Source organism: Cryomorphaceae bacterium 1068, from assembly GCA_027214385.1.
Classification (GTDB): domain Bacteria; phylum Bacteroidota; class Bacteroidia; order Flavobacteriales_D; family Cryomorphaceae; genus JAKVAV01.
The window spans coordinates 57,672-115,342 of sequence record JAPVXR010000007.1; the positions used below are offsets into that span (position 1 = coordinate 57,672).

At 44.0% G+C, this 57,671-nt stretch carries 53 protein-coding genes and 1 riboswitch (2 of these 54 cut by a window edge); of the genes, 36 read left to right on the forward strand and 17 right to left on the reverse strand.

The features are described 5' to 3' along the window. The 4 genes in view from O3Q51_10330 to O3Q51_10345 are tightly spaced (at most 1 nt apart) and all read left to right on the forward strand, a layout consistent with a single transcriptional unit that may run on beyond the window. Positions 1-816 carry the 3' portion of a LysR substrate-binding domain-containing protein gene (locus tag O3Q51_10330; GenBank protein MCZ4409209.1) on the forward strand. It extends 150 nt beyond the left edge of the window, so 816 of the gene's 966 nt are visible here — the last part of the coding sequence; the start codon falls outside the window, past its left edge; its stop codon occupies positions 814-816. A 1-nt stretch (position 817) separates the two neighbouring features. Then, positions 818-1,123, forward strand: coding sequence for a hypothetical protein (locus O3Q51_10335; protein ID MCZ4409210.1), 306 nt, complete (start codon positions 818-820; stop codon positions 1,121-1,123). Beyond that, complete coding sequence (locus tag O3Q51_10340; GenBank protein MCZ4409211.1) at positions 1,096-1,500, forward strand: hypothetical protein; 405 nt, start codon at positions 1,096-1,098, stop codon at positions 1,498-1,500. The genes O3Q51_10335 and O3Q51_10340 overlap by 28 nt, the downstream gene beginning before the upstream one ends. Before the next feature lies 1 nt (position 1,501). Beyond that, complete coding sequence (locus tag O3Q51_10345) at positions 1,502-2,266, forward strand: hypothetical protein (GenBank protein MCZ4409212.1); 765 nt, start codon at positions 1,502-1,504, stop codon at positions 2,264-2,266. Positions 2,267-2,271: 5 nt separating this feature from the next. Here O3Q51_10345 and O3Q51_10350 read toward each other — a convergent pair whose 3' ends face one another. Beyond that, positions 2,272-2,868 (reverse strand): DUF1684 domain-containing protein, encoded by a 597-nt coding sequence (locus O3Q51_10350; GenBank protein MCZ4409213.1) that lies wholly within the window; start codon positions 2,866-2,868, stop codon positions 2,272-2,274. A 70-nt stretch (positions 2,869-2,938) separates the two neighbouring features. On the opposite strand from O3Q51_10350, the gene O3Q51_10355 reads away from it, so the two are divergent. From O3Q51_10355 to O3Q51_10375, 5 genes are all read left to right on the forward strand, one after another. Next, positions 2,939-3,709 (forward strand): hypothetical protein, encoded by a 771-nt coding sequence (locus O3Q51_10355; GenBank protein ID MCZ4409214.1) that lies wholly within the window; start codon positions 2,939-2,941, stop codon positions 3,707-3,709. A gap of 223 nt (positions 3,710-3,932) precedes the next feature. Beyond that, positions 3,933-4,280 carry a DUF1883 domain-containing protein gene (locus O3Q51_10360; protein MCZ4409215.1) on the forward strand — a complete coding sequence of 116 codons (348 nt, stop codon included), beginning with the start codon at positions 3,933-3,935 and terminating at the stop codon, positions 4,278-4,280. Continuing rightward, positions 4,280-5,098 carry a peptidylprolyl isomerase gene (locus tag O3Q51_10365; GenBank protein ID MCZ4409216.1) on the forward strand — a complete coding sequence of 273 codons (819 nt, stop codon included), beginning with the start codon at positions 4,280-4,282 and terminating at the stop codon, positions 5,096-5,098. The genes O3Q51_10360 and O3Q51_10365 overlap by 1 nt, the downstream gene beginning before the upstream one ends. Next, the gene (gene ggt, locus O3Q51_10370; GenBank protein MCZ4409217.1) at positions 5,091-6,791 is read left to right on the forward strand and encodes a gamma-glutamyltransferase; all 1,701 of its coding nucleotides are present in this window, start codon (positions 5,091-5,093) and stop codon (positions 6,789-6,791) included. Before O3Q51_10365 ends, ggt begins: the two co-directional genes overlap by 8 nt. Positions 6,792-6,796: 5 nt before the next feature. After that, positions 6,797-7,237: a PaaI family thioesterase gene (locus tag O3Q51_10375; protein MCZ4409218.1), complete on the forward strand. Its 441-nt coding sequence runs from the start codon at positions 6,797-6,799 to the stop codon at positions 7,235-7,237. 1 nt (position 7,238) lies between these two features. Here the strand turns inward: O3Q51_10375 and O3Q51_10380 are convergent, their stop codons facing one another. Together O3Q51_10380 and priA are read right to left on the reverse strand one after the other, a co-directional pair. After that, positions 7,239-7,994: a lysophospholipid acyltransferase family protein gene (locus tag O3Q51_10380; GenBank protein MCZ4409219.1), complete on the reverse strand. Its 756-nt coding sequence runs from the start codon at positions 7,992-7,994 to the stop codon at positions 7,239-7,241. A gap of 199 nt (positions 7,995-8,193) precedes the next feature. Beyond that, positions 8,194-10,668 (reverse strand): primosomal protein N', encoded by a 2,475-nt coding sequence (gene priA, locus O3Q51_10385; protein ID MCZ4409220.1) that lies wholly within the window; start codon positions 10,666-10,668, stop codon positions 8,194-8,196. Positions 10,669-10,769: 101 nt separating this feature from the next. On the opposite strand from priA, the gene O3Q51_10390 reads away from it, so the two are divergent. The 4 genes from O3Q51_10390 (at position 10,770) to O3Q51_10405 (ending at position 17,024) form a co-directional block, all read left to right on the forward strand. Continuing rightward, positions 10,770-12,521, forward strand: a complete 1,752-nt coding sequence (locus O3Q51_10390; protein ID MCZ4409221.1) for a Na+:solute symporter — start codon at positions 10,770-10,772, stop codon at positions 12,519-12,521. Between the two features lie 43 nt (positions 12,522-12,564). Continuing rightward, the gene (locus tag O3Q51_10395) at positions 12,565-13,461 is read left to right on the forward strand and encodes a hypothetical protein (protein ID MCZ4409222.1); all 897 of its coding nucleotides are present in this window, start codon (positions 12,565-12,567) and stop codon (positions 13,459-13,461) included. Further along, positions 13,458-13,871: a hypothetical protein gene (locus tag O3Q51_10400; GenBank protein MCZ4409223.1), complete on the forward strand. Its 414-nt coding sequence runs from the start codon at positions 13,458-13,460 to the stop codon at positions 13,869-13,871. Before O3Q51_10395 ends, O3Q51_10400 begins: the two co-directional genes overlap by 4 nt. A 69-nt stretch (positions 13,872-13,940) precedes the next feature. After that, positions 13,941-17,024: an ATP-binding cassette domain-containing protein gene (locus tag O3Q51_10405; protein ID MCZ4409224.1), complete on the forward strand. Its 3,084-nt coding sequence runs from the start codon at positions 13,941-13,943 to the stop codon at positions 17,022-17,024. On the opposite strand, the gene O3Q51_10410 is transcribed toward O3Q51_10405, so the two are convergent. Then, the gene (locus tag O3Q51_10410; protein ID MCZ4409225.1) at positions 17,025-17,408 is read right to left on the reverse strand and encodes a DUF1987 domain-containing protein; all 384 of its coding nucleotides are present in this window, start codon (positions 17,406-17,408) and stop codon (positions 17,025-17,027) included. It lies immediately after the preceding gene. 17 nt (positions 17,409-17,425) lie between these two features. After that, positions 17,426-17,974 (reverse strand): SiaB family protein kinase, encoded by a 549-nt coding sequence (locus O3Q51_10415; protein ID MCZ4409226.1) that lies wholly within the window; start codon positions 17,972-17,974, stop codon positions 17,426-17,428. Positions 17,975-18,108: 134 nt separating this feature from the next. On the opposite strand from O3Q51_10415, the gene O3Q51_10420 reads away from it, so the two are divergent. The 3 genes from O3Q51_10420 (at position 18,109) to O3Q51_10430 (ending at position 20,316) form a co-directional block, all read left to right on the forward strand. Next, positions 18,109-18,858: a class I SAM-dependent methyltransferase gene (locus O3Q51_10420; GenBank protein ID MCZ4409227.1), complete on the forward strand. Its 750-nt coding sequence runs from the start codon at positions 18,109-18,111 to the stop codon at positions 18,856-18,858. Beyond that, positions 18,855-19,586 (forward strand): ZIP family metal transporter, encoded by a 732-nt coding sequence (locus O3Q51_10425; GenBank protein MCZ4409228.1) that lies wholly within the window; start codon positions 18,855-18,857, stop codon positions 19,584-19,586. Before O3Q51_10420 ends, O3Q51_10425 begins: the two co-directional genes overlap by 4 nt. A 97-nt stretch (positions 19,587-19,683) precedes the next feature. Then, a complete protein-coding gene (locus tag O3Q51_10430) occupies positions 19,684-20,316 on the forward strand; it encodes a peroxiredoxin (protein ID MCZ4409229.1) in 633 nt (210 codons plus the stop codon). Between the two features lie 35 nt (positions 20,317-20,351). Here the strand turns inward: O3Q51_10430 and O3Q51_10435 are convergent, their stop codons facing one another. Continuing rightward, positions 20,352-20,798, reverse strand: a complete 447-nt coding sequence (locus O3Q51_10435) for a DCC1-like thiol-disulfide oxidoreductase family protein (protein ID MCZ4409230.1) — start codon at positions 20,796-20,798, stop codon at positions 20,352-20,354. A 61-nt stretch (positions 20,799-20,859) separates the two neighbouring features. On the opposite strand from O3Q51_10435, the gene O3Q51_10440 reads away from it, so the two are divergent. From O3Q51_10440 to O3Q51_10470, 7 genes are read left to right on the forward strand one after another with little or no spacing between them, the layout of a single operon-like run. Beyond that, a complete protein-coding gene (locus O3Q51_10440) occupies positions 20,860-22,152 on the forward strand; it encodes a serine hydroxymethyltransferase (protein MCZ4409231.1) in 1,293 nt (430 codons plus the stop codon). Positions 22,153-22,160: 8 nt separating this feature from the next. Beyond that, complete coding sequence (fahA, locus tag O3Q51_10445; GenBank protein MCZ4409232.1) at positions 22,161-23,450, forward strand: fumarylacetoacetase; 1,290 nt, start codon at positions 22,161-22,163, stop codon at positions 23,448-23,450. 6 nt (positions 23,451-23,456) lie between these two features. Beyond that, positions 23,457-25,682 carry a bifunctional (p)ppGpp synthetase/guanosine-3',5'-bis(diphosphate) 3'-pyrophosphohydrolase gene (locus O3Q51_10450; protein MCZ4409233.1) on the forward strand — a complete coding sequence of 742 codons (2,226 nt, stop codon included), beginning with the start codon at positions 23,457-23,459 and terminating at the stop codon, positions 25,680-25,682. A 43-nt stretch (positions 25,683-25,725) separates the two neighbouring features. Next, the gene (locus O3Q51_10455) at positions 25,726-26,193 is read left to right on the forward strand and encodes a transcriptional repressor (protein ID MCZ4409234.1); all 468 of its coding nucleotides are present in this window, start codon (positions 25,726-25,728) and stop codon (positions 26,191-26,193) included. Positions 26,194-26,202: 9 nt separating this feature from the next. Continuing rightward, complete coding sequence (locus tag O3Q51_10460) at positions 26,203-26,559, forward strand: STAS domain-containing protein (GenBank protein ID MCZ4409235.1); 357 nt, start codon at positions 26,203-26,205, stop codon at positions 26,557-26,559. A 6-nt stretch (positions 26,560-26,565) separates the two neighbouring features. Continuing rightward, entirely contained in the window at positions 26,566-27,852 is a 1,287-nt protein-coding gene (locus tag O3Q51_10465) for an adenylosuccinate synthase (protein MCZ4409236.1), read from the forward strand. 31 nt (positions 27,853-27,883) lie between these two features. Continuing rightward, complete coding sequence (locus O3Q51_10470) at positions 27,884-29,428, forward strand: hypothetical protein (protein ID MCZ4409237.1); 1,545 nt, start codon at positions 27,884-27,886, stop codon at positions 29,426-29,428. On the opposite strand, the gene O3Q51_10475 is transcribed toward O3Q51_10470, so the two are convergent. Both O3Q51_10475 and O3Q51_10480 read right to left on the reverse strand, forming a co-directional pair. Continuing rightward, entirely contained in the window at positions 29,425-30,006 is a 582-nt protein-coding gene (locus O3Q51_10475) for an NAD(P)H-dependent oxidoreductase (protein ID MCZ4409238.1), read from the reverse strand. The two genes, O3Q51_10470 and O3Q51_10475, sit on opposite strands and share 4 nt — an antisense overlap. Beyond that, positions 30,003-32,555, reverse strand: a complete 2,553-nt coding sequence (locus O3Q51_10480; GenBank protein ID MCZ4409239.1) for a putative LPS assembly protein LptD — start codon at positions 32,553-32,555, stop codon at positions 30,003-30,005. The genes O3Q51_10475 and O3Q51_10480 overlap by 4 nt, the downstream gene beginning before the upstream one ends. A gap of 138 nt (positions 32,556-32,693) precedes the next feature. On the opposite strand from O3Q51_10480, the gene O3Q51_10485 reads away from it, so the two are divergent. Genes O3Q51_10485 through O3Q51_10505 form a run of 5 tightly spaced genes read left to right on the forward strand, consistent with a single transcriptional unit; the run spans position 32,694 to position 37,561 of the window. Then, positions 32,694-33,875 (forward strand): N-acetylmuramoyl-L-alanine amidase, encoded by a 1,182-nt coding sequence (locus O3Q51_10485; protein ID MCZ4409240.1) that lies wholly within the window; start codon positions 32,694-32,696, stop codon positions 33,873-33,875. A gap of 10 nt (positions 33,876-33,885) precedes the next feature. Further along, positions 33,886-34,929 (forward strand): MlaD family protein, encoded by a 1,044-nt coding sequence (locus tag O3Q51_10490; GenBank protein MCZ4409241.1) that lies wholly within the window; start codon positions 33,886-33,888, stop codon positions 34,927-34,929. Between the two features lie 8 nt (positions 34,930-34,937). Then, the gene (locus O3Q51_10495; protein ID MCZ4409242.1) at positions 34,938-36,263 is read left to right on the forward strand and encodes a (Fe-S)-binding protein; all 1,326 of its coding nucleotides are present in this window, start codon (positions 34,938-34,940) and stop codon (positions 36,261-36,263) included. 9 nt (positions 36,264-36,272) lie between these two features. Then, on the forward strand, positions 36,273-37,067 hold the full coding sequence (locus O3Q51_10500; protein ID MCZ4409243.1) for a (Fe-S)-binding protein: 795 nt from the start codon (positions 36,273-36,275) through the stop codon (positions 37,065-37,067). Then, positions 37,064-37,561 carry an ABC transporter ATPase gene (locus tag O3Q51_10505; GenBank protein MCZ4409244.1) on the forward strand — a complete coding sequence of 166 codons (498 nt, stop codon included), beginning with the start codon at positions 37,064-37,066 and terminating at the stop codon, positions 37,559-37,561. Before O3Q51_10500 ends, O3Q51_10505 begins: the two co-directional genes overlap by 4 nt. Here the strand turns inward: O3Q51_10505 and O3Q51_10510 are convergent. Continuing rightward, positions 37,556-38,329 carry a metallophosphoesterase gene (locus O3Q51_10510; GenBank protein MCZ4409245.1) on the reverse strand — a complete coding sequence of 258 codons (774 nt, stop codon included), beginning with the start codon at positions 38,327-38,329 and terminating at the stop codon, positions 37,556-37,558. The genes O3Q51_10505 and O3Q51_10510 overlap by 6 nt on opposite strands. 4 nt (positions 38,330-38,333) lie before the next feature. Next, positions 38,334-40,460 (reverse strand): prolyl oligopeptidase family serine peptidase, encoded by a 2,127-nt coding sequence (locus O3Q51_10515; GenBank protein ID MCZ4409246.1) that lies wholly within the window; start codon positions 40,458-40,460, stop codon positions 38,334-38,336. A gap of 56 nt (positions 40,461-40,516) precedes the next feature. On the opposite strand from O3Q51_10515, the gene O3Q51_10520 reads away from it, so the two are divergent. After that, entirely contained in the window at positions 40,517-40,960 is a 444-nt protein-coding gene (locus O3Q51_10520; protein ID MCZ4409247.1) for a DUF3299 domain-containing protein, read from the forward strand. Here the strand turns inward: O3Q51_10520 and O3Q51_10525 are convergent. From O3Q51_10525 to O3Q51_10540, 4 genes are read right to left on the reverse strand one after another with little or no spacing between them, the layout of a single operon-like run. After that, positions 40,957-41,685 (reverse strand): hypothetical protein, encoded by a 729-nt coding sequence (locus tag O3Q51_10525; protein MCZ4409248.1) that lies wholly within the window; start codon positions 41,683-41,685, stop codon positions 40,957-40,959. The two genes, O3Q51_10520 and O3Q51_10525, sit on opposite strands and share 4 nt — an antisense overlap. A 31-nt stretch (positions 41,686-41,716) precedes the next feature. Then, positions 41,717-42,322, reverse strand: a complete 606-nt coding sequence (locus O3Q51_10530; protein MCZ4409249.1) for a hypothetical protein — start codon at positions 42,320-42,322, stop codon at positions 41,717-41,719. A gap of 11 nt (positions 42,323-42,333) precedes the next feature. Beyond that, positions 42,334-44,682 (reverse strand): TonB-dependent receptor, encoded by a 2,349-nt coding sequence (locus tag O3Q51_10535; protein MCZ4409250.1) that lies wholly within the window; start codon positions 44,680-44,682, stop codon positions 42,334-42,336. 42 nt (positions 44,683-44,724) lie between these two features. Next, positions 44,725-45,072, reverse strand: coding sequence for a hypothetical protein (locus O3Q51_10540; protein MCZ4409251.1), 348 nt, complete (start codon positions 45,070-45,072; stop codon positions 44,725-44,727). Between the two features lie 888 nt (positions 45,073-45,960). Between O3Q51_10540 and O3Q51_10545 the strand changes: the two genes are divergently transcribed. Continuing rightward, positions 45,961-47,217: an MBL fold metallo-hydrolase gene (locus tag O3Q51_10545; GenBank protein MCZ4409252.1), complete on the forward strand. Its 1,257-nt coding sequence runs from the start codon at positions 45,961-45,963 to the stop codon at positions 47,215-47,217. 94 nt (positions 47,218-47,311) lie between these two features. Then, a complete protein-coding gene (locus tag O3Q51_10550; protein ID MCZ4409253.1) occupies positions 47,312-48,004 on the forward strand; it encodes a methyltransferase domain-containing protein in 693 nt (230 codons plus the stop codon). Positions 48,005-48,232: 228 nt separating this feature from the next. Here O3Q51_10550 and O3Q51_10555 read toward each other — a convergent pair whose 3' ends face one another. Together O3Q51_10555 and O3Q51_10560 are read right to left on the reverse strand one after the other, a co-directional pair. After that, a complete protein-coding gene (locus tag O3Q51_10555) occupies positions 48,233-49,174 on the reverse strand; it encodes a DUF4465 domain-containing protein (GenBank protein ID MCZ4409254.1) in 942 nt (313 codons plus the stop codon). After that, positions 49,171-51,090, reverse strand: a complete 1,920-nt coding sequence (locus O3Q51_10560) for a TonB-dependent receptor (GenBank protein ID MCZ4409255.1) — start codon at positions 51,088-51,090, stop codon at positions 49,171-49,173. The genes O3Q51_10555 and O3Q51_10560 overlap by 4 nt, the downstream gene beginning before the upstream one ends. A gap of 113 nt (positions 51,091-51,203) precedes the next feature. Then, positions 51,204-51,341, reverse strand: a riboswitch (cobalamin riboswitch). A gap of 154 nt (positions 51,342-51,495) precedes the next feature. Between O3Q51_10560 and trkA the strand changes: the two genes are divergently transcribed. The 4 genes from trkA (at position 51,496) to O3Q51_10580 (ending at position 55,830) form a co-directional block, all read left to right on the forward strand. After that, on the forward strand, positions 51,496-52,836 hold the full coding sequence (gene trkA / locus O3Q51_10565) for a Trk system potassium transporter TrkA (GenBank protein MCZ4409256.1): 1,341 nt from the start codon (positions 51,496-51,498) through the stop codon (positions 52,834-52,836). A 62-nt stretch (positions 52,837-52,898) separates the two neighbouring features. Continuing rightward, the gene (locus O3Q51_10570; protein MCZ4409257.1) at positions 52,899-54,293 is read left to right on the forward strand and encodes a TrkH family potassium uptake protein; all 1,395 of its coding nucleotides are present in this window, start codon (positions 52,899-52,901) and stop codon (positions 54,291-54,293) included. After that, positions 54,290-54,937 (forward strand): hexitol phosphatase HxpB, encoded by a 648-nt coding sequence (gene hxpB, locus O3Q51_10575; protein ID MCZ4409258.1) that lies wholly within the window; start codon positions 54,290-54,292, stop codon positions 54,935-54,937. Before O3Q51_10570 ends, hxpB begins: the two co-directional genes overlap by 4 nt. A gap of 32 nt (positions 54,938-54,969) precedes the next feature. After that, positions 54,970-55,830: a tetratricopeptide repeat protein gene (locus O3Q51_10580; GenBank protein MCZ4409259.1), complete on the forward strand. Its 861-nt coding sequence runs from the start codon at positions 54,970-54,972 to the stop codon at positions 55,828-55,830. Here the strand turns inward: O3Q51_10580 and dacB are convergent. Further along, positions 55,827-57,254, reverse strand: coding sequence for a D-alanyl-D-alanine carboxypeptidase/D-alanyl-D-alanine-endopeptidase (gene dacB / locus O3Q51_10585; protein MCZ4409260.1), 1,428 nt, complete (start codon positions 57,252-57,254; stop codon positions 55,827-55,829). The genes O3Q51_10580 and dacB overlap by 4 nt on opposite strands. Positions 57,255-57,277: 23 nt before the next feature. On the opposite strand from dacB, the gene asnB reads away from it, so the two are divergent. Then, positions 57,278-57,671, forward strand: partial view of an asparagine synthase (glutamine-hydrolyzing) gene (gene asnB, locus O3Q51_10590; GenBank protein MCZ4409261.1) — the beginning only. The gene runs 1,538 nt beyond the window's last position; 394 of the gene's 1,932 nt are visible here — the first part of the coding sequence; the start codon lies at positions 57,278-57,280; its stop codon lies off the right edge, out of view.

A 57,671-nucleotide genomic window follows, 5' to 3' on the forward strand; every position in this document is an offset into this window, starting at 1 on the left:
AATAAACATCCCGTTGAGCCGACTGTCATTGGTGCTCAAATCATCAAGCAGGCCCGCACCACTATGCAAGAGGCGAAGAGAATAGAGGAGTTAGTCAAGGGAAGTAAAGGACAGGTATCAGGAGAATTCAGACTAGGCATTATACCTACGGTGAGTACCAATTTACTTCCTCGTTTCCTTCGAGTAGTTATGGAAAAGTACCCGGAGATTGAGCTAAAAATTGAAGAGCTACAGACCGAGCAGATTTTAGAAAAACTCGATCGTGATCAGATTGATGCGGGCATTCTTGCAACACCGTTGGACAAGACAGGAATTATCGAAAAACCACTATACTACGAACCATTCATGGCTTATGTACCAAAGGGACATCGTTTGGAAAACGAAGACTTCGTGCTTCATTCAGAGTTAAGGTTGAGCGATATGCTACTGCTTAAAAACGGACATTGCTTCAGAGACAGTGTGATAAATCTGTGTGCATCTGCTTTTCCGGATGACCATAGCAACCACAAAACACTCGAATTTCAGAGCGGAAACTTTGAAACCCTCATTCGTCTGGCGAACAATGGATTTGGAATGACGCTACTCCCATACCTGATGGCACTGGATTTAGGTGAAGAAGAAAGGCAATTTATCAAACCAATCGAACACCCGCAGCCAACGAGAGAGATAAGTATGATCTACAGTAAAGTGCAGCTGAAAATTAGTATCATCGACTTGCTTGCAGAGGAGATTCAGGCCCAGCTGCCTAAAAAACTTCTCTCACCTCAAGCAGAGACTGTGGTGAATCCCAAGATTGATAAAAAGTTAGCCGGCTAAAGTGACGAATCAAAGAAAGTGTCATGATTGTGGAAAGTGGACTGATTCAAGTGAAAACTATTGCGTTTTCTGCGATGCTACTCTTGACCCTGTTCTTCGGGCGAAAGAGGAAAAAGCTGAAAGGGATCGCATCGCAAGAGAGAAGAAGCTTCTAGCCGAGACCAAGTTTGAAAAGTACCTTCGCAGCCTACAGGAATCCGAAAAACCAGGACATCAGATTTTCTTCAAAGTATTAAATGTGGCTTTCACTATTTACATGGGAGTTTTATCCTTTTTTATATGGCTCATAGCACTGATATCGGGATAAGAGAGAGAAGGTTTTTCCTTCTGATGATATTTCTCTATCTGGCCATTCGCTGGATAAGAGCGATTCATTTCGGGCCTGAGTTTCTACATTTCTATGGCGGTGATATTCTGTTTGTACCCATCCTCATGACTTCCGTCAAAATTGTAAAATGGCTTTTCAACTTTTCTTTTAATGTGAACAAGTTAGAAGTTGCCATAGCCGTTGTATATTCATGCGTCGTCTTTGAATGGCTGTTGCCAAATGAAGGCACGAACTTTGTCAGCGATCCGCTTGATATTGCAGCTTACATATTTGGAGCGCTACTTTATGTGTTCTTTATTTCGAAGGGTTCAGGCGATCAAGTTCAAGATAACAAACGCGTTAAGTCAATAAATTGATATGAAATTATTCTTGCTATTACTCTCAAGTTTATTCGTTTTTGGAATAGCCAATGCTCAGGAAGATTTGAAAAATCTATCTGCTAAAGAACGTTTTCGAATTGCCGAAAACGAGAAAATTGAAGCTGCGACCGATGTGGAATTTCAGCAGTACATGAGCACAGGCCACGACCTTTTTTCAGATCGGCACTACCTCAAGGCCATTCGCAGTTACGAAAAGGCAGCGGAAATTCGACCCTACAATGTCTACCCAAAAGTGAAAATCTCCGACATCGAACTCTCCATGAAGGATACCTTAGAAATCCTCAGAGCTGCAGAAAAAGAAGAAATTAAAAAGGAAAAGCCAAAACCGAAAGAACCCGAGGTAGCTGAAACCGAAGAAAAACTTCCTGAGACGCCAAAGCAAACGATGGATAGATTGGACAAATGGGAAGAAAATGAACGGCAAAAGCTAGAGGCTCAACGCGAAAGTGAAAAAACAGAGAAAGAACAGGCTCAGCCTCCTACTCAGACAACATCAGGCGACGTGCAGACCATGTCTATCGAAGACTACCGAAAGGAATTGGCAGAGACTTTTCCCAGTGGCATAACTGAAACGGTATCAGAAGAAGGAAATAAAACAATCACCAAACGAGTGGTAGTGCACAACGGAAAAGGAGACGAGTACAAGAAAGTGGTCCACAACTGGGGCGGAGTTTTCTTCTTTAAAAACGGCGATGCAGTGACGGAACGTGTTTGGGATCAAGAAACTGTCTCTGAGAAATAGGGTCTCTATTTTGGAGACTTGGCTCCTGCCAAAATCTTTACTTCGAGATCATTCTCCCGAGGAGGTATGGGGCATGAATATCGATCTGAATAGGCGCAGTAAGGATTATAAACCAAGTTGAAATCAACAAACACAGAATCACTAGGTGGAATCTCCATCTCGAGGTATCTCCCACCTTCATAAGTTCCGAAGCCATTGGAAGCATCGGTAAAAGGAACGAAGAGCTGATTCTCATGACCTGGCATTCGCATTAGTTCCAAATTTCGATAAGCTGACAAAACGAGCTCCGTTGAGTCCACTTGAAAATGAATTGTCCCCGCTTTTTGATAGCGCTGCTTAATTGACCCGGTAGTTTGAAATGTGATTGGCTTTTGGCGATCGAGAATTTCAAACTTCGCCATTAACGCAAAATCAGGATTATAAGGATAGCGCGCAACGCTATCAAATTCTGCTACCATCTCCTTCTTTAAAGGCGATTTTTCGGGATCGGCAAACTCTGCGTCAGTTTCAGCCCAGAATTCTATATAACGTGCTTCTTGAGCTATCATTGAAATCGAGGCAAATGCAAAGAGGGCAAACAAAAAGGTCTTAAAAAATCTCATTTGCCAAAGTTACGGAATCAGCAGACTGATTTTTTGGAAAGAGAAGTCATTTTTTACCATATTGCGGGTCATGGAATTAGCCCGATCCATAAAAGATGCTGAGAATGCATTGAGAGATTTCATCGAATACTCGCTGGAGAAAAATCTCGGAGCAGATTGGACGTCCAAATGTGGAATTCCCTCAGCCAGAATTGATCTTTGGCGAGAAAGAAAGGCTCAAGGAGAAGTAGATTCCGTTCCCAATAAGGGAGAGGAACGACTCGTGTACTACGCTCCTTTTGAAGATTTGTATGACTTGATTTCCGAAAACTGGATCGGGGATTTTCAAAGTGCTTTCACGGAAAGAGATCGACTCATCACTTTCATCAAAATTTTGGAGGAGTATAGAGATCCTCAAATTCACAGACGTGAACTATTCGTTTACCAAAAACATCTGGTTTTGGGCATCACGGGCGAAATTCGCGCTAAGATCACGGCCTACCGCAGTCTGCTGGAAGTAGGTAAAGAAGGCTATCCCAGAATAGAATACATCAAGGATAGTTTGGGGAATATTTGGGTGCCCGGAAAGCCTCGGCGACTCAAAACCAACTTGACCATACATCCGGGTACTACTCTGGAATTTATTGTGCAAGCCAGCGACCCCGAGGAGAAGCCTCTTGAATTTAAAATTCACGGACAGAAATGGCAGAGCGGCAACATCTTGTTTTTCGAAGTAGCAGATAAGCACGTTCAAAAGCAAGCGCAGATTAATATTACCATACGCAGTTCACGAAAATTTCATGCTTACCCTTTGGGCTATGATGACCGAGTGGTTTTCGAATATCAAATTATTCCCAGATAGTAAATCCGCTTATCTCCGGTTTCGACCGAAAAAGAGTTGAGCGAGCTCTTTGATGAAAATCACGATCGAAATTCCATGAACCTCCACTACATTGGTATCAGTTAAAATCTTCTGATGGTTGCTTTGAGCAGAGCAATGAAAAGCGAGCTGATCCTAGATCACTCGCTTTTTTTATTCGGCATCGGATTGGTATTTTTCTTAAATTTCGTAGAATTTGAACGCAATGAAAATCCTACAGAAACCATTCACAGCAAAAGAAAAAGACACAATCGAAGTTACCTTCGATAAGCCCACAAAGGTCTTACTGATCGAAAGCAGTCAGTTTACGCGTTACAAAAAAGGCCTCACCTATCAGTACCGAGGTGGTAAAGCTGAGCAATCTCCGGTGACTTTCACCGTTCCGTTTGACGGCATCTGGCATGCTGTTATTGAAAAAGGCACTTATACCAATCCTTTGGAGGTAACGGGAAATGCCAAACTCATCCCACACCGCTACGATACCTTAAATGGCTCAGAACAAACAGGGGCTGCAAAAAGGCAAGTTGAAGAATACGACGACACCCTCGATTAATGTCAAAACATTTCACTTTTAATAAAGCGAACCTTTTCGGGTTCGCTTTCATCATTTTAGCTTTTATCGCCTGCGAGCCATCGCAGTCAACTCAAGAAGATGATGAGCTTAAGGTCAAGCCCTCTGCGAAAAAAGTAATTGCAAAAAAGGATAGCACAATAGCAGTCGAAAGAGAGTACCCCAAGTTGGACAGTGCCAATATCGAAAGCTTTTTAAGCGAATACTTTCGCGAAAATCCCGAGAGGAGGGTCAGAGTGATTACGCGTGTAGGAACTCTCAAGGTGAAGTTGTTTGACGATACCCCATTGCATACTGCCAACTTTCTGATGATGACAAAAAGAAATTACTTCACGGGTACGGAATTTATTCGGGTAGCCCCTAATTTTGTGGTCCAAGGTGGGAACAACGAAAGCGAAATCGAAAAAGTAAAGCGGATCTTGATAGGATCATACACCATACCACCTGAATTTAAAGAAGAACGCTTGCATAAAAAGGGAGCCTTGTCCATGGCTCGCGATTACGAGAACAATCCCAACAAGAGGTCTTCGCCGTATTATTTTTTCTTCGTTCACGGACAGAAATTCAATGAACCACAACTAATGGCTATTGAACGAGACAGCGATATGGTCATTCCTCAATGGAAAAGAGAAATTTACAAGACCATCGGCGGCGCGCCACATCTGGATAATCAGCACACGGTTTTCGGCGAGATATATGAAGGCCTGGATGTCTTAGACAAAATGGCTGCAGTGGATACCGATGCAGGCGAATGGCCTATTACCCCTTTAATCATGCAAATTGATATTATCGATGAATAGAATAATGCTACTATTGGCGGTCTGTTTTTTATGGGCTTGCCAAGAATCAGGTGAAACAAATACTTCAATCCGAGTTGACAAAAGTCTCGATTCTTTAAAGGCGGGTGTGGCTTGCGCGCATCCCGTAGCAGCCGAGATCGGAGCAAAAATTCTTGAGAGCGGAGGAAATGCGACTGACGCGGCCGTTGCCGTGCAGTGGGCTTTGGCCGTTTGTTTCCCCGAAGCAGGAAACATCGGCGGAGGCGGATTTATGGTCGCCCGACGAAATGACGGTTTGACAACGACCTTAGACTTCCGCGAGCGAGCGCCCGGTGGTGCTTTTCCGGGGTTGTTCCTTGGCCCTGACGGGGAAGTACTTGAAGGTATCAGCACGGATACGCGAATAGCGGCAGGAGTTCCGGGATCGGTAGCAGGCATTTATGAAATGCACGATAAGTTCGGGAGCTTGCAAATGAGTTACCTCCTGGAACCGGCCATTGAGATAGCCCGAAACGGATTTCCAATTACTGCCGATCAGGCCCAACGCCTCAACGAGAATCGTGAAATGCTCGAAACACGAAATCGATTTCCCACCGCCTTTGTCAAAGAAACTCCATGGGTAGAAGGTGATATTCTGATTCAAGAAGATTTAGCCAATACGCTTACTCGTATTAGAGATAAAGGTCCGACGGAGTTTTATATGGGTGAAACAGCACAACTGATTTTGGAGGAGATGGGAGAAGGCAGAGGGCTCATCACTGCTGAAGATCTAAAAAAGTACCAACCGCAATGGCGGAACCCCATTAAGTTCTCATTTGATCGGTATCAAGTTATCTCAATGCCACCTCCATCGAGCGGAGGTATTGCTCTGGAACAAATGTTCAAGATGGCTAAAATGCTTGAAGTAGATTCAATTGTACACAACTCTACCGAATACCTCCATTTCAATACTGAAATTCAGAGACGCGTGTATGCCGACCGATCCATGCACTTAGGTGATCCCGATTACTACGACATTCCGTACAAAGAATTAGTTGATTCCACCTATCTCTCATCGAGACTGAGGAACTTTGAGTACCGAGCTACACCTAGCTCACGTGTAAGTCATGGGAATATGGAACAAGTCGCTGAGAGTATGGAAACCACCCATCTTTCGGTAGTGGATGAAGAAGGGAATGCCGTTTCGATCACAACAACTATCAATGGCATGTATGGAAGTCGAATCGTCGTATCCGGAGCAGGTTTCTTGCTCAACAATGAAATGGACGATTTCAGTTCCAAGCCGGGTACTCCAAATTCATATGGTTTGGTTGGAGGGAAAGCAAATTCCATCGAACCAGGCAAGAGAATGTTGAGCTCAATGACTCCCACCATTGTGGAAAAAGACGGCGAGCTATTTCTGGTGTCAGGTTCTCCGGGAGGAAGTACCATCATCACCTCCGTGTATCAGACTATAGCCAACTGCGCATTTTTCAGGATGGATCTTAAAGATGCTATAGCCGCTCCGAAATTTCACAGTCAATGGCTTCCGGACAAGTTATTCCTTGAACAAGACAGATTTCCTGAGGACCTCATCACTTTATTGGAAAGCAAGGGACACGAAATCGATTATTTCTACTCACTCGGAAGAGTAGATGCCATTAAAGTTTCGGATAATGGAATGCTCGAAGTCTGCGGAGATCCACGTGGCGACGATGTAGGAGCCGGGTATTAAATAGAATGATGCACGAAGTTTTAAAAAAGTACAACGAAGTCAACCATTTCGGTGCACTACTCGGGCTGGAACTCAAAGTGATCAAACCGGGTGAGGTCGAATACCGAATGGAGATAAAAGAGGAGCACCTCTCCAACCCTTTGGCAGCCCATGGCGGAGCTATCTCCGCAATGATGGATGCCATACTCGGTGTGGCAGCGCTTTCACTGGCGGTAGAAAACGACAAGCTAGTGAGCACCGTGGAGTTTAAACTCAACTACTACACTCCCATAAAACTCGGAGATAAGCTATTGGGAAATGGAAAAGTGACCTTTGCAGGAAACAGACTGATTTCATCAGAGGGTACCATCTTTATCGAAAACGAGAATATGAAAATAGCGTCCAAAGGACTCGGCACGTTCAATGGTTATCCCGCTTCTAAAAACGAAATACTAGGGAAAGTCTAGACTATTTCTCCCCGTCTTCCTCCGGTTGAGGTACATGCAGAAACTCTGAAGTTTGTTTGATCGCTACCATTACTTGCTCCAAAATTTCTTCCGCCGGAGCATCGTAATCAATGTCAAGAGGCTCGTAAAACTTCATTAATAGACGAGTATCTCTCTTTTTGATCTTGAGCCCTTTTTTGTCAAATGCCCTTCGGAATCCGTCAATATTAACAGGCACGACAATAGGCCTATTCTGTTTGATGATATGGGCAGTCCCTTTTCTCCCTTTCTCAAAAGCCTTGGTGGTTCCTTGCGGAAAAGTAACCAACCAACCCGTTTTCACTGCTTTCGAAATGTTTTCGGGGTCTTTTGGATTCACTTCACGCTCCACTGATTTTCCTGACGCTCGCCAAGTTCGGTCAACGGTTATGGCTCCGCCGTATGCAAAAAGCTTTGGCAACAAACCGCTCTTCATAGTTTCGGAAGCAGCGACGTAATAAACGTTTAGTTTGGGAGCAAGCAGATAAATCGGATTGCGAATTCCCCGTTTAAACTTCCATTTCGCGGCACCAAAAGCGTGGTACATCAAGATTACATCTGAAAAATAAGTCTGATGGTTGGACACAAAAAGCACGTTCTTGTCGGGTAATCTTTGGAGGACATCCATTCCCGCTATTACGCTTTTATTCGTCCACACGTAACGCGGCCACGTGATTATTCCCAGAATGGAAATAAGCAGGGATTTCAATATTTTCCACTGTCCGAATACGTTCTTCACTGCAGGTGAAATTGGTGGTGCAAGATACGCTTAATCGCAAGTGTTGTGTAAAGCCTATGTTAGTCAGCCCAAGTTTTGTTCTTTTTAACTTGGCCATCGTTAATAAATTCTTCCTTAACTAAGGCTAGGCAATAATTTTTTGCCTCGCCCAAATGAAAAATAACTTCAACTAAACCGACACAATAGACCTTACACAACACTAGTAAGGGTCAACGTTTATAATCAACCTGACGGATTTGAATTCTTTCTTTGCGAAAAACGGACCCGTTAGGCTTTTCATTTTCTCCTTAAAATCAGCGGGATTCTGATTTCTATGGAGTTTGAGAAGAAGATTTTTGTTGTAGCGATTTTTCACCCTTGCCACGATGGGGTACTCAGGACCCAGAATGGACTGCTCAGGCAAAATGGTGAGCAACTCGTTCTTCAATTCAGCGGAACAATAATCTACCATTTCTGCCTCGCGATGTTGGAGAGTGAGCTTGATCAATCGCGTAAAAGGCGGATAGGCAAACTCTCTTCTTTCCTTAATTTCTTGGTTCAATACACCCTCGTAATTTCCGTGCTTCACTTGCTGAATCAACCATTGATTGGGATCTTGTGACTGAATGATCACTCTGCCTTGCTTCTCTTTCCTTCCTGCTCTTCCTGCAACTTGCGTCATCAATTGGTAGGCCCTCTCCCCCGCCCTGAAGTCGGGAAAGCGAAGCAAGAGATCGGCGTTGAGAATTCCAACCAAATTCACCCGATCGAAATCGAGTCCCTTGGTGATCATTTGCGTACCAATCAAAATATCGATTGAACCGTTTTGGAAATCGGTCAAAATTCGAGAGTATGCATTCTTGGAACGCGTAGAATCCAGATCTAAGCGTGCCACCGTGGCTTCGGGAAAATAGATCGGTAGTTCTTCTTCGATGCGTTCTGTTCCAAAACCCGCTAATCGCAAACCGTGGCTTCCGCAGGCAGCGCAACTCGGTGGAGCCGTATAGCGATTTCCACAATAGTGGCAAACGAAACGGTCCTGGGCTTTGTGGTACGTCAAGGTTACATCGCATCGCGTGCACTCAGGCGACCACCCGCATGTATTGCAAAGCAGGATCGGTGCATAACCGCGGCGGTTTTGAAAAAGAATAACTTGCTCGTTATTTTCCAAGGTCTCGCGAATAGCATCGAGCAATTCTTTGGTAAAATATCCCGCTTTGCTGTCTTTTCCCGAAAGGGAAACCGGCTCAATCTTGGGAAGCTCAACTCCGCCGAAGCGCTCGGTCACTTGCACGTAGCCATATTTACCGCTTTTGGCATTGTAATACGATTCAAAAGATGGTGTGGCCGATCCAAGCAGTGTTTTGGCTCCGTGAATACTTGCTAGCACAATTGCAGCATCCCTTCCATTGTAGCGTGGTGCGGGGTCAAACTGCTTGAAGGAGGTCTCATGTTCTTCGTCTACGATCACCAAACCCAAGTCAGAAAACGGAAGAAACAAAGCACTTCTTGCCCCCAATACTACTTTAGCTTTGGTAGAGTTCTTATCGCCGATCGTGTTCCACAACTCTACTCGTTCGTTTTGACTGAAGCGCGAGTGGTAGACTGCCACCAAATCTCCAAAATGAGCCTTGAGCCGATTGATCATTTGGGTGGTCAGTGCAATCTCAGGTAGCATGTAGAGTACTTGCTTCCCTTTTTCCAATTGCTCCTTGATCAACGAAATGTAGATTTCAGTCTTTCCCGAGGAGGTCACACCATGAAGTAAGGTGACACTTTTCTCCTCGAATGATTTTTTCAAATCAGCTAAGGCCGTTTCTTGAATCGGGCTCAACTCGATAGGGCAGGCTCCGCCACCTTCGCCATAGACCAGTCTACCAACTTCTTTCTCGTAAATCTCGAAAATGCCTTTCTTTTGCAAGGTATTCACCTGTGCCGAAGAGGCTTCAGCTCTCTTTTGTAGAACCGTTTTTTGCACGTCTTTCGCTTCAGTACCGTATCGCTCACTCAATTGAACAAAAGCCATCAGTAGCTCCTCTTGCTTGGGTGCGCGCTGTACCGATCGAAAGGCAGCTTCTAAGCCCTCTTCATCCGCGCAAGCCTCGGTTAAACGAATGAACTTCTCCACTTTTGGCTTGAAGCCCTCTTTCAAATCCTCCATGATCAAAATGGCCGACACTTCAAGGAGCCTCTTCATCGTGCGCTGAATATTCTTGATGTCCAGTATTTCTGAAACTTCAGGAGCCGTCATCACTTCTCTATCATGCAAGACCTGAAGAAGCATTTGCTCTTTGTCACTCAATCCTGTGATATCCCCTTCAAAAGCAGGGTTGGGAATGTATTTGGTTTCGCTGCCAAGACGCATGGAGGAAGGCATGGCTGCGAGCATGACTTCGCCTTTAGTAGAGAGATAGTAGGACGCTATCCAATCCCAAAGCTTCATCTGCTTCGCATTGATCAAGGCGCTTTCTTCGAGAACGTCATCGAGGTATTTGGCGGTGTATCCCGCAGGAGCTCTGTCGTGAATCCGCTCGACAATACCTGTGTAAAGCTTGTTTTTGCCGAAAGGCACAACTACCCTGATACCCTCTTCGACATAGTCCACCATATTCTGAGGAATGCGGTAGGTGAAGGTCTTCGGGAGAGCTAAGGGCAAGACTACGTCGGCGAAATAAACTTTCAAGAGTAAATCCAAATGAGGAGTGCAAAATTAATGGAATTACCAACAGATAGCCGTGGTAAGAAAAGAGAAGCATTTGAAAAAGGAATTGGGTCCACCGTGTAAATTCGATTGCCATGATGAGTATGGATTTACATTGGATTGACTGGGCGATAATCATAGTGTTTTTGGTCTTCAGCCTCACAATAGGACTCTACTTCAGGAAGCGAGCTTCCAAGAGTTTGGAGAGCTTCTTTTTGGGAAACCGCGAGATGCCTTGGTTGGTTGCAGGAATATCGATGGTTGCCACGACATTCGCAGCCGATACCCCTCTCGCTGTGACCGAACTGGTGGGAAAGAGCGGTATCTCAGGAAACTGGATATGGTGGAGTTTTTTGGCGGGTGGAATGCTCACAACCTTCTTTTTTGCCAAGCTATGGCGAAGGGCAGGAGTGCTGACCGAAACAGAGTTTATCGAGCTTCGCTATTCAGGGAAACCCGCAGCCATGCTGAGAGGATTCAAGGCGGTTTACCTCGGTCTCATTATGAATATTTTGATCATTGGCTGGGTTAACTTGGCGATGATTACCATCATTCAAGAGTTTTTTGGCACTACGCCTGAATTGACTTACACTATTGTGGCCATTGCCATGGTGTTTGCCGCATTTTATACTTCCCTTTCAGGAATATGGGGAGTGGCCGTTACTGACGTGGTTCAGTTCACTTTGGCCATAACAGGCACAATAGTCTTGGCATTCATTGTAGTTGGAAGTGAAGAGGTCGGAGGAATTGACGGGCTTAAAGCCAGTCTGCCGCCATCCACTTTCAATTTCTTTCCAACGATAGGCGAAACAGGAGATGGAGCAGGCAAGATGATGGTTATCAGCTTTGGCGCTTTTTTCGCCTATCTCGGTGTGCAGTGGTGGGCCAGTTGGTACCCCGGACAAGAGCCTGGTGGTGGCGGTTACGTAGCGCAAAGGATGATGAGCACCAAAACGGAAAAAGGTGCGGTTTACGCAACCTTGTTTTTTCAAATTGCTCACTACTGTTTGAGGCCGTGGCCGTGGATTTTAGTTGCACTTTCGTGCATGGTACTATATCCCGAACTGGAGGGGGCCGAATTAAAAGAAGGATACGTCAGAGCCATGAAGGATTTCTTGCCGATGGGGCTAAAAGGTCTTTTGTTGGCGGCATTTCTGGGAGCTTACTTGAGCACCATCAGTACCCAGCTCAACTGGGGTGCAGGCTATTTGGCCAATGATCTCTATAAGCGATTTATGAAGCCCGAATCCAATTCAAAACAGTTGGTTTTGGCATCTCGAGTGATCACCTTTCTATTGATGGTTTGCGGACTGATCATCACTCAATTTATGACATCGATTAGTGGAGTTTGGGAATTTGTATTGGAATGTGGTGCAGGCCTGGGATTGGTCTTGATTCTACGCTGGTACTGGTGGCGCGTCAATGCTTGGAGTGAAATTTCTGCTACTGTCACACCCTTTATCGTCTACGCCTTAGGAAAGTGGGTTTTCGATCTCGAGTTTCCCGATAGCTTTTTCTTGACAGTTGGAGTTACGACGGTCGTATGGATTCTATTTACCTTTTTCGGCCCAAAGGAGAGCGAAGCGTCTTTGAAAATATTCTTCGACAGAGTGCGTCCCGACGGCAATTGGCGCATTTTCCGAAAATCAACTGTCGAAAACCGGAACAACATAGCCCGACTTGCCGTATGTTGGTTAGCATCCGTTGCTCTGACATATGGTATCTTATTCTTAACGGGTAAGATCATCTTCAAGGAATGGAATGCGGCCCTGCTCTATGCAGGTGTAGTAGTAGTTTCAGGAGTTATCCTGGTTACTTTCCTCAAAAGGACCAACGTGTTCCGATAAAAGAGGTCTGAATCCGAGGAATTCCTCCCTTAAAACAATTGAAATGAAAAATTTTCGCTTTCCTCTATTTGTCTTTCTCATGGGTATAGTACTGTTAGCGGCTTCCTGTGGAGAAAAGAGCATAGAAAAGTCTGAGGGACAAAAGGCTTTATCACTAGATAGTGCTAAATCCAATTTGGTTAATGTTTCGGGAGAATTATTCAGTATTCCCTCACCCATTCAAACGGCCCTGTTGATTCAGGAGTCAGGAGCTGAGTACAAACCTGAATTACTGAATGACTCTAAAGGCTATAGCGAATACGAAACAAATACTCAAAAGGCTATGAACCTCGGTATCTATGGAACGGATATGGCCTATTCATCACTTTATGAAGACAGCCAGAAGGCTCTATCTTACTTTAAAGCAATTGATAATTTGGCTAAAGATCTTGGTGTGATCTCAGCGATAAGCCCTGATTTGGTAAAGCGTTTAGGTGCCAATGCCGACAATCCTGATTCGCTGGTCTACTTGATTGGTCGTTTTTATGAAGAAGGCGATGCCTATCTTAAGAAGAATGAGCGATACGACATTGCCAGTTTGGTCATTTTAGGTGGTTGGATTGAATCATCTCACTTGAGCGCTCAATCGGCTACGGGCGGTAATCAAGCTGCAAGAGATCGCGTGGCACAGCAAAAAGAGAGTAGCTCTACCATTGTAAAGGCACTTGACAAAACTGCAGACCGAAACTTTAAGAAAAGTGACTTATACCAAGTGCTTGACAGTATTCAAGAGGCTTTTGCCAGCGTTCAATCCTCTTACAGTTTCGAGCAACCTCAAACCGATGCCGCGAAGAAGTTGACGGTGATCAAAAGTAAAACGGATTACCAAGTCTCTGATTCACTGCTCAACTCTATAGCCGCGCTGCTGGAGTCAGCGAGAACAAAAATTACAGAAAAATGAGAAGACTTCTATTCATTATAGCATTGGCTTTCGCCCCTATATGGCAGCTATCTGCCCAATGCGATAGCACGGCATACATGGCCCGCGAGTTTATGACGGACGATTTTATTCCTGACGGACAGTCTTATCGCGCTTTGATCTTCGACGGACAAATCGCAGAGTTTGAAACAACTTTTTACGGAAACAGCACCTACAGAATTGCCGCCTTCAGTGGAATGGCGAAAGAACAACTCATCTTCTCACTATATGATCAGGAGAATAATCTACTGTTTTCCAACGAAGAACATCAGAATAGTCCCTATTGGGATTTTGAAATTGAATCGACCCTTGATGTGAGATTGGAAGCTAAGCTCGACAAAACGAAACAAAGTTCAGGGTGCGCCGTACTACTCGTTGGATTCGAGAAGTAATTTAATCCCTACTGAATTGTAAAACGTCTCGAATTCGAGGCGTTTTTTTTTGACACCCTTTGAACTATTATGAGCGAGAGAATACTCAATGCACTGGTACAGCTTTTTGCAATTATTGCAAGGGTTCACACGACGAATGAGGAGGATTTAAGTGGTCGTACCATAGTTGAATCTTTTCTTAAAGAACGCCTTCCAGGCCCACTGGTCCGCAAGTATCTCGATTCATTCGAAATCTATCTTGAAAAGTATCAAAAAGTATCTTCTGCCAAAAATGGCCAACAAAAGCGTACCTCGGTAAATTCTGTAAAGGTGCTGAGAATCTGCACAGAAATAAACGAGGAGCTTACCCAGCGACAGAAAACAATCGTACTCATCCGACTTCTGGAATTCATCTACACCCACAGCGAGGTTAGTGATCTGGAACAGGAGTTTGTAAATACGGTTGCCATAACGTTCAACTTCGATATGGAAGAGTTTAAATTGGCTAGGCTCTTTGTTGAAGAAAAAGAAACAGAACTCATTGCATCGCAAAATGTGATGTACATAACAGACAATACAGATTCGGCGGCAGCATTTGGAAAGCACTTAACCGCCAAAGGTCTGGATGGGTATTTTAGAATACTAAGACTACCCACCGTTAACCTTCACTTTATCAAGTACAAGGGAAAAGGAAGGTATAACGTATCGGGTCAACCTATTATAAACGATAGGTTTTACGTGCTTAACCAAGGAGCATCTATCCGTGGGTCAAAAATCAGCCCAATCTATTACAGCGATATTCTTGGCTCATTTTTGAAAGACAACGACAGTGTCAATATTCAATTTAGAGCGAAAGCGGTTTCATACACTTTCAAAAAAGGGAATATTGGCCTACACGACATTAACATCGAAGAGAATTCGGGAAGTCTGGTAGGAATAATGGGAGCCAGCGGAAGCGGAAAGTCTACTCTTCTTAATGTCCTGAACGGAAATTTATCTCCCAAAAAAGGTACGGTTAGCATCAACGGAATCGACATTCATCACGATGCGCATAGCATTGAAGGAGTAATAGGATACATTGCTCAGGACGACTTGCTAATCGAAGAATTAACCGTATTCCAAAACCTCTTCTACAATACCAAACTTTGTTTTGGACAAAAGTCGGACGAGGAAATCTCGGACTTGGTACATGACATGTTGTCAACATTAGGATTGACGGAAACGGCAGATTTGAAAGTGGGAAACCCACTGGATAAAACCATTAGTGGTGGCCAACGGAAACGCCTCAATATCGCCTTGGAATTGATCCGTGAGCCAGCAGTTCTTTTCATCGACGAACCGACTTCAGGACTCTCATCGAGAGATTCAGAAAATATTATGGACTTACTCAAAGAACTATGCCTTAAAGGCAAATTGATCTTTGTAGTTATCCATCAACCTTCGTCAGATATCTTCAAGATGTTTGATAGCCTTTTGGTTTTAGACAAAGGCGGATACCCAATCTACAGCGGAAATCCCGTGGACAGTCTTGTGTATTTCCGAAAAATGGTAAATCACGTAAACAGTGAAGAAGCCGAATGCTTAAGTTGTGGAAATGTAAAGACCGAAGATGTCTTTAATATCATTGAAGCAAAAATCGTAGACGAATTCGGAAACCTGACTCCCGAGAGAAAAATCTCACCTTTAGAATGGTACGAACTCTACAAAGAGCACATTGAAATTTTTGATAATTCGGCCGAGGAGGTACTTGAACTTCCTGAGAGCAATTTCACCATCCCGGGGAAGCTTAAGCAGTTATCCATTTTTATTAAACGCGATGTCCTCTCGAAGCTAACCAACCGACAGTATGTGCTAATCAATCTTTTGGAAGCTCCGGTTCTGGCAATGATTCTCGCTTTTTTCATGCGGTTCTTTGTGCCTTCAGGAGGTACGTCAGAGTACGTTTTCAGAGAAAACGAAAATATTCCCGTTTACATCTTCATCTCGGTTATCGTGGCTCTGTTCATAGGTTTGACCGTGAGTTCTGAAGAGATCATCCGTGATAAAAAAATCAGAAAGAGAGAATCGTTCCTCAACTTGAGTAAAGGAAGCTACTTATCCGGAAAAATTGGAATTATGTTAGCCATCTCGGCTATTCAAATGCTGCTCTTCGTTTTGATCGGAAATACAATCTTGGAGATTAAAGGAATGACCCTCCCTTATTGGGCCATACTATTTTCTACCTGTACGTTTGCAAACGTTTTAGGATTAAACATCTCGGCAAGTTTCAACTCAGCCAAGGTGATCTACATCTTAATCCCAATTGTGATTATTCCTCAACTTCTCTTTAGTGGAATCATCGTAAAATTTGATAGACTCAATCCTATTTTCGCTTCTCAAAGTGGTGTGCCTTGGATTGGTAACATCATGGCCAGCAGATGGGCATATGAAGCAATTGCAGTAACTCAGTTCAAGTGGAATGACTACGAGGAGAATTTCTACGAACTTGAAAGAAGAAAGAAATTTTCGAATTGGAAGAAGGATTACTGGATCACCGAATTGAAAAATAAAACTGCTCGCGTTTCCAGAATTCTGGATGATGAATCTGCTACTGTTGAGCTCGAATCGGAACTTATTGTTTTAAGAAATGAGCTTCAAAAAGAAAATGCGTTTCTGAAAGGAATCAGGTTTAATGATGTCCATCAGTTGACTTCCGAAGCTATATCAACCGAACATCTGTCCGACCTTCGCGATCACTTGGATTTATTGGAAGAGCATTACCGAAAGGTGTACAACCAAGCTGAGAGCGAAAAAGAAAATGCGATTTATGCAATGACACGTGAAAGTGGTGGTGAAAACAGTGAATACGAAGTGCTTTTTGACAATTTCAAGAATGATCAGCTCGAAGTATTCGCTACGAATAGAAACGATCTAAACTACATTGCGGAGCACAATGGTGAATTGATTCAGAAAAAGGATCTGATCTATTTAATGCCGTACAATTCTGATTTTTTCAGTGCTCACTTTTACGCACCTGCAAAGAAATTCTTCGGGAATTTCATCGACACTTTCTTTGCCAACCTAATGGTAATTTGGGGTATGACCATTGGACTGATCATATGCTTATTCTTCGATGTATTTCCGCGATTGATGCGTTTTATCGAAGATAATGTGAGCCTACCTGTGAAGAAGTAATCAGATCTCCTCGACCTTAACCATTTCGAAGTTGATGTCGATTATAGCATCATAATCTTCACCCGCCTCGAGCATGTCCTCATCATCTTCCTCGTAGTGCCATTTCACCGATACACTTTTCCCTTGCTTAGAAATGTGCTCGAGCTTTTTGAAAACGTCGAGGATGCATTTAGAACTGCTGGTATTGAAATATTCCAATTCCATATTCAGTGTCAAAGCCTCTCCATTTCCCTCAGCATAAGCGTCGAGCCAATCAATTAAAGGTTTATAAAAATCAATCGAATTCTCGGGTATAGACCTTCCACGAATGACAAGGGTACCTGAGTGATCCTCAAACTTTACTGTAGGTGTTTTTGGTGTTCCTTCTATATTGATGCTGTCCATTTGACTAGTTGATTCTTTTATTTCACTTTGACATTTAAACTGAAAAACGTTTTATCCTCGCCAAATGGAATAAAACCAAAATCCAGTTTTTCTCCGCTCTTTCGAGCAATATCGATCATGCCTAAACCTCCGCCACCTTTCTCAGACATCTTTCCGTCTGCCAAGACTGACTTATAAAGTTCCTTAACCTCATCTTTGCTCATGGAGTTAATTTCCTCCAATCGTCCTTTCAATTCTCCCACTTCACTTTCTTCTACAAAGTTTCCCGTAATGATCGAATATCCCGTTACGTTCTTAGCTACCATCACAATGACTGAAGGCATTTCTTTGCCTGCATCCATGGCCGGTTGAGAGATATGGTGATGAAGGTTTTGCAAACATTCAACCATAATATTGAACATACGCTTTTTAACCTTGGAGCTTTCTCCAAAACGATCAAGCTTGTTTTCTATAATCTGAAGAATCGATGTGAGCAATTCCGTAGAAATCTCTCCCTTAAAAGAGAGCATAATGTTCTTACGCTCCATGGAATCGTACAGATCAAAAATCTCGTGAATTTCCGTCAATTGCGAGTGTTTTGCCAAATATAGTTTTTTGACCTCGCTCAATGATTCAATTCACTTCAATTATTTCTTCAAGCCTATGTTAATTAAATGACAAGACATAATTTCATAGCTTCGCAGCCTGATTTTTATATGCATTGAAACCATCTCACAAATCAGATAAACCCTGGTACCGCACCTGGTTTAACTCCCCATACTACCATCTTCTCTACAGCAACCGCGATGAGAATGAAGCTGAGCGTTTCATACACAATCTACTGAAATACCTGTCGCCAGATAAAAAAACTCATTTCCTTGATCTTGCCTGTGGCAAAGGTAGGCACAGCCTTACGGTAAACCGAGCAGGATTTGAAGTGACTGGTGCAGATCTAGCCGAAGAAAACATACGATTTGCTAATCAAAAAAGTAATGAACGCCTTCATTTTGTAAGGCATGATATGAGAGAACCACTGGGAGAAGATCGATTCGACTATGTTTTGAATCTATTCACGAGCTTCGGCTATTTTGACAGTTTAGAGGAAAACGAACTGGTCTTGAAATCCATTGCTACTGAACTCAAGCCAAAAGGTAAAGTCGTGCTGGATTTTATGAACGTTGAAAAAGTCACCAAAGGATTAATTCCCCTGGAAACGCGCGAAATTGATGGTATCAACTTCAAAATAACCAGAACAAATGATGACGGATTTATCGTGAAGACAATAGAGCTGCAAGATGGAGATCTCGAATACACTTTTCACGAAAGAGTAAAAGCTTTGACAAAAGAGGATTTCATGGGAATGTTTCGTCGCTGTGGTTTCGAGATTCTGGATACTTTTGGAAACTATAATCTCGATGATTTTGATGCCGAGAAGTCTTCTCGTTTAATACTCATAGGTCGCAAACCATGACTTGGTACTACGTTGTAATACTATTTGTAGTTGGAATGGCATCCGGAATCGGCGGTATGTATCTGCACGGCCGCCTCACCAAAGACGTTAAAGTACTGCTGGCCTTCAGCGGTGCTTATCTGTTTGCTTTGGCCATTATGCACCTACTACCCGAGATTTACATCCATTTGGGTCACGATGCCGGGCTTTACATCTTGCTAGGCTTTCTTATTCAAATGGTAATGGATTATTTTTCCAGAGGAGTTGAGCACGGTCATATCCATCACCACATTTCGGTCAAAAATCCTTTTCCACTAGGCATTTTTGTAAGTCTATTCCTTCACTCCATAGTTGAAGGTCTTCCTTTAGGCGGTGGATTTGATCACGACCACGGAGGTCATGGTTTTGATACCGGCAGCTTAGTCATCGGGATAGCTATCCACAAAATTCCCGAGGCCATAGCTCTGGCAGCTATCCTCTACCACGTATTTGAGAAAAAATCGAAGGTGATAGCCTATATCGCTCTTTACGCCATAGCCACTCCTCTCGGGATTCTCATTGGTCAGTATTTTCTTGAAAATACGGCAAATGATCCAACAGAGATTTACTCCATTATCCTGTCCATTGCCGTAGGAATTTTTCTGCACGTGAGTACTACCATTATTTTCGAGGCAGATGAGGCTCATCGATTGAGCTGGCCAAAGTCCATTGCCATCATTCTGGGATTGACCCTCGTTTTAGTCCTTTAGGCTAATTCTATCAATTGATAGAAAGAAGCAATACGACACTCCCCTGCAAAACAGGGTCCTTGATTACCTTTGTACCTCACAAAACAAAGGAAACACTATGTCAGTATTAGTTGGAAAAAAAGCTCCACAGTTTAAAGCCTCAGCGGTAATAAACGGAGAGGAGATCGTAGAAGATTTTTCATTAGAACAGTACATCGGAAATAAGCACGTCATTTTATTCTTTTACCCAAAGGATTTCACATTCGTATGCCCTACCGAGCTTCACGCTTTTCAGGCTAAAATGGCTGAATTCAAGGAGCGCGGAGTAGAGCTTGTTGCCGTATCTACCGATACAGAACAGTCTCACTGGGGTTGGTTGCAATTGACCAAAGACCAAGGAGGAATCCAAGGAATTACCTACCCGATTGTGGCAGATACAAACAAGACCATTTCTCACAACTTTGACGTTCTGGCCGGAGACTTCTTTTATGATGAAGAAGGAATGCTTCAAGCAGAAGGTGAGTTAGTAGCTTACCGAGGCCTTTTCTTGATCGACAAAGAAGGAATCGTACGTCACCAAGTAGTAAACGACCTTCCATTGGGAAGAAACGTAGAGGAAGCTTTACGCATGGTTGATGCACTTCAGTTTTTCGAAGAAAAAGGAGAAGTATGTCCTGCAAACTGGGAAAAAGGCAAAGGCGGAATGCAAGCGACGCACTCTGGTGTAGCTGAGTACTTGGCTGCAAACTAAGATCTACTTTCGTCTCAAACGCTAAAGCTCCTCGATTATGAGGAGCTTTTTTTTTGAGCTGACCCCATAAAAAGATGATCAACCCTCTTATCAGGCATCATGCAAGTATCCCTTTTACCAAACCAGCGGTAGCGGTTTCGGGCAATGATATCATAAACGGGGTCGCGCAGAAATCGGGGTATGATGAAGAAGATTTTCAGTAAAGGCCATAGTCCGCTTAGCCTTCCGGCAATTTTTAATGCTGCCGTGCTTTTTTCAAAAAGCTCACCGTCTTCGTAGAGCAAAATGCTATCGACCTGCTGAAAAGAAGGATTTTCTTGTAGAAGTTTTGCGGCAGGTGGCCAGCTCAGGCTGGAAAAACGAAAGTGCTCTTTTGGATCCCGCTTGATAATAAATTGGACAGAACCGTTACATAGATTGCAGTAACCATCGAACAAAATCAAGCCTTTTCCTTCGGGCAATTCCGACGAGCCTTTTTGCATAAAACAAAGGTATGCCTTCCAAAGGAATTCCTAATTTTGGCAGTTGCTGAAAAACATACGCATGAAAAGAGATCAACTCGTATTCGATATTATTGAAAAAGAGCGCAAAAGACAGCTCGAAGGCATTGAACTTATTGCATCCGAAAACTTTGTAAGTGATCAAGTGATGGAGGCAATGGGTTCGGTTATGACAAACAAGTACGCCGAAGGTCTTCCCGGAAAACGGTACTACGGCGGTTGTGAATTTGTAGACCAGACAGAAAATTTGGCAATTGATCGTCTCAAAAAGCTTTTTGGTGCGGCTTGGGCCAATGTGCAACCTCACAGTGGAGCCCAGGCAAATTCAGCGGTAATGCTAGCATGCCTGCAACCAGGCGACAAAATCATGGGGTTTGACCTGAGCCATGGTGGACACCTGACGCACGGTTCGCCTGTTAATTTCTCCGGAAAACTCTACCGTCCTTCATTCTACGGGGTAGAAAAAGAAACGGGCGTAATTGATTACGACAAGCTGGAGAAGAAAGCCATCGACGAGAAACCGAAGATGATCATCTGCGGGGCTTCGGCTTACTCCAGAGATTGGGACTATGCTCGTCTGAGAGACATCGCCGATAAGATTAAAGCGCTTCTCTTGGCCGATATTTCACACCCCAGCGGATTGATAGCCGCCAAGCTTCTGAACGACCCTCTACCCCACTGCCACATCGTGACATCTACCACTCACAAGACCCTTCGTGGCCCGAGAGGTGGAATCATCATGATGGGACAAGATTTTGACAATCCTTTCGGTTTAACCACGATGAAGGGAACCGTCAGAAAAATGTCATCTCTCTTGGATTCGGCTGTCTTCCCGGGGACTCAGGGCGGACCTCTGGAGCACGTCATCGCCTCAAAGGCTGTCGCTTTTGGCGAAGCACTTACCGATGAGTACAAGGTTTATTGCAAACAAGTCATCACCAACGCGCAAGGCATGGCTGCTTCTTTTGTAAAAAGAGGCTACGACGTGATCAGCGGCGGGACTGATAACCACAGCATGCTGATTGATCTTCGCTCAAAAGATATCACGGGCAAGGATGCCGAAAATGCTCTGATCAAGGCCGATATCACCGTTAATAAAAATATGGTCCCTTTTGACGACAAGTCGCCATTCGTGACCAGCGGAATGAGAATAGGAACTCCTGCAGTCACCACCAGGGGTTTGACGGAAGAGCACATGGATTCCATCGTAGATTTGATTGACCAAGTAATCACCAATAGCGAAGACGAAGCGAGCATTGAAAAAGTAAAAAAAGAAGTCAACCAAATGATGAGTAGCTTCCCACTCTTCGCCCACGGTGAACTAACTACAAACTAAAATTCTTTATGCAAATTTCTGCCAATGACCCAAAGAGAAAGTCTTGGGTTGAAATACCTCTCAATAGTGATTTCCCTATCCAAAACTTGCCATTCGGAATTTTTTCGGTAAAGTCAGGCACGCCCAAACCGTGCGTAGCCATTGGTACTCAATTGGCTGATCTCTCCGCCCTTTCGGCAAAAGGATTTTTCGCTGATTTACCATTTGACGCTAGCGATTTTGAAAGTTCGACTCTCAACGCCCTTATGAAAAAAGGCAAGCAGGCTACCCGAGCTTTGAGAAACCGCCTTGCCGAACTTTTTGATGCTGACGGATCATACGTGGACAGAAAATCAGAAATAGAATTGACGCTTCACCTTCTATCGGAAGTTGATATGCACCTTCCCGTGCAAGTGGGTGATTACACCGATTTCTATTCGAGTATCGAACATGCTACGAATGTGGGAACCATGTTTCGCGATCCGGACAATGCACTTCTTCCAAACTGGAAACACATCCCTGTAGCTTACCATGGCCGTAGTTCATCGATCATTATTTCAGGCGAAGAAATTCATCGCCCGAAAGGACAAACCAGACCGAATGACAACGAGCCGCCCGTTTACGGACCAACCCGATTACTCGACTTCGAGCTGGAGATGGCATTTGTGACTTTTGACGGGAAGCATCTCGGAGACTCCATTTCCACTTCCGAAGCCGAAGATTACATCTTCGGGATGGTGCTCTTTAATGATTGGTCGGCGCGGGATATCCAGAAATGGGAATACGTTCCGCTTGGGCCCTTCCTGGCAAAAAACTTTGCCTCCTCGGTATCTCCTTGGATTGTGACACTCGACGCTTTGGAGCCATTCCGCACGGAAGGCCCTGTGCAAAAACCGAAAGTTCTTCCTTACTTGGAATACAGCGGCGACAAAAACATCGACATCAAGCTTGAGGTAGCGATCGAAACTGAGAAAGGTGATGAAATGACCGTTTGCCAATCCAACTACAAGAATATGTATTGGAATATGAACCAGCAACTTGCTCACCATACGGTAAACGGATGTAACGTGAGATGCGGTGACATGATGGCTTCGGGTACCATTTCGGGTAGCGACCCTTCGAGCTATGGCTCGATGCTTGAAATAACTTGGCGAGGTAGCAAACCCGTACAAATGCCTGACGGTACGGAAAGAAAATTCATCAATGACGGTGATTCAGTCATCATGCGTGGAACATGCAAGAAAGACGGAATCAAGATTGGTTTTGGTGAAGTCAAAACAAAAGTATTACCCGCGAAACAAGACGCACTAACCATTTAACCCGCCGTGAAGAAAGTCGATCCCGCAGAAGATAAAAAGCTCATCCTTTCAGCCTACCGAGGGCTTCTTCGCATGGCTAAGTTTTCGAAGGAGAAGGAAGATCGAAAAATAATTCGGAAGGCTTTTGATTTGGCAATGGAAGCGCACAAAGACATGCGCCGAAAATCGGGAGAGCCATATATTCTTCACCCGTTGGCCGTGGCTAGAATTTGTGCTGAGGAGATCGGCTTGGGAACAACGAGTATCGTCGCTGCCATTCTTCATGACACTGTGGAAGACACGGAAATCACTTTGGAAGACGTGGAACATCAGTTTGGCCCCAAGGTGAGAGATATCATTGATGGATTGACCAAAATCTCTGATGTGTTTGACCATACGGCGAGCATTCAAGCAGAGAATTTTAAGAAAATGCTCCTCACCCTATCGGATGACGTACGGGTGATTTTGATCAAGCTCGCAGATAGGCTGCACAACATGCGCACCTTGGATTCCATGCGTCGCGACAAGCAGTTGAAGATTGCCAGCGAGACTCAGTTTATGTTTGCGCCTTTAGCTCACCGCTTGGGCTTGTACGCTATAAAGACTGAGCTGGAAGACCTGGCGCTGAAATACACCGAGCCCGAGGAGTATGAAGAGATTGAAACGAATCTGAAGAAAGGTCAGGCCGTAAGAACAAGGTTTATAAACCGTTTTACTCTGCCCATCAAAAGAGCGCTTGATGCAGAAGGATTCAACTACGAAATTAAGGGAAGACCAAAATCCATCCACAGCATTTGGAACAAAATTCACAAGAAGAACATTCCATTTGAAGAGATTTACGATGTCTTTGCGATCCGAATTATTTTGGACACAGACCTGAAGAATGAGAAAGCTCTCTGCTGGAAAGTTTACAGTATGGTCACTGACTTTTATCAGCCAAACCCTGACAGATTGAGAGACTGGATCAGCACTCCGAAAGGAAACGGATACGAATCCCTGCACACGACGGTAATGAGCCCTACAGGAAAATGGGTCGAGGTTCAAATACGAACTCAGCGTATGGACGACATAGCCGAAATGGGATACGCTGCGCATTGGAAATACAAGGACCAACAAGCCCAAGAATCCAGTTTAGACACTTGGCTCAATCGCATTCGCGACATGCTGGAGACCAATAACGGTGAGGCCTTGGACTTCATCGACGACTTCAAGCTAAACCTGTTCAGTGATGAAATTTTTGTCTTCACTCCCAATGGAGAATTAAAAACGCTCCCTGCAGGAGCCACTGCTCTTGACTTTGCTTTCGAAATTCACACTCAAGTAGGTGAATCGTGCATTGGCGCCAAGGTCGATCAACGTTTGGTACCGTTGAGCCATAAACTCAAAAGCGGAGATCAAATCGAAATCCTAACATCGAAAAAGCAAAAGGCAAAAGAGGACTGGCTGAACTATGTGGTGACCGCTAAAGCCAAATCGAAGATCAAACAAGCTCTGAAAGAGGAGCAGAAAAAGGTGGCAAGCGATGGGAGAGAAATCGTGCAACGAAAGTTCAAGAGCATCGGAGTCGAGTTTACGAGTCGCAATGTTTCGGAACTGGAAAAATTCTACGGATACAACTCAGCCACATCACTTTACGAAGATATTGCCAAAGGGAAGGTTACCCTAAAAAAATTAAAAGGCTTTACTGTAGATCAAAAGCAGCTGAATTTTGAGCGAGACGATTCAGTCTTCGAATATGAAGAAAGGAAAAAATCGGGAGCTCAAGAAATTCCGAAGGATACCCTCATCATTGGTGATGATGAAGTGGACGTACCCTACAAGCTATCGCAATGTTGCAACCCCATCCCGGGTGATGATGTCTTTGGTTTTGTGACGATAAACGACGGAATAAAAATTCATCGTGTGCGCTGCCCGAATGCAGTCGCAATGAGATCGAACTTTGCCTACCGCATCATTAAGGCGAAATGGCAAAGTCAGAAAGAGAGTGAGTTTGCAGCGAAAATTCGCTTCAAAGGAATCGATGATTTGGGATTGGTCGAAAAAATCACACATGCCATCTCTACCGATCTCAATGTAAATATGAAAGCCATTAGCTTTGAGAGCAACGATGGTGTGTTTGATGGGAGAGTAACCGTACTAGTATACAACACTGATCACTTAAACAGCCTGATCAAGAGACTGCAAAGTGTAGAGGGAGTGCTGACTGTAGAGCGGGTTAAGCTGGGTATGGAATCTAGTTCTGAAAACGGCTAGCTGTTTTCTAAAATCGACTAACTTTGACGACTAAAGTCAACACGTGGCGACACTAGAACTGAAGGAAAAAGTAAAGCAAATATTTTCGGCATATCTCGAGAAGAATGGTCACCGGAAAACACCTGAAAGGTTCGCAATACTCAATGAAATTTATGAGTACGACGGTCATTTTGATGTAGAATCATTGTACATCCAAATGAAGAATAAGAACTACCGAGTAAGCAGAGCTACGCTTTACAATACGATAGATTTACTAATGGCTTGCAATCTTGCGCGGAAGCACCAATTCGGAAAAAATCCGGCGCAGTTTGAAAAGTCTCATGAGTACAAACAGCACGATCACGTAATTGTGACCGAAACTGGAGAAGTTTTGGAATTTTGCGATCCTCGAATAGAAGCAATTAAAGCTACCGTCGAGGAGATTTTCAACGTGAAGATTATGCACCATAGTTTGTACTTTTACGCCGAGAGAAACGGAACGGATAAAACCGACTCAAATCAACCCGAATAAAAAACACCAATGGCATTCAATTATTCTATAACCGAAAAGGAAGGACTTGTACTATTAGAAATGCAAGGTAAATTGGTCGACAAGGCTGAAGCAATTGACATAGGCGCCGAAGTAGAGGAGCAAATGGCTTCAGATCACAATCATTTCATTATTGACCTGAGCGAGTTGGAATATATGAATAGCACAGGGCTTAACATCATCTTGAACTTGATGAACAAGTGCCGAAATAACGGAGGGGAAGCCGTTGTAGCGGGCTCAACCGTCCGAATCAAATCTCTTTTTTCGGTAACGAAATTAGATACCGTTTTCACGCTCAAAGATTCTCGTGAAGAAGCGGTACAGCACTTAAAAGAACTTTCTGAATAAGCGTACATGAAATCAAAAGTTGACGTACTTCTAGGGCTTCAATGGGGCGATGAAGGAAAGGGAAAGATTGTGGATGTTCTAACACCACAGTACGATGTAATAGCTCGATTTCAAGGTGGGCCGAATGCGGGACACACCTTGGAGTTTAACAATATCAAGCACGTTTTACACACCATTCCGTCAGGGATTTTCCACTCTGAAAAACTCAATTTGGTGGGAAACGGTGTAGTCATAGACCCGATAATTTTTAAGCGAGAGATAGATGCTCTTGCAAAAATGGGTGTTGACGTCAACAAGAACTTAGTCGTTTCGAGAAAAGCTCACCTCATCTTGCCAACACACTGTGTACTTGATGGCGCCAGTGAAGCGGATAAAGGCAAGAAGAAAATCGGATCAACGCTTAAGGGAATCGGCCCAACCTACATGGATAAAACGGGACGTAATGGCTTACGCGTTGGAGACATTGAATCACCTGATTTTCAAAATCGATATGACGCGCTTAAGGCTAAGCACGAGCGACTCTTGGAGCCTTACGATTTTGAATACGATATCACCGAAAAGGAGAAAGCTTGGTTTGAAGGTATCGCTGTGATTAAAGGATTGACCCTGATTGACAGTGAACACGAGCTCAACCAGGCATTGAAAGCGGGTAAGAAGATATTGGCCGAAGGGGCTCAAGGCAGCCTTTTGGATATCGACTTTGGAAGTTATCCTTTCGTGACCTCTTCTAATACCATTGCAGCCGGGGCTTGCACAGGTCTTGGAGTAGCACCAAATAGAATTGGCGAAGTAATCGGGATTTTCAAAGCTTACTGCACCCGTGTAGGTAGTGGACCATTTCCCACAGAGCTTTTTGACGAAACAGGGGAACGACTTAGAAAAGAGGGTCATGAATTTGGTGCTACCACTGGTAGACCTCGCCGATGTGGATGGATTGACCTTCCCGCGTTGAAATATGCGATCATGATCAATGGGGTGACCATGTTGAATATGACGAAAGCGGATGTTCTTTCCATATTTGACGAGATCAAAGTTTGCACCCACTACATCTACCGCGGTGAAAAGATTGATTATCTTCCTTACGACGTAACGGGTGAGAAAATAGAGCCCGTTTACGATTCAGTGCCAGGCTGGAAAAAGGACCTGACTCAGCTCAACAGCGAGGAAGACTTCCCTCAGGAGTTGAGCGATTACGTCGACTATCTCGAAAAGGCCTTGGAAACCCCAATCACAGTTGTTTCAGTGGGCCCTGACAGAAATCAAACCATTGTTCGTACCGAAGTACCCGCTTAAAAGCGGCACAAGAATTGCCAATGATGCTCCGATGAATTTCGGCAAAATTTGGTTGGGCATTTCCCTGCTTCTATTGCTTTTACCTTTTGATTCTTTCTCGCAAGAAAAGAGTCGAATTGAATTGGTGCGGTCAGATATTCTGCGCTTTGACAAAAGTATCGGTGTAGATGCTCAGCGACTATTAGGCAACGTGATCTTCAAACACAAAGGGGCCTTGATGTATTGCGATTCAGCATACCTCTACAATGCAACGAATAGTCTCGATGCCTTTGGCCATGTTAGAGTAAACCAAGGGGACACTCTTACAATGACCAGCGATAAGTTGAACTACAATGGAAATACTCAGCTAATAAAAGTAAGAGATAACGTGGTACTGAAGGATGCTGAGATGACTCTTACCACCCATACCTTAGACTACGATCGAAAATCGGGGCAAGCCATATTCTACGATCGTGGTAACATCATAAGTAAAAAGAACGACAATCGCTTGGTATCATGCGAGGGCATTTACGATTCAAACAGTGAGTTCTTCTTTTTTCGCGATAGCGTAGTTCTCAACAATCCTCAATATCGAGTGGAGACGGATACACTCCGATATGGAAACCAGTCGGAAATCGCCTACTTCTTTGGACCAACATTTATCTACAGCGATGCTAACACGATTTATTGTGAAAATGGTTGGTATGATACCTTCAACGATATCTCACAATTTAACAAGAACGCCTATATCGACAATGGAAAACAACTCCTGAGGGGAGACAGCCTATGGTACTCAAGAAACGAGGAGCTGGGAAAGGCATACCTGAATGTCAGTGTAGTCGATACGGCAGATCAGTTTGTCATCAACGGCGATTATGGCGAGTACAATGACGCTACCGGAAAAAATTATGTGACGGGCAATGCCGAGATGCTCCAGTACGATTTGACCGATACACTTTTTCTTCATGGAGATACACTAATGGCGGTGGAAGATAGTTTGATTGGCAATCGGGTTTATGCCTATCCATCTGTGAAATTCTTCAGAAAAGACATGCAGGGCGCAAGCGACTCGCTTATTTATGCCAGTGATGACAGCTTGATTTACATGTTTACCAATCCCGTTTTATGGGCCGATGATTTGCAAATAACGGGCGATACCATTCTGATCAGAACCTACGATGGAGCAGTAGAAAATCTATTTGTGTTTGACCATGCCTTCATGGTGAACAGAATAGATTCCACCAAGTACAATCAGATCAAAGGCAAACACTTGACTGGTTTTTTTGAAAATAATGATCTACGCAGAATTCTGATCAAAGGAAATGGTCAGTCGCTTTACTATGCCACTGAAGAAGAAAAACAGGATAGTACTTTAACAGACCCACAGCCTGTCAAATTCATTGGGGTGAACAAGGCCATCTGTTCGAACATAGAAATCTTTATGATAGATAGAGCGATAGATCGTATCCTCTTTTTGACAAAGCCCGACGGAGCTTTTTATCCAGTCGAGCAGCTTCCCCAAGACGCAAAGCTCTTTGATGGTTTTATCTGGGATGAGGCCAGAAGACCCAATTCGAGACAAGATATTTTCGACTAATACGGGGTTCCGTTTTCGCGCGCCACTTTCATCGCATCGGCGTACCAAAGCAACTCTGTAGAAAATCGATCAAATCGCTTGATCATTTTTGAGTCCTCCGCTATTCCGTTTTCATCCAATGCTGAATCTATTTTTGGAATAGGTTGAATTGACGGTATACTGCTCATGCCTAATTCAGCAAGAACCGCACGTGCGTGCATAGCGACCCGCACACCACCGAAGCTTCCGCGAGAATAGGAAACAACTCCCGAAGGTTTAAAGAAATACTCCTTTTGAAAGTGGTCCAAAAAGTTTTTCAAACCAGGCTGAAACCCGTGATTGTATTCACCTGTAATGATGACGTACCCATCGGAAGACTGAAGCGCTTCAGATGCTTTTTGCAAATTCTCAGGAGCTTCGCCATCTGCATATTCCTTGTACATTCTATCCAAAATAGGAAGGTCTATTTCCTTAGCGTCCAGAAAAATTGTTTCACATTTTTCATTGAGTTGATCAATGCAGAAATTCGCTGCTCTGATTCCCAAACGATCTGAACGATAGGAGCCGTAAATCACAGCAATTTTGAGTTTTTTTGTCATAAGAAAAAGCTTTCGTCGTTTCCGATAGTGCGGTTCTGCTCTAGTTTCAAATCGCGCAACATGGATGACTTGATGTTTAAGCCAATACTGTAGCTCCTGCGAAATCCGAATGGAATAATCCGTGCATTGAGTTCCCAACAATTGAGGTCTACCCTTACAGTAATCGTTGTCGGTGTAAGTTCTTTATTGGTAAAATCGTAACCCGAGTTTACTCCAACCCTCACAATATCGAAGAGAGTAAAATCACCGGTAGCCTGAAGAGACTGGGTGTAAGCCAAGGTATCCATAAGTACTAGGGGAAGGTCTTCGCCTGCCGCTTCTACAAAACGATTTCGCCTCACGTTCAAAGTATATTGAAAGCTAATATTCCAAGGTACCTTAAATCCACTCAAGAACGAATCTGAGTCTCCTCCTACCTCCTCCTCCGCATCTTCAGACTCGATGACTTCTTGAACCTCTTGTCGCTGAAATGCGGTACTACCGAGACCCCTGACATTTACGGCTATATTACCCGACTGAAATTGCGCCAAAGTGTTGCCGGTACTGACTAAATATTCGGCTGTCCTTACAGGTCTTTCTGCCTCACTAATAGCGTAAACGTATGGATCGAAAACACCTGAAAATCTCAAATCAGCGTATTTACCTATTGAGTTAAAGCCACTGATATTGATATTGCTCAACTGATTGCTATCCGCTACGAAATTGTAATTTCCTGAGAAGGTCAAATTCTCCAGAAAGGCCACTTTCTTGAATTTCGAAGTAGTGTCTCGCCTACTCAAAAATTTCCCTTCTACATTGTTCACAAAAGAGAATGATATGGTCTGGCTATTTCCGGATGGAGGGCCTCCGTAAACTGTCCCTTGATAGGGATTGTAAGATGTCAATGCGCCGTCAGTGCCATAAAACCCGTATACATTTGGATCAAAATCAGGCCTATAATTGTAACTTACAGTTGGGGTTAAGGTATGCCTGATCGCTTTTAGGTTTTTGCCTTTAAAGCTGTACATCCCATAAAGCTTGGTAGTAACGGAGGTGGAAAAAGACCAATTATTATTTCGATCAAACCCTTGAAGGGTGTCAACCTCAAACTGATCTGTTTCAGCATTGAAAGTTCTACCGAAGGTTTTAAAATACCAACGTTCGTTGTAATTAAAACTGGGATTGATACTCAGCGCTCCCGCCTTCAATGAGGTACTCAGACTGGTAGTGTGTCTGATTCCATTTCTGAAATTTTTGCTCAATTGGTTCCAATTGTTCAGGGCCAATTCACTTTCTGTTGCGCTTAAAGTATTCTGAAAAGATGAACTCCAGACCCAACCGATTTTCTCATAAAACCTATCTTTTGGACCATCGTTGAATAGATCCTTTAATGGAAACGTTCGTGCCTTATTTACATTCAATGTGGGCAGTGTAAAATTGTAAACTCCCGTCTGCGAATTCTGATCATGACCTGCATTGGCATTAAAGCTCCAAGGCGAATTGTAGAATGAACGCGAATAGCGAATGTTTGAACGGAAGGTATTGGTGAGGTAATCGTTTTGCGAAGAGTTGAGGTTATTGGTAAAATTCTGAGAGCTTCCCGCATTTACATCTGCAGAAAAATTTGCATATGGATGAGCCTTTCTATCCTGGGAGTGTCTCCAGTTAATGAAGAAGGTTCTCGCTTCTGAATAATTACTCAAGTCTCGATCTCCCCTTTTTTGAATATTGTACTCTACGCCAAGATTACCATCGTATTTGTACAGCTTCTTGTAGCGTGTGATATTCTCCAATCCAAAGCTTCCGCGTGAATAAATATCTGCTAAAATCTTGGTATCAACTTGGTCGCTAATTGGCATGTAGAAACCCAAATCGTTCAGAAAATAGCCAAGTTCATTTGCATTTCCATAGCTGGGCATGATAAGCCCAGCTTGCTTTTTATCTGCATTGGGGAAAAAGCCAAAAGGAAAAACCAACGGAGTCGGGATTTTTCCCAAGGCCAAATAACCAGGTCCTGTTACAATCTGCTTATCTTTTATCACCTTTAGCCGACCAATCTTGAATCTGGTCTTCGCATTCGGGTCTTCGCAAGGGCAATATTCTCCCTTACGCACATAGATCACATTGTTATTATCTGTGGTTTTCACCCGATCACCTGTCAATGTTCCTTCTATCACATCGGTCTGCACCTGTCGAACATAGGCCTTCTTTGACTTGAAATTATAATCCATATTGAAGGCCTCAAACTTGGAATCACCTTGTTCGAAAACAGGTTTTCCTACCCATACACCAGCCGTATCCTGAATTCCTTCGGCGTGAACGGTATACTTCGCGAAATCGTAGATAATCCTCTCTGCCTGCAGTTTGATGTCTTGATAGGTAATCACAGCCTCACCAAACAGGTACACTTTTCCATTTACAATATCGTTTATGATCGTGTCCCTCGCTGAGTAATTGACAGGGGCTTCAAGAAAAGAATCGGACTGATTTTTGGGTGCTTCTTCAACCATCGCCGAATCGACCGTCAAAGTGTCGGTGAGATTAAGAGCGAGAGAGTCAGTTTGGGACATTACCTCAGAGGCGGCTATAATGAACAGCCCTACAAGGATAAAAACTAACTTTGCCCGAAGGATGAGGGAAGGAATATTCCTAATTTTATTTGTTGATGGTTTTCTAACTACCAAAACTACCGAATTGCTGCCGCAAAAATGGACGTAAAAAATCAATTATCACGCTGGTCGCCCAAGAAGCTTTTATTCTTGGTTGGAATTGCGCTCTCAGCGGGAACGCTCTTTTTAGCATCTACCATGCCAAAGTCTGTCGCTACACCTGCGGTAACAAGAGTTGTAATAGACGCAGGACACGGTGGAAAAGACCCTGGGAATTTAGGTACCGGCCGTTACAAGGTTACCGAAAAAACAATTGCGTTAAACGTCTCAAAGCTGGTAGGAAAATACATTGAAGAGGCCTTTCCTGATGTGGAAGTGTTGTATACGCGTGACGACGACACCTTCGTTCCACTTCATGAAAGAACAAAATTCGCCAATTCCAAAGGGGCGGATATTTTCATCTCAATTCACTGTGATGCCTTTACACGTGAGAGCGCAAAAGGATGCGGGTCTTATGTGATGGGGCCTGCAAAAACAGACGCGAACTTGAGAATGGCCCAAAAAGAAAATGCTGCTATTCTTTTGGAAGACGATCGAAAAGATAACTACGGCGATATCGATCCCAATTCACCCGAAGGGCTTATTGAATTAAGCCTACGACAAAACACCCATATACATCAGTCCTTACGTTTTGCTAAACATGTTCAGGATCAAATGAGAACGCGCGTAGGAAGAACTGATCGCGGAGTAAAACAAGCTCCGTTCTGGGTTATTTCGTTTACCACTATGCCCAGTGTTTTGGTTGAATTGGGTTTTTTGACAAATAAAGAGGAAGAGGATTTTTTGAATAGTGAAGAAGGTCAAACTTATACAGCCTCTGCAATCTACCGTGCTTTTAAAAAGTACAAAGTTGATTTGGAAGCTATTGAAGCAGCAGTAGGAGTAGAGTCTGAACAACCTGTGGCAGAAGCGGTAAACGAAACGCAGACCGCTACTCCTTTAGAAAAGGCGAAGGTGACTTTCAAAGTCCAATTATCCAGTTCATCCACACCAATGGAAATAACTGATAAGGCATTCAATGGACTTAAGAATGTCGAAATGTATCGAGACCAAGAATTGTACAAATACCTTTATGGGGCTGCATCTACCTACAACTCTGCCAAAGAGCTACAAAAAGATGTAAGGAAAACAGGTTATAAAGGGGCATTCATTGTCGCTTTTGATGAAAACGGTGAGCGAATGCCGTTGGATAAGGCCATAGAGCTGACCGGTAAACCCTAAATTTGCTCTTGTGAAAAGAAAAAAGGAAATAACCATAGGTCTTGTAGTAATTGTAGCAATAGGGCTTCTTGTTGTTGGGTTGAACTACCTGAAAGGAATAAATATTTTCAGCCAACCAACAGTTTACTATGGGGTCTATGAGCGCATTAACGGGCTAGAGGAGTCTAACCCGATTATGATTAATGGTTATAAAATTGGCCAAGTGCGCGACATAAAAATATTGAATGACGGATCAGGACGACTGCTCGTCACTATGATGGTGGATAAGGAGATTTCCATCCCCAAAGACACTAAAGCCTTGCTGAAAAGCGGCGATCTACTTGGATCGATGCAAGTTCACTTTTTACTGGGTGAAAGCCCAACCCCAGCCGTGTCAGGCGATACACTTTCACCGGAAGTAGAAGGAGATTTAGTTGATGAAGTGAACGCTCAACTGAAGCCAATCAAGATGAAAGCCGAAAGCCTCATCTCCTCGGTAGATTCAGTGATTCGTGTAATCGAAGTGATACTGAACGCCGAAAGTCAGCAGAATTTGATTGAAAGCTTCAAAGGAATAAACAACGCGATTGCCAGTTTGGAGAGAACTTCCTTTCGTGTAGATACTCTTGTAGCAGAGCAACGCATAAAGATCAATTCGATCTTCACCAACATCGATAACCTGTCTTCTACGCTGAGTGACAATACGGCAGAGCTGGACAATATCATCAAAAACTTTTCTCAAATCAGTGACACCTTAGCAAAAGCAGATATTGCTACAACTGTATTAAATGCAAATGCTGCTTTGGTAGAAGTTCAGAAGATCACAGAGAAGATTAACAGCGGAGAAGGAAGTCTTGGTATGCTGATCAACAATCCTGATTTGTACAAAAAACTGGAATCGGCTAGCAATAATCTTGACCTTCTGGTAGAAGATTTGAGAGTGAACCCGAACAGATACGTACAGTTTTCTGTTTTTGGTAGAAAGAACACAAAGAGCGTAGAACTTTCAAGGTCGGAATTAGAAGAATTGAAAGAATACGTCAATTCTGAGAATGGAGATTCTGACAGCGAATAAAACAGAACATGGGAATAGCTAATATTGTCTTTTTGGTGATCTTGATAGCCGCTGGTGGTGCATTTACATATCAAGTAAGTAAGATTCGTCGCAATATTTTACTCGGTCGAGATGTAGACCGCAGCAACAGAAAAGGAGAGCGCTGGGCCATGATGACCCGAGTGGCTCTGGGCCAATCTAAAATGGTAACGAGACCTTTAGCTGGCATCATGCACATTCTAATCTATGTCGGCTTTGTCATTATCAATATTGAGGTTCTCGAAATAGTCATCGATGGAGTTTTCGGCACTCACCGGATCTTTGCCTTTCTCGGAGGGTTTTATGATTTCCTCATTGGTAGCTTCGAAATCCTGGCATTCTTGGTTCTATTTGCTTGTGTGGTTTTCTTGATTCGAAGAAATGCAGGTACGATAAAACGCTTCAAGGCGAGAGAATTGACCAGTTGGCCAAAAAACGATGCCAACATCATTTTGGTAGTTGAAATTCTTTTGATGTTCGCCTTTTTAAGTATGAACGCTACGGACTATTTGCTTCAAGAAAGAGGAGCAGATCACTACATTGTAGCTGGCGCATATCCTGTTAGTAGCCTCTTAGCTCCTTTGTTTGATGGAATGTCGACAGAAGGACTAATCATGTATGAACGCGGAGCGTGGTGGTTTCACATCATCGGGATTCTGCTCTTCTTGAACTACCTACCTATCTCTAAGCACTTCCATATTATTTTGGCTTTCCCTAATGTGTTCTACGCCAGCCTTACGCCCGAGGGAAAGTTCACGAATATGGACAAGGTGACTGATGAAGTAAAGCTGATGATGGATCCAACGGCCGATCCCTATGCCACACCTCCACCTGCTGACCCCGATGCTGTCCCCGAAAAATTTGGTGCCAAAGACGTCCAAGACTTGCATTGGAAAAACCTGATGGACGCTTATTCCTGCACGGAGTGTGGGCGATGCACCAGTTCGTGCCCTGCAAATATGACGGGGAAACTACTTTCACCAAGAAAAATAATGATGGACACCCGCGACAGGCTGGAAGAAGTGGGACGAAACATCGACAAGCACGGAAAAGATTACGACGATGGAAAGTCGCTTCTGGGGGATTATATCCAAGAAGAAGAATTATGGGCATGCACGACTTGTAACGCTTGTGTTGACGCCTGTCCGGTGAATATTAATCCGCTCGAAATCATCGTAGACCTCAGAAGGTATTTGGTGATGGAAGAGTCTAAAAGTCCTACCGAACTCAACGGTATGTTTACCAATGTTGAGAACAATGGAGCGCCTTGGGCTTTCCCCCAAGCTGATCGACTAAAATGGGCTGAAGAATTATAGAAAAAGATTATGAGTGAAGCGATAAAAGTGCCAACCATGGCGGAGATGCTTGCCGCAAATGAAGTTCCCGAAGTTCTGTTTTGGGTCGGATGTGCGGGTAGCTTTGACGATAGAGCGAAGAAAATCACCAAAGCCATCGTGAAGATTTTGCACAAGGCAGAAGTCAAGTTTGCCGTGTTGGGAACAGAAGAAGGTTGCACGGGAGATCCGGCAAAAAGAGCCGGAAACGAGTTCTTGTATCAGATGCAAGCCATGATGAACATTCAAGTTTTGGATGGCTACGAGGTGAAGAAAATCGTGACGGGTTGCCCACATTGCTTCAATACCATGAAGAATGAATACCCCGACCTTGGTGGAAATTACGAAGTGGTTCACCACACGCAGTTTATCCAATCCCTGATCAACGATGGCAGGTTGAAAATCGAGGGTGGCGGAGCATTTAAGGGAAGAAAAATCACTTTTCACGACCCATGTTACCTCGGTAGAGGAAATGGAGAATACGAAGCGCCGAGACAATTGCTCGAAAAGCTTGATGCCGAATTGGTTGAGATGAAGCGCTGCAAGAGTAAAGGACTTTGTTGTGGTGCCGGAGGTGCCCAGATGTTCAAAGAAGCAGAGCCGGGAAACAAAGAAGTAAACATCGAAAGAACTGAAGAAGCTCTGGAAATAAAGCCCTCGGTAATTGCCACAGGTTGCCCATTTTGCAATACCATGATGACCGACGGTGTGAAGCACTTTGAAAAGGAAGATCAAACCGAAGTATTTGACGTTGCAGAACTCATCGCTCAAGCCGCCGACCTATGATAGCCATTGATTCATTGGAAATAAAAGAACTTCTTCCCACGTCATTGTCCGACTCAAGCCGTGTTTGGGTTTACCAAGCCGAATCAAACCTTTCAGAAAATGAAGTGGCCTTAGTTAAGCAAGCTTGTGAGCAATTTATACCAGCTTGGAAAGCGCATGGCACCAACCTTCAAGCCGACTACCGAATTCTATTCGATCGATTCATATGTCTGTTTGTAGACGAATCCGGACAAGACGCCACCGGATGCTCCATCGATAGTTCGGTTCACTTCATTCAGCAGTTGGAAAAATCGCTTGGAAAAAGCCTGATGCAGCGAACTCAAGTGATTTACTTCGATGAAAATGGAGAACTAAAAGAGATTGAGATGAATCAAATGAGCGGCAAAATCAACGAAGACACGCTCGTATTGAATAACCTCATCACCTCTTTGGGAGAGATGAGAAAAGGCTGGCTTGTTCCCGCTAAGGATAGCTGGCACGCGCGGATGTTATAAGTTAGCCGGGACAAAATCAATATTCCTTTTAGTCGTCAGCTTACTCGAATCTAAATCGAGGCAAACCAACTTTCCAAAGTCAAATACTCCCGCACGAATACAACCGTTGTCCAATTTTATTTCTGGTTTCTCATTCGCAAGAGCTTTTTCAATGACCGTTAAAGTGGTAGGAACATGTCCGTGAACCACCTTCTTGCCATTTAGCTTCTTTTTGTCATAGCGCATTGAGCGTATCCAAAGCATATCCTTCCAAGAGTCGAAGAGATCTCTCTCATCAATATTAAAACCTGCATGAACCAAGTAGTGATCCTCCAATTCGTAGAAGTAAGGGAGAGCGTTGAAAAACTTGTAAATGGACTTAGGCAGCACGCCATCCTTTAAAAGATGGGCCGAATACTGTCGATCTGCCAAGGCTTGAAGTTTGGTTTGATCTGTAATGGCAAATTTTAAAAAAAGCTGTTCATGATTTCCCCGTAAGGGAAAAACGGAATAGCCATCAACCAGTAGTTCGGCAATCTTCTCGATAACATAAATGGAATACGGAGCACGGTTGATCATGTCTCCCAAAATGAAAAGCTGATCATCTTTGGTCAGCTTTAGCTTTCGCAAAAGCTTAACAAACGTTTGAAAGCTTCCGTGAATGTCGGTCAAAACCAATCTCCGCCCCATACCTCTTTTCACAAAGAAGCTCCTACCCTCACCATCGAGAGATTCACCCAAATTCGATTTGAGTATTCCTGTCGCCTCTTTGATCAAACGTGGCTGCATGCTATTATAAGTGCAAATCGATGTAATTCAAAACCTTATTCATCAAATGTATGCGATCTTTTCCTCGCACATTGTGCGGATGACCCGGATACGTGAAAAAGTCAACTTGAACGCCGGCGTCAACAAATGACTTGAGCAGAGAATAAGAATGCTGTGGCACTACCACGTCGTCATCCAATCCGTGGATCAAAAGAAGATCTCCTTGAAGATTTTCAACGTAGTTATTCAATTTGGCCTTCTTGAATCCTTCAGGATTTTCATCAGGTGTATCCATGTAGCGCTCGGTGTACATGATCTCATAAAGACTCCAATCGGTAACGGGACCACCCGCTACCCCGACTCCGAAAACGCCCGGGTGACGAAGCATCAGCGATGTAGTCATAAACCCACCATAGCTCCAACCGTGAACGGCCATTTTGCTAGAATTGACGTAAGGCAATGTTTTCAGATAATCCACACCTGCCAATTGATCTTCCATCTCCACATCTCCCATGTTTCTGAAAGTTGCTTGCTCAAACTTCAGTCCTCGATGACCTGAACCACGATTGTCGACCGTGAAAATCACGTAACCACGATTTGCGGCGTGGAACATCCAGAGTGGTGCACCTGCAGTGCGGTTGTTCGTGATCATTTGGGCGTGAGGTCCGCCATAAACATAAACAATGACGGGGTACTTTTTGTCAGGATCAAAATCATAGGGTTTAATCAGCCGCCCTTGAAGCTTCGTACCATCAGAAGCCTGCAAAACGGGTAGTTCGATATCACCCATTTGATATTCCGTTAATGGGTCATCCGCCTCAACCAAGTTCAAGACTTTTTTGCCCTTAGCATTCATGATGTAAACATCATTTGCCACAGTCATCGATCGCTCCCGAACCAAGAACAACTTCGAGTCAGTATCAAAATTCACCGAAAATGAAGACTCATCACTGGTCAACTTCTTGAGCTTTCCAGTATTTAAATCAGCTACTCCGAGTGCCTCACTCATCAAGCCCTCAACTGTTTCCACTAAGATCCCACCATCTAATTGACCTTGATATTCGAGTACATCGAAATCGCCCGAGGTGACTTGTCTGACCAAGGAACCGTCGGCCTTGTATAGATAGAGATGATCAAACCCGTCGCGCTCGCTGAACCAAAGAAAACGGCCATCTTTCAAGAAAATCGGTCCTCGTTCTGGCTCCACATAAGCTTCGTCTTCTTCCGTAAAAAGAGTGTTTTCAAATGCTCCCGTGCTGGTGTTGTAAACGTTCAGCTGCATCTTATTCTGACCTCGATTGACGATAGCGAGGTAGGCTTTTTTGCCGTTCGGTGAAAAAGTGAAATTCGTGTAGTATTGATCCTTCGGCCCGGTAGTCTGCAAGTAATAAGTCGTATCCCGCTGAGCATCGTAGATTCCTACCCTGGCAGTATGACTGGATTGACCCGCCATAGGATACTTGATTGGGCGCGGCTCTCCCGGAATAGTGGAATAATCTGCCAGTGGATAATCCGTCACTTCAGATTCATCCATTTCGTAAAAGCCAAGCATCGCTCCACTTTCAGACCAGAATAGGCCGTTTACAATTCCAAATTCCGAACGGTGGATGGCAATTCCTGCTGATACTTCAGACTCTACGGTATGATTGGTCACTTGCCTTTCGGGCGAACCTGAAGACTTGTAAAAAACATTGGGGCCAACGGTGTAAGTAACGGAGCCTGATGAAGGATGAAATGTAATATTCTTCGCATTTTCGGGGTAAGTCAACACTTGTTGCAAATCAGACCCATCGGAATTCATGGAGTAGAAGATTCTTTTTCCCGAAAGGAAAATTTTTCCATCAGCTACCTCTTTAGCCCTTAATCTTCTTAGCGTATCGCTATTCGATTTTTTGAGCTCATCGTTAATCGCGCTAAGTACGTGAAGATGCAGTGTATCACCATCGAGGTTTCTGACGATTAGATCACGGTTTTCTCCAGAATGAATGAACTGTTGATTCGGCAACCAGTGAAAACCGGAAACTGTCTCAGGGGCGAGACTTTTGTTTGGTTCCATAATGGCCGTGGCCATATCAATTTCTTTCTTTTCGGTCTGTGCAAATGACTGCTGAACGAGAATAGCTAGCAATAAAATCAGGGATAGTTTTCGCATAGGATATTGTTGATGCGGACAAATATAACAGTTGTAAGATTCCGTATTTTTGCAGAATGGAAAAAGCGAAGTCACTTATATTTCTTCTCCTTTTGATGGGCTCTGCCGTCTTTGGTCAAAATGATGTCTTGATTACTTGGGACCAGCTGGCCGACGTTCGATTTGAAGAGACCTACGACGAAGGAACAGGGTCATTTTACGACAAGCCGGTCTTCGGTCCGATGATTCAATCGATGGAAGGTCGGGATGTAAAGATCACAGGGTACGTGATTCCAATGGATGTTAATCTCAATGTTTACGTAGTGAGTCGCTTTCCTTTTAGCTCTTGCTTCTTTTGCGGAAACGCAGGACCTGAGACGGTGGTAGACCTTCAGATGAGCGACAAATCAATCACTTTTAAAAACGACGACAGACGAACGTTTTGCGGACGCTTGTTGCTGAATACGGAAAGGTATTCCGAATTGCCTTACATCCTCGAAGATGTAAAGCTATGTCCTTAGTCTACTTCGATCGAATAGGTCTCTCGTCTCTGATGACCAATGAAATCCTGGGCTTTCAATTCCATCTCGACCGGAAACACCTCTAGACTTTCAAAAAAGACCGTATCGGGCGCAGAAGTTAAATCGAAAAGCGTGGTATCGGGCAAAGCGTAATTCAGACTGAGCAAAGTCAGGCCCAATTCATCTTTGAAAGTAATGCTAAAGGAATCAAGGGTATCAGGATCACTCACCATACCTGAAAACGTTAGTGTATCGCTTTCGCCAATGCGCAATACTTCGTCTGCTCCTAAAGAAGGATTTGTATCAAAATCGATGATCATCGGCTCCTCTCCCATTTGGCGAACCAAAAATTGGAGAGTCGAATCAACTGAGCCGTTGCCGCGCTCATCAGAAACCTGAATACTTATTTCATAAAGCCCTGCCAGAGCCGAATCAGGAACGGGGTATAGGAAGTTGGCAGTGAAGGTGGATCCTGAAAGATCTCTGACTTCAACGAATTCCCAGAAACCAAAAGATTTAGCAAAAGCTTCGCGAATTCTAGACCTCACTTGTCCCAGTTCTTCATTGTCTCTTCCCGAGACGCTGACTTGCAAAGTTTCTCCCGGAGAAAATGAATTATCGTTTAATACCAGTGATGTTATCACAGGATCTACCTCATCGTCTGAGACTGTTGTACAACCCACAAAAATTGCCAGAAAAAAGAAAAGGCCGGCTTTTCGAATCATGGGCGAAATGTACGAAAAGCCAGCCATTGAATTAATCGACGATCGTCAAATTGAAGGTGACATCAATATCAGTCTCACCGCCCGATCCGGCAAAATCATCAATAGCAATTCCCGTTGCATCCTTGTTCAATTCATGGCGCAAAACGATTCGAACGGTCCCATTATCTGCAGTTGGTTCATTCGTATTCCAAATCGTAGATAATCCCACAGGATTTCCATTTCCATCAACATCAAAAATATCGTAAGAAATGTCTATTGAGTTATCTGCAGATTCAGCGATATAGAAAAATTGATGAGCTTCATCTTCATCCATAATCTCTGTGGTGATATCCTCCACGTCATTTGGATCAGAAGCATCGAGTACCTCCACACTGACAGAGTACGAAGTGCTGTCATCTATGAAAATGTCATCAACTGCAGGAGGGTCACCTCCGGGGCCGTCAGGGTCACTAAACATAAAAGTCACCTGCGATTGGTCATCCGTATTCGTAAAAGTCAAAACCAAATCTGTGATAAGCTCTTCTTCATTCGTTGAGCCCGGTGGGGTATCATCATTGTCGTCGTCTTTTTCGCATGATGTGAATGAAAAAGCCATAACGGCGATAAGAGAGAATCTAAGGTATTTTGAAATATTCATTTGTTCTGTTTTTAAAAATTGTGTTTGATTCTAAGTGTAATGTTCAGTCCCTGTTCGTCCATGTAGTAGCGGAATCGGTTCATGTAATTTCGGTAAGTGGTGTTCAGCATATTTTCAACTCCCAATTGAAAAGACGTTTGTCCTAGCCTCAATCCCGCTCTTGCGCCAAGCAAAAAATAACCATCGGGGGCTGCGGCAAAATCAAAGCTCGAGGGCAGAGTCGAAGTCGATCCCGCTTCGAAAACTGATTCAAATGGAAAAACTTCTGGAGCGCGGTATTGCTCCATGGTGTAATTTCCCGAAAGGGCAATCCAAGGTTGCTTGATTTTATTCAAATCATCCCAGGTCTTTTTGAACTCTAGGGCAAATTGATGGGCAGGAATATTGATAAAGAAATCTCCCGTCCCCACATTCTGCGCCCAGACCAAGCTGGCTGTCACCAAATAAGCAAACCCTTTATTGAGCTGACCGTCCACCTGTATATCTGATCCCCAATACAGCGCATCCGTTTGCTCATAGTCAAACCGAGGAAAAGCCCCTCGAATCGTCAATTCGATGTCGTTTGGATTGAGGAAAATGTAATTCTCGATGTAGTTGGTGTAGGCTGTCGCCAATACGCGTGTCCGACCGAATACCCTTCGCCAAGTTGCACTCAACGAGTACGATCGTTCCTGCAAGAGTTCGCTATTCCCCTGCTCGATGGCACCTACTCCGTGGTGCAGGCCGCTGGCAAACAATTCATTTACCGCAGGCGCACGCCAAAAAGTAGCAGCCGAGAGCGTCAAGTCACCCGATTCGAGGTCTTTCTTTGCCGCCAAAGCCGCGCTTAATCCATCAAAACTCAGGTTGAGCGGATCGTCCTCACTTCCAATGGGATTGAAAATATCGGCATCGTAACGCTCGTAGCGAATGCCGTATTTCAATTTCCAAATTCCGAGATTCCGTTGCTCCAAGGCGAAGGCACCAAAACTGCTGTTTCGGTAGTTGGGCATGAAGTTTCTCCCCCTGAACGTATTTTCGCGGAAGAGACCCGTCACTCCGACACTTCTCGAAAGAGCGCCCACCTTGTTCCGCCAGACCAATTCACCGAGGTGAGTGGTCAATGCGTAATCCAATTGGGGACGCGCCAACTCTTCGGCAGAGGGATTGATTCCCACGTGCACATCGAACTCCTTGCGGGAGTTGAATTGACGCGAGTAAATGGCCTCGATCTTGTTTTCAGCGTCCAGCTCTACCTCCACGCGCCCTTTGAAGAGCTCGTGGCCGATATCCTGATACGGCCGATTGATGTCGTAAGAGAAGTCGGTGGTATCGGGATTGCTCCGAATACCCGTGATCACTTCGTAGAGATCGGTGAGATTTCCCAGGTGCGAGTAGCGATAAATCCCGATCCGCTGATTGAAATTGCTGTAGAAAACTTCCGCTTTCCACGCATCTCCTTTCCAGCCCAGAGCGTAGGAGTAATTTAATTCCTCTGCTCCCGTATTGACCAAAAAGACATCGGGGGTTTTCATATCGCCAAACTTCCTGCTCGAAATCTGCCCGCGAAAGTAAAGCGGAAACTTCTCCGAAACCCTTCCCATCAGCTCACCTCCCAGTGCTCCGCCTCTGCCGTTGGTCGCCCCCATTCCCGTGAGCGATCCCGAGAGGGAATCACTACCGAAGACATCGGCGGGCTCAACCAGAAGCAATCCTCCGATCGCATCGGGCGCGTAGCGCAGCGCATCTACACCTTCGATCACACTGACCTGTTGAGCCAGAAACGGATCGATTTCGGGAGCGTGCTCCGAGCCCCAGTACTGACCTTCCTGACGAACGCCCGCGTTGAGCACCAGCAAACGATTTCCTTGCAAACCACGAAAGACGGGCTTGGCAATGGTGTTTCCCGTTTCTTGCATGCGCATACCCGGAATAGCCAAAGCCTGCTCGGCCAATTGGAGGCCTGTGGTGCTTTCCAATTGCGCTTCTCGCACTCCGATTTTGGTGAGCACCAATTCCTTCTCTTCCTCTCCCACCACTACGAACTCGTGTAAAATTGACTCGTCGTGGTTGAGTGAGAAAACGAAAGTCGTATCTCCCGAAAGTCGAATGACCTTCTTTTGCGGAGCACAGCCAATGTGAGTGACTCTTAAGGTATAGTCACCCACACAAATCCCTTTTAGAGAAAAGAATCCCGCCGAATCGGCATAGGCACCTTGACTCGACTCTTGAAGAATGACGGAGGCAAAACTGAGTCCTTCTCCTGACTCGGCATCTACCACTTGGCCATCGATCTGAATGGTACAATTATCCTGAGCATTGACAGCGTCAACACCCAAAAGACTCATAAGGATTGAAACAATCCAAATGAAGGGTTTCATAAAATGAAAAATTAGAAGTTGAATGAAATTGCTGTCTTGGGATTAGGCAACAGGCGGAGCTCGAGGGCTCGAAACTTCCAGAGGATCAAAGCAAACAACATTTTCATATTGGTAAAAATGAGCTTTGGGCAATGCTTTTACAAAGCCTTGTGATTTTACCTGAGGTAAAAAATTAGTGCTTGTTTGGATGAGCACACAAAGCTCACATTGGTGTTCGTGAGAACAGATTGAATCTTGACTTGAATCCGCTTCGTGGTGATGACCATCACAGGTTTCATGTTGCTCCTCCTCATGGTGACTTTCGTGCAATAAGGTATGCAAGCCGGCCTCGGAAAGAAGCAGCCCCATAAGCAAGGCAAAAGCTAAAGCGATATTTTTACGAAAATTCAAGAGTGCAAAGATAAGTATTGCGGATTACTGCTTTACTACCAATTGGGAAGAAACAACCCTCATCTGCGCAAATAATATTTGAGGTATTCTAGAAAAACCAGGTTTTAGCCACCGCAAGGAAGTATAGTATCATTCTATTCTTGGAGAAGCAACAGACTTGCAAATGCAGTGGAGAGGATCTTATAAATTAAATTTTCCCGATAGTCGTAGAATCAGATTATACGTATGAATATACGTGTAATTCAATTCTACGGCTTTGAACCGTTGCATTGCAATGAGCTGCAGCAGCGCCGCAAAGCTTTTATTGGTTATACTTGTGTAGAGAAATACAGAAGAGTGAAGACATCATCGAGAACATAAAAAAACATCAACCATAAGCTGAATAACCCGCACGAGTGCGTGTTATTCAATTGTTGTGTTCAATTGAAAGAAAAGTTATCTCGGGTACGGTTTGGGCCCGAATTTGACGGGAGCGGAGCGCGGATGTGATCGGGCCGACGAGTCTGATACCGACGGAGGATTAAAGCGTGAATAGAGACGCGAGCGGACGAAGTAGTCGCGGATTTTTCGCTTACAGCTTCTGCGAACGCCACGGGAAATCATTTTAGGATCTGATCGCTTTGAAGGTGAGCCGAGACTCTGCCGTCAGTGGAATAGGAAAGTGGATGACTTTTTGAAGCGCCGCGGGGCCCGATCGCTGAGAATGTTGGTAGGGTGCAAAAAAAATAAAGACTGAACACAACAAGACCTATGATCACATGCGGGTTTTGGTCTTCGGAGAAAAGAGGTTAATTTGGGAGTGAAATTTAAGGCTTCGGATGTGAGATTGGCGGTGAAAGTCCGCACGTGTCATAGCCTGAGCGTTAGGCACAATTAAGAGAATGAATTATGAAAATTGAATTTGTATCACATGCTGGATTCATTGTAGAAGCAGGATCAAAAAAAATATTTATTGACCCTTGGACAAAGAGTAAAACTTTCAATGACAGTTGGGCTCTTCTTACTGGAGATATTGAGGTTGACTACTCGGGAGTAGATTACATTTTTGTTACTCATGAACATCCTGATCATTTCAATTTCCCAACTTTAAAAGGAATTGATATCCATGATAAGAAAAGAATTAAAATCCTTTATCAAAAACACGCATCAACAAGACTAAAAGATGCGTTTGAAAAACTCGGGTTTTCTCAAGTAATCGAATTACCTATTTATAAATGGACGAGTGTAGATAAATTTGAATTATACTGTGGTTCTGCTGGTTCAATGGATTCGTTTCTAGCCATAAAATCTGACAATAAAAGTATCGTTAATTTGAACGACTGTGTCTTCAGAAAAAAACAATACGAATACATCTCAAGACAAATTGGAAAAGTTGATTTTCTTTTTACTCAATTTTCATTTGCAAATTGGGTTGGTAATCAAGAAGATGAAATCGGAGCTTCAAAGAAGAAGATTGAGGACCTCTTCCTACAAAAAGAAATTTTTTCACCCCAATATATAATTCCATTTGCGAGTTTTGTCTACTTCTGTAATGAAGAAAATTCTAGAATGAATGATTGGATTAATTCGCCAGAAGATATTGCCAAAATTCAAATTCCTGAAATTCAATTTATGTACCCTCATGATAAAATCGACACTAATAACACCTTTTTTAATTCAAAATTAGCCGTTGAAAAATATATGAGGGATTTTAAAAAAATGATCATTGATCCTACTCCCGCTCAAATTCCTTTTCAAGAAATTACTTTAGCAATAGAGGCAAACTTGAAAATATTTAAAAAGAAAATTAAATACCCATTCAGAAGAATGGTAAAACCTTTTGGAATTTATATTCATGATATAGATAGATCTATTTTTATAGACCCTAAAAATGGCAAATGGACTGAAACTTCCAAGGAAAACACGAGATACTCAATGTGTAGTCAAGTTTGCTGGTATACGTTTAAATATGAGTGGGGAACAGGTACACTTCAAGTTTCTGGAATGTTTTTAGACCGAAAATATCCAGAACCTACTTCCAAATACTTCTTCTTTCAAAATATGTTATCGACTGGTTTTTTGTCAACTAAATCAATTCGCCAAACCTTCAGAACATTAAATTTTATTTGGAGAAAAAAATGGGAAATATTTTATCGTTTTGTATGACAAAAAAAGTGCCTAACAACAGCTATAGCGCATACCCTGAGGGATACGCACCATAGCCAAAACGTTGTAAGTCATTGAATAAATCTCAAAAATTATGAATAAAATCAAAAGTGCAATCAAGAAAATTCCTCTATTAAGAAATATAGCAATGTATTTTTATAAGAATGTTTATGGCACCTCAGAGTTTAGAAATTCAGGTGAATATTGGGAAAACAGATATAAATTAGGAGGTGACTCCGGAGCAGGTTCTTATAATATTTTAGCTGAATTTAAAGCCGAAGTGATTAATGAATTTGTAAAGAAAAATGATATCGAAACAGTTATAGAGTTTGGGTGTGGAGATGGAAATCAACTAAAGTATTTCAATTTTAAATCCTACATTGGTTTTGATGTCAGCAGAACTGCGATAAATAAATGCCGTGACATGTACGAATCTGATTCGACAAAACAGTTTGAAACCTTAGAATCCTACAATAAGGAAAAAGCCGATCTCGTGTTAAGCCTTGATGTTATTTATCACCTGATTGAAGACATCACCTATTTTGATTATATGAAGAAGTTGTTTTCTTCATCCAATAAATACGTAATAATTTATTCTTCAAATGATGACGAACATGAGAATAATAATGTGGCTGCACACGTAAAACATCGAAAATTTACGAACTGGGTTGAACACAATGCTCCTAATTTTAGGATGATAAAACAGATCCCTAACAAGCATCCATTTAACGGGATTAATGAGGTCTCATCATACGCAGACTTTTTTATTTTCCAAATTCAAGATTGACAAAACGAATTACAATATTTTGTACAAGTAATGGCAGGAAAAGTGCTAAAAATTGAGATTTATATACCGGTCTAACCGCGTAGCGATTTGAAAAGAAAGAGGCCCGCAATCTGCCACTAATCAATAATTTACCGTTGGGAAAGCCGCATCATTGCAAGTGCAGCATAGCGCTGTTGACTATTCACTTCATGAACAAGGGCAGTATATCAAATCGGATCTTATTGTCCATTATCTTTTTACTACCGATTGAGAAGAAACAACTCCACCAATCAGCGCCTGCAAAATATAGGTACCCGTTTGCAAATTTTCCAAATTGATTTCATTCACATTCTTCTCTTGCAAAACGAGTCTCCCGTTCACATCAAAAACAGAAATCAATTCAGGGATGGATTCTCCTGAAATGCGAATGCGATCTGTTGTGGGGTTGGGATAAACTTGGAACAATGCTTCTTGCTCGTTTCGAGTTGAAAGGAGATTATTGGTGATAAAATCATCGATACAGAAATAAGCAGGGGTATTCATCCCGAACTCTCCGACATCGCTGGAGGTAAGCGTGAACGAAAGGCTGTCGGCAGCGCCTAGGCTTGAGAGATCAACGTACGTCCACTCGTCTACGATGTAGTCCTGAGAATTGTCGGTAAAGGTGAAGTCAGCCAAATAGAATTCCACTTCGTTTGGCATAAGCTCTCCACCTGAATAGGCCTGAATCGTCAGCAAGAAAAAATCGGGATCGTTGCCCGTGAGGCCGCCAAATTTCTTGGAGAAGGAATCGCCGTCCAGCATGCTGAAATAGGCGTAAGTGCTGTTGGTGATGTACACTCCTTCTTGGCTTGCTCCATTTTCCAGACGTACGACGGACTCACCCGAAACATAACCTGTGGCGTAGGTATCTGAATTCAGACCTTGGCCTGTGATGGCGCTGTATTGATTCGTAAAGCCGGGAGTCGTGTTATCTGATTTGTTGGTAATCGCCCAGCCCGACCAGCTGGAAAAGTCGGTGTTGTAATCGTTGGGCAAGAAAATAGCACCATCGCCGAAGCCCCCGCTTAAGTCACTTCCATTTAAAAAGGATTCAGGCTGTAGGTCGAAATTCTCAAAACCCGCGGTGGTTGTTTGGGCATTGGAAATGGTGAAGGCGATTGCAAAAAGAGGTAGAATTAAGTTTTTCATTGATTGGTTTTCACATGATCGTAGGAAATGCGGATACCCGCTTGAAAGTTTATACCCGGCATGGGGCGGCGATCGATGACGAAGTAGTCGGCATCGTATAGATTCATGATATCGAAGAAAAAAGAAGCACAGACTTTGCCTTTGTCTTGCTTGGCTTCGCCGGAATACTGAAGACGGACATCGGCCGTGTGGAATTCGGGAATGGGCTCGTTCACCCCTCTGGAGGCTCCCGTATAGGAATGCCGATACGAGATGGACAGGCCACGGATCTCAACTTTAGCTGAGACAAAAGCCATTTGCTCAGGGGTGTAAAGCAATTGCGCTCCCACCTCCATTCCGGGCACATCTGAATTTCCTCCATTAGTGGACAGGGTCTTATCGTAACCTCCGTCGATGAAAAGTTCAAGATTTGAGATGTAGATTCTACTGCTTGCTCTTAACTCAAGGCCTCGGCTCCAAACCGTTGCCAGATTTGAGGCTGACCAAAATCCTGAACCTTGCTGCGGGCTCCACATGATCCAATTATCAATTTCGCGGTTAAAGCCCGTAATCGACCATTTGAACACCGAATTCTCGATTAGAAAGCGATTCTCAATGGTGGCCTCCTGACTCCAGCCCGATTCAGCTTTGAGATCGGGGTTTCCGCCTGGCACCCAAAAGCGATCATTCAGCGTAGGAAGCCTGAAATTCTTTGAGATCTTCCCTTTGATCAACCAATTCTTAATCGGGCTGTATTCCGCACCAATAGACGGAACGGGCGAAACCAGCTCTCCGTCAAAAGATTCTTGACGCAACTCGGCTTGAAGAGTCAAGTCTCTTGCCGTGTAGCGCCACATTCCGAAGACAGACCAGCGGTGCTCTCGGGCTGTTTCTCTGTACTCATCTGCCTCAGCTTGTGTGACAGTTTGGGTGTGTCCGATAAAAAACCCATTCTTTTCACTCAGCGAAAATTCTCCTGAGGCTTCCGCCAAATACGTCTGGAAACCACTGGGAGCTTCAAGGCCAATGGACGGATCGGAGAAAAGAATTTGCTCGTCAAAAAAAGCAGCTTTGACATTTAACTTAAAACGGGCCGACTCGCGCCGATACTTCAGCATGGTGCGTGTCACCTCATCTCTTTGTTCGGCCAGACTTCTCGTTTGCACATTGGTGGGAGGAATTTCCCGAAAGGAGTTTTGATGCCAAATATGCGCGGTGAGTTGATCTTTATCAGAAATCTTCCAACCCAAATCCTGCGTGAAAATTCGCTGACTCAATTCGGCGTTGGTTTGTTCCCTTTCGGGCAAATCAGGCGAAATGGGATATCGAAAATCATTGCGTGCTTCGCGGTACTCGAATGTGGTTTTGGACGAAAAGATCTTTGAACTCAGCTGAATGGATGTGGCTTGCCGCAGCCTGCCGAAATCTCCAAGTACGGTTTCGGAGCTCACACCAACACCATTCGAGAATGAAATTCCATTCTCCAGATTAATGACACCGCCGATGGCACCGCTTCCCCATGCTCCCGAACCACCGCCGCGCTGCAATCGCACGGAATTGAAAGAGCCGAGTGGCAGCAAGCTCAAATCGAGTTGGCCCAGCATAGGGCTTTGCACGGGCAATCCATTCCAAAGCACCAATGTGTGACCCGCCGCTCCGCCGCGAAAGGAAGAAGTAGCCAAGCTTCCCAAGCCGTAGGACTTGATGTAAATCCCCTCTTCTCGCAGTAGTTCCGAAAGGTCTGAAGCAGATATCGAATTTATCTCTGCAGCTGTCCACTGCTTCACTTGCGAGCCCGGACTCTGACTACGAATGCCTTCAGCCGAAATTTCGACCACGGGAATTTGAAGCAAGGTGTCCGCTTGACCCTTCGCCGTCATTGCCGAAAGGCCGAAAATGACCCAAAGTAAAAGCACATGTCTTAAGCTGACATTCATAATCTTCTTGCAAAACTCACTTCGCAAAAAGACGATATGTAGAAACAGGGAAACCTATCAAGCAGCAGAAAACTGCTTGGGTGACGAGTTTGAACATTGCTCTTTGTGCGAAAGCAAAATCCATACGTCAAGGGAGGCATTCTGGCTTACAGCTCCATGTCTGCTTACAGTTGCGCAACAGCTCGTGACTTTCACACGATTCCCCTCTTTCGGTCCGCCACAGGCGGACAACCTTGAAGTACGTGCGGCAAAAGTAGGGATTAAAAGCAGCATGAACGGCGATGAATGAATTTTTCTCAATTAAAAAAAGTAAAGAATGTGGCGTGGAGAATAGAAATGGATGAAGGGTGATTTAAAGCGCTGCGTCTCCTTATATTTGTACAAATTTTTCAGAAGACATCTTGAATGAAAGTTATCATAGCCGGTGCAGGAGAAGTAGGATTTCACTTAGCGAAACTCCTAACAATGGAGGGGCATGCCTTAACGGTAATCGATAAAGATCCCGACTCTTTACAGCACATTTCACAGCACTTGGATTTGGAAGTATTGGAGGGAAGTTCGACCTCCATCAATATGCTGACCAGTGCGAAGGTGCAGAAGGCAGACTTGGTCATCGGTGTCACGAACAGCGAGGATGTCAATATTACCACCTGCATCATGGCCAAGCACCTCGGTGCAAAGCGAACGGTAGCTCGGATCTCAAACGTAGAATTTCTGACCAGCAAAGAAAAACTGGACATGGCCGAAATCGGTATCGACGAGTTAATCTCGCCTGCCTCATTGGCCGCTCGTGAAATCAAGCGACTTTGCAAAGAGTCAGCTCTGACAGACTTCATCGATTTTGACAAAGGCAAGCTTTCAATAATGGGCTTGAAAGTGGAGCACGATAGCCTTGTGGCCGGAAAAACCATCGAGGAGTTATCCCACTTGAATAGCGAAAAGAACTTCATCACCGTAGCCATTCTGAGAAACAACGAAACGATCGTTCCGAAGAGGGATACGCGCTTTTTGATTAATGATCACGCCTATTTCTGCGCCAATCCTGAAGGACTGGATCGGGTATTGGAGATTTTCAAAAAAGATCGTGTTGAAATCAAGCACATCATGATTTTGGGAGGTAGTGCAGTGGGATACCACGCTGCAAAAGCTCTGAGCAAGCAGTACCGAGTAAAGTTGGTCGAGCCAATAAAAGAGCGGTGCATCAAATTGGCAGAGCAGCTTCCCGACACGCTCATCATCAATGCCGACGGTAGAAACGTAGATATCCTCGAGGAAGAAAACCTATCTGAAATGGATGCATTTATTGCCGTAACGGGCAATAGTGAAACCAATATCATTACAAGTCTGGTCGCTAAAAACCATGGTGTGGATAAAACCATCGCCTTGGTAGAAAACATTGACTACATCCACCTTTCGCAGAGCATTGGGGTAGACACTTTGATCAATAAAAAATTGATCGCTGCCAACTTCATTTTCCGCTACATACGTCAGGGTGAAGTGCTTTCTTTAACGAGCTTGCACGGAGCAGATGTGGAAGTTTTGGAGTTTGAGGTTCCGCCGAATGCAAAAATCATAGGAAAGACTATCGGAGATTTAAAGTTTCCAAAAAATGCAGTAGTCGGAGGAGTCGTTCGCGATGGGCATGGCCGCATTCCCGATAGCAATTTTGAGTTTGCAGAAAAAGACCATATCGTTGTGCTTTCTAAGTTACAATGTATTCACAAGGTAGAATCGTACTTTAAGTGAGAATCAATCTAATCGGTATTATTAATATCCTCGGCGTATTGCTCTTTATCAATGCCGGGTTGATGCTTTCCTGCATCCCGTTTGCCGTATATTTTGATGACGGCACATTGATCAATTGGATCAGTTCGGTCGGAGTGAGCGGTGTCCTCGGAGCTTTGCTTTGGTTTTCTACTTTTCATCACGCCAAAAGAAGAAACATCAAAAAGCGGGATGGATATATCATCGTGACGTTAAGTTGGGTGGTGATGGCAATGAGCGGAGCGGTACCTTTTATGCTCACCGATTCCATTCCCAATTTTACCAATGCTTTTTTTGAGAGCATCTCAGGGTTTACTACCACGGGGGCTACGATCTTGGACGATATTGAAAGTCTGCCTGAGAGCATTCTCTTTTGGCGAAGCCTTACCCAATGGGTCGGTGGTTTGGGATTTATTGTATTAGTTATCAGTATTCTTCCTTCCCTCGGCATCGGCGGAATGCAGCTCTTTTTGGCGGAAGCACCAGGTATTACGGCAGATAAGATTCAGCCGCGAATTCAAGATACCGCAAAGCGACTTTGGTTTCTCTACATAGGCTTGACCTTGATAGAAATGGTGATACTCTACTTCGCCGGAATGTCTTTTTTTGACGCCATAAATCATAGCCTTACCACCATGTCTACAGGTGGATTCAGCACGAAACAAGCTAGTATCGCGTACTTCGAATCGCCCGCCATCGAGTACATCATCACCTTTTTCATGTTCCTCGGCGGAACCAGTTTTGTACTGATTTACTTGGCCCTTAAAGGCAAATTTGCTCGAATCTGGCAAAACGAAGAATTTCGAGCCTACACTACTCTGACTTTTGGGGTAACCGTGGTGGTTTCGATTATCCTAATGTTCAAAAGTGGGCTTCCTCTGGAACAGGCATTTCGCGAAAGTATTTTTCAGGTAGTCGGAGTTCTCACCACTACGGGGTTTGCCACAGCTGATTTCACTGTATGGGGCGGTAGTGTGGCTTTGATTTTCTTCACTTTGATGTTTGTGGGTGGCTCTGCGGGTTCGACCGCCGGTGGAGTGAAAATCATCCGTCACTTGATGATTGCTAAAAACTCCATCACTGAGTTTAAAAGACAATTGCACCTTTCGGCAATAATTCCGGTACGCTTCAACGGCAAAGCAGTAGCCCACGAAATCACCAGAAACATTCTGGCCTTTGTGATTATTTACCTCACCATTTTCGGTATTGGGTCGGTTTCGCTAACTCTGCTTGGAATGGATGCGCTCACGGCAATGGGTTCCGTAGCCACCTCCTTGGGTAATGTAGGACCGGGATTGAACGAAACGGGACCTTCTTTAACCTTCTCCCAAATTCCTTCTTTGGCGAAGTGGATTTTGGGTGCATTGATGGTAGTCGGTAGACTTGAGATTTTTACCGTACTCATAATTTTCACCGGTTATTTCTGGAGAGATACATGATCGAAGCAGTCATATTTGATATGGATGGGCTGCTCATTGACAGCGAGCCTTTTTGGCGCCGAGCCGAAATAGCCGTATTCGCCACAGTGGGAATCTCACTTACAGAAGATGATTGCCGCGAAACCATGGGCTATCGACTTAATGAAGTGGTAGACCTTTGGTATTCCAGAAAACCTTGGAACAATAAATCAAAAGAGCAGGTCGAGGAGCAAATACTCGCTCATGTACAAAACCTGATCGAAACCGAAGGCGTGCCATTGCAAGGTGTCATGGAGACCATCTCTCTTTGCAATGAGCTAAAGCTAAAAACTGCGATTGCTTCTTCTTCGGCCATGCGTTTGATCAAGGCTACGGTGAAGCGACTCGGACTCGAGGGTACCTTTGAAATATTGCACTCTGCCGAACACGAAGAATACGGAAAACCGCATCCCGCTGTTTTCATTCATACGGCGAAAAAGCTGGGAGTGCGAAACGAAAATTGCCTAGTCTTTGAAGATTCATTTCACGGCATGGTAGCGGGATTGGCAGCAAAAATGAACGTTAGCGTAGTGCCTGAGCTAATGAATGACCGTTTTAAGGCGGCTCACTTAGCACTCGACCACCTCGACTCGAAACGCATTAAAGCCTTTATTTTGAGTCATTAACTTTTCTAATAAATCCGCGTATAAAGCGTCATATGCGGATATTCACTCTTTTATTTTTATTGATCTCGCTGCATTCTTTCAGTCAAGAGCTCGACGAACTCAAAAAGGCGGAATTGCTCTATGAAAACGGTGACTTTCAAGATGCCATTTTCATCTTGGAAAAGTTGATAGACAGCGATAACAATAACTTTGAAGCACTGCTGCTGCGGGGAAATTGCTTTCAAAAAGAAGAGAAATTTGTTGCCGCTATCCAATCCTACGAAAGAGCTGAAACTCTTCAAAAAGAATCAGCTTTGCTCAATGCAAATTATGGTGCGGCATTTCTTAATCTCAAGCAGATGGACGAGGCAAAAGAAAGGCTCAAAACTGCATTAAAACTCGATTCAGATTTACCCGAAGCCCATTATTTCATGGGCAACTTGGACTACTTCAATTACAGAACATCTGCAGCATTAAGGCATTATTCAAAAGCCATCAAGCTAAAACCTGAGTACAGAGATGCTCTTTACATGCGTGCAGCCGCCTACGCCGAAATGGAAGAGTATTCGTTGGCACTGCGCGATTATGAAAAGGTACTGGAATTGGACCCAAATTTAGCCGTAGCGAAATACAATATGGCGGTTATCCTCATAGCCAATGAGCAGTACGAAAAGGGTCTGAGTCTGCTCGATGAAGTAAAACCCGAGCAATTGCCTAACCCCCGAGATTTCTATTACTATCAAGGTGAGGCACTCTACTTTTCAGGTAAGAAAGAAGACTCTTGCGAATTGTATGCTAAAGCCGGAGAAATGGGCGACCTTGAAGCTCAGGAAATCTACACTAAGCATTGCATGCAAGGGCAGGAACGCGAGGAAAAAAAACCTGAGAAGAAGGTTATTAGAATGGCATTCTAGTAGTGGCCATACGCCCGTATGAGCCAATCTTCAATTTTCTTTCTGACCTCAGTCCCTGATATTTCGAAATTATTTACCATGATAGCGAAAGCCAGCTCCCTTCCCGAATACGTTTGAAAAATACCGGCATAAGCCTTTACATTCTTCATACTTCCGGATTTCAATTTGGTATTTCCGGATAAATTGGTGCGTTGTCCGAACCACTTCACACTCCCCTCCTTACCTGCTTCGGGAAGCACATCCAGCAGATACTGCTTCTGAACTTGTGAAGTTCGCATACTCACTAAAAGCTGCGTGAGTTGCAATGCAGAAACGGCTGTAAATCGGGAAAGTCCACTACCGTCATAGGCGAAGAATGTAGCGTCCTTACCCCAGATTTTCTTTAAATATTCTTCCAACGCAGCAATACCACCTTCAATTGACGGGTTCCCCTGCTTTGCACCAAGCTGCACCAACAAACCGTCTGCCATCAAATTATCGCTTTCCCGATTGATATGTTTCACCATTTCGCTGAGCGGAACGGAAACTGTCGTGGCCAATTTCTTGTAAGTAATCGGTTCGCGAAATTGCTCCTTCTCTGCCACATATCCGTTTGACGGAATACCCGCATCACTTAATCTCTCCCGCAGATGGTACGCCATGAATAGCGCGGGATCAGGAATACTGCCTTTAATGGTGTATCGGTCTTGCCCAAGAGGCAAAGTACCTCTGACAGTCCGCTTCATTTCCAACGGTGAACCATAAATGTATGCTTGGTCAGATTGGATGGTACTGCTCTCAACTTCCGATTCAATCACCATTCCCGGCACTTCGGGGTAAACGCTGAGCAATTCGGCGGGAAGGCCCGGCTCATCAGGAGTTTTGAAGTTTAGGAAATACGTATTGTCATTGAAATTCAAGCCGTGGATTCCTGCACCGAAATAATTACCCATATCCTCCCAAACCCGAGTTCCCGGTATAGTTTGACCTTGGAGGTGAGCTCCATTGCCAATCACATTACCTGCAATGGAATCAATGCCGGCTGCGATCACAAATTGAGTATAGTTCTCAATAAACTCATCAAAACCACCATCGAAATGCCTCGACCCAAGAGATGGATCGCCTGAACCAAGAATAAGGACATCACCATACAATACACTATCCTTGATTTCACCCGTGTAGGCCAGGTGGGTATTAAACCGAAAATCTCTGCCCAAATTTCCCAAGGCCGCAGAGGTGGTAGCCAATTTCCAAACCGAAGCGGGACAAGCTAGTACTTCCTTATTGTATGACTCAATCTCTTCGCCCGTCAGTGCGTCTGCGAGCATGGCAGAAATGGTGGCTCCTGCCAAGTCGGCATCGGCGACCAGTCGCTCAATTTGAGCTTCAGAAACTAGATTTAAAAAAATTGCACTGATGATGAGAACTACGCTTTTTAATGTCATTGTTGAATTCTTTCAAAACTATAATGCCAAAAAAGGCCCTTTTCGTATACTTTCGGCCTCGTAAAAGAACTGTTTTGTGTGGAATAGCGGGTATATGGAGTAAAAAAGATATCTCGACATCGAGGTTGGAAGCTTTATCCAAAGCCTCAGAAGCTATTGCAAAGAGAGGTCCAGATGCCAAAGGGAAAGCCGTTTTTCCGAAATGTGCTTTAGCCCATCGAAGACTCTCCATCATTGATACAGACTCCCGTTCAGATCAACCGATGAAGAAGGGATCACACAGTTTAATCTTCAACGGTGAAATCTACAACTATAAAGAGCTCAAAACAGAGCTGACTTCAAAGGGGTACTCTTTTCAGACGAAGGGAGATACCGAAGTCTTGTTGATCGGATTGATTGAAGAGGGTGTGAGTTTTT

What these genes read in the sequence shown, in the direction of transcription:
- O3Q51_10340 (MCZ4409211.1), top strand. Translation starts at nt 1,096, where the DNA reads ATGGCTCATAGCACTGATATCGGGATAAGAGAGAGAAGGTTTTTCCTT.
- O3Q51_10345 (MCZ4409212.1), top strand. Translation starts at nt 1,502, where the DNA reads ATGAAATTATTCTTGCTATTACTCTCAAGTTTATTCGTTTTTGGAATA.
- O3Q51_10350 (MCZ4409213.1), bottom strand. Translation starts at nt 2,868, where the DNA reads ATGAGATTTTTTAAGACCTTTTTGTTTGCCCTCTTTGCATTTGCCTCG.
- O3Q51_10355 (MCZ4409214.1), top strand. Translation starts at nt 2,939, where the DNA reads ATGGAATTAGCCCGATCCATAAAAGATGCTGAGAATGCATTGAGAGAT.
- O3Q51_10360 (MCZ4409215.1), top strand. Translation starts at nt 3,933, where the DNA reads ATGAAAATCCTACAGAAACCATTCACAGCAAAAGAAAAAGACACAATC.
- O3Q51_10365 (MCZ4409216.1), top strand. Translation starts at nt 4,280, where the DNA reads ATGTCAAAACATTTCACTTTTAATAAAGCGAACCTTTTCGGGTTCGCT.
- ggt (MCZ4409217.1), top strand. Translation starts at nt 5,091, where the DNA reads ATGAATAGAATAATGCTACTATTGGCGGTCTGTTTTTTATGGGCTTGC.
- O3Q51_10375 (MCZ4409218.1), top strand. Translation starts at nt 6,797, where the DNA reads ATGATGCACGAAGTTTTAAAAAAGTACAACGAAGTCAACCATTTCGGT.
- O3Q51_10390 (MCZ4409221.1), top strand. Translation starts at nt 10,770, where the DNA reads ATGATGAGTATGGATTTACATTGGATTGACTGGGCGATAATCATAGTG.
- O3Q51_10395 (MCZ4409222.1), top strand. Translation starts at nt 12,565, where the DNA reads ATGAAAAATTTTCGCTTTCCTCTATTTGTCTTTCTCATGGGTATAGTA.
- O3Q51_10400 (MCZ4409223.1), top strand. Translation starts at nt 13,458, where the DNA reads ATGAGAAGACTTCTATTCATTATAGCATTGGCTTTCGCCCCTATATGG.
- O3Q51_10405 (MCZ4409224.1), top strand. Translation starts at nt 13,941, where the DNA reads ATGAGCGAGAGAATACTCAATGCACTGGTACAGCTTTTTGCAATTATT.
- O3Q51_10410 (MCZ4409225.1), bottom strand. Translation starts at nt 17,408, where the DNA reads ATGGACAGCATCAATATAGAAGGAACACCAAAAACACCTACAGTAAAG.
- O3Q51_10425 (MCZ4409228.1), top strand. Translation starts at nt 18,855, where the DNA reads ATGACTTGGTACTACGTTGTAATACTATTTGTAGTTGGAATGGCATCC.
- O3Q51_10430 (MCZ4409229.1), top strand. Translation starts at nt 19,684, where the DNA reads ATGTCAGTATTAGTTGGAAAAAAAGCTCCACAGTTTAAAGCCTCAGCG.
- O3Q51_10435 (MCZ4409230.1), bottom strand. Translation starts at nt 20,798, where the DNA reads ATGCAAAAAGGCTCGTCGGAATTGCCCGAAGGAAAAGGCTTGATTTTG.
- O3Q51_10440 (MCZ4409231.1), top strand. Translation starts at nt 20,860, where the DNA reads ATGAAAAGAGATCAACTCGTATTCGATATTATTGAAAAAGAGCGCAAA.
- fahA (MCZ4409232.1), top strand. Translation starts at nt 22,161, where the DNA reads ATGCAAATTTCTGCCAATGACCCAAAGAGAAAGTCTTGGGTTGAAATA.
- O3Q51_10460 (MCZ4409235.1), top strand. Translation starts at nt 26,203, where the DNA reads ATGGCATTCAATTATTCTATAACCGAAAAGGAAGGACTTGTACTATTA.
- O3Q51_10465 (MCZ4409236.1), top strand. Translation starts at nt 26,566, where the DNA reads ATGAAATCAAAAGTTGACGTACTTCTAGGGCTTCAATGGGGCGATGAA.
- O3Q51_10470 (MCZ4409237.1), top strand. Translation starts at nt 27,884, where the DNA reads ATGAATTTCGGCAAAATTTGGTTGGGCATTTCCCTGCTTCTATTGCTT.
- O3Q51_10475 (MCZ4409238.1), bottom strand. Translation starts at nt 30,006, where the DNA reads ATGACAAAAAAACTCAAAATTGCTGTGATTTACGGCTCCTATCGTTCA.
- O3Q51_10480 (MCZ4409239.1), bottom strand. Translation starts at nt 32,555, where the DNA reads ATGTCCCAAACTGACTCTCTCGCTCTTAATCTCACCGACACTTTGACG.
- O3Q51_10485 (MCZ4409240.1), top strand. Translation starts at nt 32,694, where the DNA reads ATGGACGTAAAAAATCAATTATCACGCTGGTCGCCCAAGAAGCTTTTA.
- O3Q51_10495 (MCZ4409242.1), top strand. Translation starts at nt 34,938, where the DNA reads ATGGGAATAGCTAATATTGTCTTTTTGGTGATCTTGATAGCCGCTGGT.
- O3Q51_10500 (MCZ4409243.1), top strand. Translation starts at nt 36,273, where the DNA reads ATGAGTGAAGCGATAAAAGTGCCAACCATGGCGGAGATGCTTGCCGCA.
- O3Q51_10505 (MCZ4409244.1), top strand. Translation starts at nt 37,064, where the DNA reads ATGATAGCCATTGATTCATTGGAAATAAAAGAACTTCTTCCCACGTCA.
- O3Q51_10510 (MCZ4409245.1), bottom strand. Translation starts at nt 38,329, where the DNA reads ATGCAGCCACGTTTGATCAAAGAGGCGACAGGAATACTCAAATCGAAT.
- O3Q51_10515 (MCZ4409246.1), bottom strand. Translation starts at nt 40,460, where the DNA reads ATGCGAAAACTATCCCTGATTTTATTGCTAGCTATTCTCGTTCAGCAG.
- O3Q51_10520 (MCZ4409247.1), top strand. Translation starts at nt 40,517, where the DNA reads ATGGAAAAAGCGAAGTCACTTATATTTCTTCTCCTTTTGATGGGCTCT.
- O3Q51_10525 (MCZ4409248.1), bottom strand. Translation starts at nt 41,685, where the DNA reads ATGATTCGAAAAGCCGGCCTTTTCTTTTTTCTGGCAATTTTTGTGGGT.
- O3Q51_10530 (MCZ4409249.1), bottom strand. Translation starts at nt 42,322, where the DNA reads ATGAATATTTCAAAATACCTTAGATTCTCTCTTATCGCCGTTATGGCT.
- O3Q51_10535 (MCZ4409250.1), bottom strand. Translation starts at nt 44,682, where the DNA reads ATGAAACCCTTCATTTGGATTGTTTCAATCCTTATGAGTCTTTTGGGT.
- O3Q51_10545 (MCZ4409252.1), top strand. Translation starts at nt 45,961, where the DNA reads ATGAAAATTGAATTTGTATCACATGCTGGATTCATTGTAGAAGCAGGA.
- O3Q51_10550 (MCZ4409253.1), top strand. Translation starts at nt 47,312, where the DNA reads ATGAATAAAATCAAAAGTGCAATCAAGAAAATTCCTCTATTAAGAAAT.
- O3Q51_10555 (MCZ4409254.1), bottom strand. Translation starts at nt 49,174, where the DNA reads ATGAAAAACTTAATTCTACCTCTTTTTGCAATCGCCTTCACCATTTCC.
- O3Q51_10560 (MCZ4409255.1), bottom strand. Translation starts at nt 51,090, where the DNA reads ATGAATGTCAGCTTAAGACATGTGCTTTTACTTTGGGTCATTTTCGGC.
- trkA (MCZ4409256.1), top strand. Translation starts at nt 51,496, where the DNA reads ATGAAAGTTATCATAGCCGGTGCAGGAGAAGTAGGATTTCACTTAGCG.
- O3Q51_10570 (MCZ4409257.1), top strand. Translation starts at nt 52,899, where the DNA reads ATGCTTTCCTGCATCCCGTTTGCCGTATATTTTGATGACGGCACATTG.
- hxpB (MCZ4409258.1), top strand. Translation starts at nt 54,290, where the DNA reads ATGATCGAAGCAGTCATATTTGATATGGATGGGCTGCTCATTGACAGC.
- O3Q51_10580 (MCZ4409259.1), top strand. Translation starts at nt 54,970, where the DNA reads ATGCGGATATTCACTCTTTTATTTTTATTGATCTCGCTGCATTCTTTC.
- dacB (MCZ4409260.1), bottom strand. Translation starts at nt 57,254, where the DNA reads ATGACATTAAAAAGCGTAGTTCTCATCATCAGTGCAATTTTTTTAAAT.